51 protein-coding genes and 1 pseudogene (1 of these 52 only partly in view) are annotated in these 57,671 nt (G+C 39.4%); 42 read left to right on the forward strand and 10 right to left on the reverse strand.

Annotation, left to right across the window (positions count from 1 at the left end; all coding sequences use genetic code 11):
- Positions 1-147 precede the first annotated feature (147 nt).
- From LG336_RS09030 to LG336_RS09130, 21 genes are all read left to right on the forward strand, one after another.
- Positions 148-3,933, forward strand: coding sequence for a DEAD/DEAH box helicase (locus LG336_RS09030; RefSeq protein ID WP_404332246.1), 3,786 nt, complete (start codon positions 148-150; stop codon positions 3,931-3,933).
- On the forward strand, positions 3,926-4,669 hold the full coding sequence (locus LG336_RS09035; RefSeq protein WP_404332247.1) for a hypothetical protein: 744 nt from the start codon (positions 3,926-3,928) through the stop codon (positions 4,667-4,669). Before LG336_RS09030 ends, LG336_RS09035 begins: the two co-directional genes overlap by 8 nt.
- Positions 4,670-4,740: 71 nt before the next feature.
- Positions 4,741-4,905, forward strand: coding sequence for a hypothetical protein (locus LG336_RS09040; RefSeq protein ID WP_404332248.1), 165 nt, complete (start codon positions 4,741-4,743; stop codon positions 4,903-4,905).
- A gap of 135 nt (positions 4,906-5,040) precedes the next feature.
- Positions 5,041-6,135 (forward strand): hypothetical protein, encoded by a 1,095-nt coding sequence (locus tag LG336_RS09045; protein WP_404332249.1) that lies wholly within the window; start codon positions 5,041-5,043, stop codon positions 6,133-6,135.
- Positions 6,136-6,977: 842 nt separating this feature from the next.
- Positions 6,978-8,234 (forward strand): group II intron reverse transcriptase/maturase, encoded by a 1,257-nt coding sequence (gene ltrA, locus LG336_RS09050; protein ID WP_404333086.1) that lies wholly within the window; start codon positions 6,978-6,980, stop codon positions 8,232-8,234.
- A 258-nt stretch (positions 8,235-8,492) separates the two neighbouring features.
- Entirely contained in the window at positions 8,493-10,121 is a 1,629-nt protein-coding gene (locus LG336_RS09055) for an ATP-binding protein (RefSeq protein WP_404332250.1), read from the forward strand.
- Positions 10,118-10,843: a response regulator gene (locus LG336_RS09060; protein WP_404332251.1), complete on the forward strand. Its 726-nt coding sequence runs from the start codon at positions 10,118-10,120 to the stop codon at positions 10,841-10,843. The genes LG336_RS09055 and LG336_RS09060 overlap by 4 nt, the downstream gene beginning before the upstream one ends.
- Positions 10,844-11,013: 170 nt before the next feature.
- On the forward strand, positions 11,014-12,354 hold the full coding sequence (locus LG336_RS09065; RefSeq protein ID WP_404332252.1) for a CitMHS family transporter: 1,341 nt from the start codon (positions 11,014-11,016) through the stop codon (positions 12,352-12,354).
- Between the two features lie 175 nt (positions 12,355-12,529).
- The gene (locus LG336_RS09070) at positions 12,530-13,333 is read left to right on the forward strand and encodes a fumarylacetoacetate hydrolase family protein (protein ID WP_404332253.1); all 804 of its coding nucleotides are present in this window, start codon (positions 12,530-12,532) and stop codon (positions 13,331-13,333) included.
- Positions 13,334-13,643: 310 nt separating this feature from the next.
- A complete protein-coding gene (locus LG336_RS09075) occupies positions 13,644-14,570 on the forward strand; it encodes an AEC family transporter (protein ID WP_404332254.1) in 927 nt (308 codons plus the stop codon).
- Between the two features lie 168 nt (positions 14,571-14,738).
- Positions 14,739-14,891, forward strand: coding sequence for a hypothetical protein (locus LG336_RS09080; protein ID WP_404332255.1), 153 nt, complete (start codon positions 14,739-14,741; stop codon positions 14,889-14,891).
- A 314-nt stretch (positions 14,892-15,205) separates the two neighbouring features.
- Positions 15,206-16,558 (forward strand): TRAP transporter large permease subunit, encoded by a 1,353-nt coding sequence (locus LG336_RS09085; protein WP_404332256.1) that lies wholly within the window; start codon positions 15,206-15,208, stop codon positions 16,556-16,558.
- A 13-nt stretch (positions 16,559-16,571) separates the two neighbouring features.
- Positions 16,572-16,835, forward strand: a complete 264-nt coding sequence (locus tag LG336_RS09090) for a hypothetical protein (RefSeq protein WP_404332257.1) — start codon at positions 16,572-16,574, stop codon at positions 16,833-16,835.
- 336 nt (positions 16,836-17,171) lie between these two features.
- Positions 17,172-18,143, forward strand: a complete 972-nt coding sequence (locus tag LG336_RS09095) for a tripartite tricarboxylate transporter substrate binding protein (RefSeq protein ID WP_404332259.1) — start codon at positions 17,172-17,174, stop codon at positions 18,141-18,143.
- 71 nt (positions 18,144-18,214) lie between these two features.
- Positions 18,215-18,685, forward strand: coding sequence for a tripartite tricarboxylate transporter TctB family protein (locus LG336_RS09100; RefSeq protein WP_404332260.1), 471 nt, complete (start codon positions 18,215-18,217; stop codon positions 18,683-18,685).
- Between the two features lie 23 nt (positions 18,686-18,708).
- Positions 18,709-20,208, forward strand: coding sequence for a tripartite tricarboxylate transporter permease (locus tag LG336_RS09105; RefSeq protein WP_404333123.1), 1,500 nt, complete (start codon positions 18,709-18,711; stop codon positions 20,206-20,208).
- Positions 20,209-20,282: 74 nt separating this feature from the next.
- Positions 20,283-20,723, forward strand: a complete 441-nt coding sequence (locus LG336_RS09110) for a hypothetical protein (RefSeq protein WP_404332261.1) — start codon at positions 20,283-20,285, stop codon at positions 20,721-20,723.
- 137 nt (positions 20,724-20,860) lie between these two features.
- Positions 20,861-21,544 (forward strand): RraA family protein, encoded by a 684-nt coding sequence (locus LG336_RS09115; protein ID WP_404332262.1) that lies wholly within the window; start codon positions 20,861-20,863, stop codon positions 21,542-21,544.
- A 17-nt stretch (positions 21,545-21,561) separates the two neighbouring features.
- Positions 21,562-22,458, forward strand: a complete 897-nt coding sequence (locus LG336_RS09120; RefSeq protein ID WP_404332263.1) for a prephenate dehydrogenase/arogenate dehydrogenase family protein — start codon at positions 21,562-21,564, stop codon at positions 22,456-22,458.
- Between the two features lie 91 nt (positions 22,459-22,549).
- Complete coding sequence (locus LG336_RS09125; RefSeq protein ID WP_404332264.1) at positions 22,550-23,713, forward strand: MFS transporter; 1,164 nt, start codon at positions 22,550-22,552, stop codon at positions 23,711-23,713.
- A gap of 74 nt (positions 23,714-23,787) precedes the next feature.
- Entirely contained in the window at positions 23,788-24,639 is an 852-nt protein-coding gene (locus LG336_RS09130; RefSeq protein WP_404332265.1) for a MurR/RpiR family transcriptional regulator, read from the forward strand.
- Between the two features lie 113 nt (positions 24,640-24,752).
- On the opposite strand, the gene LG336_RS09135 is transcribed toward LG336_RS09130, so the two are convergent.
- On the reverse strand, positions 24,753-26,321 hold the full coding sequence (locus LG336_RS09135) for a BCCT family transporter (RefSeq protein ID WP_404332266.1): 1,569 nt from the start codon (positions 26,319-26,321) through the stop codon (positions 24,753-24,755).
- Positions 26,322-27,096: 775 nt separating this feature from the next.
- On the opposite strand from LG336_RS09135, the gene LG336_RS09140 reads away from it, so the two are divergent.
- The 3 genes from LG336_RS09140 (at position 27,097) to LG336_RS09150 (ending at position 29,974) form a co-directional block, all read left to right on the forward strand.
- On the forward strand, positions 27,097-27,531 hold the full coding sequence (locus tag LG336_RS09140) for a MarR family winged helix-turn-helix transcriptional regulator (protein ID WP_404332267.1): 435 nt from the start codon (positions 27,097-27,099) through the stop codon (positions 27,529-27,531).
- A gap of 285 nt (positions 27,532-27,816) precedes the next feature.
- Positions 27,817-28,848: an NADH:flavin oxidoreductase/NADH oxidase gene (locus tag LG336_RS09145; protein ID WP_404332268.1), complete on the forward strand. Its 1,032-nt coding sequence runs from the start codon at positions 27,817-27,819 to the stop codon at positions 28,846-28,848.
- A 301-nt stretch (positions 28,849-29,149) separates the two neighbouring features.
- Positions 29,150-29,974, forward strand: coding sequence for an aldo/keto reductase (locus LG336_RS09150; RefSeq protein WP_404332269.1), 825 nt, complete (start codon positions 29,150-29,152; stop codon positions 29,972-29,974).
- Between the two features lie 225 nt (positions 29,975-30,199).
- Here LG336_RS09150 and LG336_RS09155 read toward each other — a convergent pair whose 3' ends face one another.
- The gene (locus LG336_RS09155) at positions 30,200-31,186 is read right to left on the reverse strand and encodes an alpha/beta fold hydrolase (RefSeq protein ID WP_404332270.1); all 987 of its coding nucleotides are present in this window, start codon (positions 31,184-31,186) and stop codon (positions 30,200-30,202) included.
- 610 nt (positions 31,187-31,796) lie between these two features.
- Between LG336_RS09155 and LG336_RS09160 the strand changes: the two genes are divergently transcribed.
- Positions 31,797-32,282, forward strand: a complete 486-nt coding sequence (locus tag LG336_RS09160) for a GNAT family N-acetyltransferase (protein ID WP_404332271.1) — start codon at positions 31,797-31,799, stop codon at positions 32,280-32,282.
- A 276-nt stretch (positions 32,283-32,558) separates the two neighbouring features.
- Here LG336_RS09160 and LG336_RS09165 read toward each other — a convergent pair whose 3' ends face one another.
- The 5 genes from LG336_RS09165 to LG336_RS09185 form a co-directional block, all read right to left on the reverse strand.
- A complete protein-coding gene (locus LG336_RS09165) occupies positions 32,559-33,185 on the reverse strand; it encodes a histidine phosphatase family protein (RefSeq protein ID WP_404332272.1) in 627 nt (208 codons plus the stop codon).
- Positions 33,186-33,337: 152 nt separating this feature from the next.
- Positions 33,338-34,006: a carbonate dehydratase gene (locus LG336_RS09170; protein WP_404332273.1), complete on the reverse strand. Its 669-nt coding sequence runs from the start codon at positions 34,004-34,006 to the stop codon at positions 33,338-33,340.
- 238 nt (positions 34,007-34,244) lie between these two features.
- Positions 34,245-36,296, reverse strand: a complete 2,052-nt coding sequence (locus tag LG336_RS09175; RefSeq protein WP_404332274.1) for a CocE/NonD family hydrolase — start codon at positions 36,294-36,296, stop codon at positions 34,245-34,247.
- 98 nt (positions 36,297-36,394) lie between these two features.
- Positions 36,395-37,087 carry a TetR/AcrR family transcriptional regulator gene (locus LG336_RS09180; protein ID WP_404332275.1) on the reverse strand — a complete coding sequence of 231 codons (693 nt, stop codon included), beginning with the start codon at positions 37,085-37,087 and terminating at the stop codon, positions 36,395-36,397.
- An 18-nt stretch (positions 37,088-37,105) separates the two neighbouring features.
- Positions 37,106-38,641 carry a BCCT family transporter gene (locus LG336_RS09185; RefSeq protein WP_404332276.1) on the reverse strand — a complete coding sequence of 512 codons (1,536 nt, stop codon included), beginning with the start codon at positions 38,639-38,641 and terminating at the stop codon, positions 37,106-37,108.
- A gap of 358 nt (positions 38,642-38,999) precedes the next feature.
- On the opposite strand from LG336_RS09185, the gene LG336_RS09190 reads away from it, so the two are divergent.
- Positions 39,000-39,449: a GNAT family N-acetyltransferase gene (locus LG336_RS09190; protein ID WP_404332277.1), complete on the forward strand. Its 450-nt coding sequence runs from the start codon at positions 39,000-39,002 to the stop codon at positions 39,447-39,449.
- Positions 39,450-39,736: 287 nt separating this feature from the next.
- Here LG336_RS09190 and LG336_RS09195 read toward each other — a convergent pair whose 3' ends face one another.
- The gene (locus LG336_RS09195) at positions 39,737-40,222 is read right to left on the reverse strand and encodes a hypothetical protein (RefSeq protein ID WP_404332278.1); all 486 of its coding nucleotides are present in this window, start codon (positions 40,220-40,222) and stop codon (positions 39,737-39,739) included.
- Between the two features lie 838 nt (positions 40,223-41,060).
- On the opposite strand from LG336_RS09195, the gene LG336_RS09200 reads away from it, so the two are divergent.
- The 3 genes and pseudogenes from LG336_RS09200 to LG336_RS09210 all read left to right on the forward strand — a co-directional run.
- A complete protein-coding gene (locus LG336_RS09200) occupies positions 41,061-42,068 on the forward strand; it encodes a DUF3231 family protein (RefSeq protein WP_404332279.1) in 1,008 nt (335 codons plus the stop codon).
- A gap of 10 nt (positions 42,069-42,078) precedes the next feature.
- On the forward strand, positions 42,079-42,558 hold the full coding sequence (locus LG336_RS09205) for a hypothetical protein (protein ID WP_404332280.1): 480 nt from the start codon (positions 42,079-42,081) through the stop codon (positions 42,556-42,558).
- 111 nt (positions 42,559-42,669) lie between these two features.
- Positions 42,670-42,921, forward strand: a pseudogene (locus LG336_RS09210) (cupin domain-containing protein); the annotation flags it as partial.
- 151 nt (positions 42,922-43,072) lie between these two features.
- Here LG336_RS09210 and LG336_RS09215 read toward each other — a convergent pair.
- A complete protein-coding gene (locus tag LG336_RS09215) occupies positions 43,073-43,258 on the reverse strand; it encodes a Spo0E family sporulation regulatory protein-aspartic acid phosphatase (RefSeq protein ID WP_404332281.1) in 186 nt (61 codons plus the stop codon).
- 722 nt (positions 43,259-43,980) lie between these two features.
- Between LG336_RS09215 and LG336_RS09220 the strand changes: the two genes are divergently transcribed.
- From LG336_RS09220 to LG336_RS09235, 4 genes are all read left to right on the forward strand, one after another.
- Entirely contained in the window at positions 43,981-44,982 is a 1,002-nt protein-coding gene (locus LG336_RS09220) for a transposase (protein ID WP_404331453.1), read from the forward strand.
- A gap of 154 nt (positions 44,983-45,136) precedes the next feature.
- Positions 45,137-45,562: a hypothetical protein gene (locus tag LG336_RS09225; RefSeq protein ID WP_404331454.1), complete on the forward strand. Its 426-nt coding sequence runs from the start codon at positions 45,137-45,139 to the stop codon at positions 45,560-45,562.
- 396 nt (positions 45,563-45,958) lie between these two features.
- A complete protein-coding gene (locus tag LG336_RS09230; RefSeq protein ID WP_404332282.1) occupies positions 45,959-46,105 on the forward strand; it encodes a hypothetical protein in 147 nt (48 codons plus the stop codon).
- A 411-nt stretch (positions 46,106-46,516) separates the two neighbouring features.
- The gene (locus LG336_RS09235; protein WP_404332283.1) at positions 46,517-46,987 is read left to right on the forward strand and encodes a hypothetical protein; all 471 of its coding nucleotides are present in this window, start codon (positions 46,517-46,519) and stop codon (positions 46,985-46,987) included.
- A 182-nt stretch (positions 46,988-47,169) separates the two neighbouring features.
- Here LG336_RS09235 and LG336_RS09240 read toward each other — a convergent pair whose 3' ends face one another.
- The gene (locus tag LG336_RS09240) at positions 47,170-47,484 is read right to left on the reverse strand and encodes a hypothetical protein (protein WP_404332284.1); all 315 of its coding nucleotides are present in this window, start codon (positions 47,482-47,484) and stop codon (positions 47,170-47,172) included.
- A 194-nt stretch (positions 47,485-47,678) separates the two neighbouring features.
- On the opposite strand from LG336_RS09240, the gene LG336_RS09245 reads away from it, so the two are divergent.
- The 9 genes from LG336_RS09245 to LG336_RS09285 form a co-directional block, all read left to right on the forward strand.
- Positions 47,679-48,650 carry an alpha/beta hydrolase gene (locus LG336_RS09245; protein WP_404332285.1) on the forward strand — a complete coding sequence of 324 codons (972 nt, stop codon included), beginning with the start codon at positions 47,679-47,681 and terminating at the stop codon, positions 48,648-48,650.
- A 467-nt stretch (positions 48,651-49,117) separates the two neighbouring features.
- Positions 49,118-50,326 (forward strand): MFS transporter, encoded by a 1,209-nt coding sequence (locus tag LG336_RS09250; RefSeq protein ID WP_404332286.1) that lies wholly within the window; start codon positions 49,118-49,120, stop codon positions 50,324-50,326.
- A gap of 163 nt (positions 50,327-50,489) precedes the next feature.
- The gene (locus tag LG336_RS09255; protein ID WP_404332287.1) at positions 50,490-50,672 is read left to right on the forward strand and encodes a Fur-regulated basic protein FbpA; all 183 of its coding nucleotides are present in this window, start codon (positions 50,490-50,492) and stop codon (positions 50,670-50,672) included.
- Between the two features lie 286 nt (positions 50,673-50,958).
- Positions 50,959-51,951, forward strand: a complete 993-nt coding sequence (locus tag LG336_RS09260; protein WP_404332288.1) for a LacI family DNA-binding transcriptional regulator — start codon at positions 50,959-50,961, stop codon at positions 51,949-51,951.
- Positions 51,952-52,301: 350 nt separating this feature from the next.
- Entirely contained in the window at positions 52,302-53,990 is a 1,689-nt protein-coding gene (locus tag LG336_RS09265) for an alpha-glucosidase (RefSeq protein WP_404332289.1), read from the forward strand.
- Positions 53,983-55,401: a PTS transporter subunit EIIC gene (locus LG336_RS09270; RefSeq protein WP_404332290.1), complete on the forward strand. Its 1,419-nt coding sequence runs from the start codon at positions 53,983-53,985 to the stop codon at positions 55,399-55,401. The genes LG336_RS09265 and LG336_RS09270 overlap by 8 nt, the downstream gene beginning before the upstream one ends.
- A 457-nt stretch (positions 55,402-55,858) precedes the next feature.
- Positions 55,859-56,248 (forward strand): hypothetical protein, encoded by a 390-nt coding sequence (locus LG336_RS09275; protein WP_404332291.1) that lies wholly within the window; start codon positions 55,859-55,861, stop codon positions 56,246-56,248.
- 124 nt (positions 56,249-56,372) lie between these two features.
- The gene (locus LG336_RS09280) at positions 56,373-57,353 is read left to right on the forward strand and encodes an Rpn family recombination-promoting nuclease/putative transposase (protein ID WP_404332292.1); all 981 of its coding nucleotides are present in this window, start codon (positions 56,373-56,375) and stop codon (positions 57,351-57,353) included.
- Between the two features lie 255 nt (positions 57,354-57,608).
- On the forward strand, positions 57,609-57,671 hold the start of the coding sequence (locus LG336_RS09285; RefSeq protein ID WP_404332293.1) for an AAA domain-containing protein. 3,690 nt of this gene lie beyond the right edge of the window; only the first 63 of its 3,753 coding nucleotides appear in the window; the start codon lies at positions 57,609-57,611; its stop codon lies beyond the right edge, outside the window.

The raw sequence follows: 57,671 nt of genomic DNA on the forward strand, positions 1-57,671 counted from the left end.
ATCCATAGCCTCCACTGAAAATTAGAACAATAACCCTGTCCCTCCATCCCACATCCAATATGTTATAATAACCTAGTTATTAAACTATTTAATATTGGTTAATAAACCATTTAAACCTTTAGTTGTTATTAAAAAGCAGGTGGACACATGATAAAGACACAAAAAACTATATATCGTTGTCCGATAACCTTGACCAATAAGGCAAAGGATAGAATGCGAGAGCTTGGGGTAGATGAGCGATCGTTTTTTTTATTGGAGAAATCCTTCTATGTTTATATAGAAAAGTATCCGCAATCAGCGGATGGCCTTGTTTCGGCTGCCTTGTTTTTTGACATGGAGAGGAACGAAAGGCTGGCAAAGAAGGTAGATCGGTTTGTTGTCGTACTACATTGTTTGGTGAAACCGAATCGATTTGTTGCGACGAATGTGACGACGAGACCGGCTCATATCCCTTTGGCGTCAAATTGGCGCATTCCGGCAGATCTCGCGTTTGACTTGAATGCTCAAAGCAGTGGACCGATTTCACATGGGTTACTGAACTCCATTCACAACATGCCGGTTGCCCAGGAAAGTTCCACGTATGTGAAAAAGCGGATTGCAAGCTGGGAAGGGTACCTGAAAATTCAGGAGCAGTCCGCGGATATCCCAGATATCACATCGCGCTATTCCGCGCTTATATTCAACGATAATTTCAGCCGCGTCAAAATAACGGGCTGCCAGATGAATGAAAAGGAATGGCAGTCGCTCAAGGATATGAGTGTCAAGCTTAAGGGCATCGACCAGGATATCGGCAAAGTCCTGAAAGCGAATCGTTCGGCCTCCACTGTTGAGGTGGAATTACACGGTTATATGGAGGAACAGGCCCGCAGGCAGCGGCTTGATAAGCATCCAAGGGAAGTTACTTTTAGCAACTTTGCAACATTAAGCCAGGTGAAAAGACTGCGGCAAGGGTTTAAGCAATTGGAAAATGGTTTGGCGGCGAATCCTGAGCTAGAACGCCTTTTATTTGAAAACAAGCCGCCGGTTAAAGAGATTAAAAAGCAGGCAAATCTTCAGTTTCATAATCGATTGAACGAGTTCCAGCAGGCAGCGGTCACAGGCGCTATGAGTGCTGAAGACTTATATGTCATTCAGGGACCACCGGGAACAGGGAAGACAACCGTTATTTCTGAAATCTGCCTGCAAAATGCGAAGGCGGGGCTGCGAACTCTCGTTGCTTCCCAGTCAAATTTGGCGGTCGACAATGCCCTTGGCCGGTTGCTGGCCAATAAGGATATCCGGATTCTCCGGGTCGGGCGTACGGAAAGCATTGAAGAAGAAGGCAAAAAGTTCATTGAGGAAAATGTCGGACAATATTGGAAAGACCATACGTTAAAGGAAGTTTCCAGCCAATTCGAAAATCGGAAACAACGTGAAACACAGATAGAAGCGGAATGGGCGGCGAATGAACAGGAACATGAGAGGCTCCAGCAAGAGCTTGCACGTGTGGAAGCGGAACTTGAAACGAAACAGAAAGCGCAGCAGGAGTCTAACGACATTCAGTCTATTATTGATCATCATAAAAAGGATATCCATGCTGCTGAACAGGAGGAGCAGGCAGTTCAGCAGCTTATCCAGAAAATACAACAGTCGCTTCTTTTGTTGAATGACATCTTTGAAAAAGACGAAAGATTCCTCGCTGAAGAGCCTGATGGTGAAAGAATCCTAAAAGAGCTGGAAGCCATCCAGCAAGAGATTGTGAAGCTGCAAGACAGTGTAGACATTCAGGAGCTTGAAGGCGAAGTCAATGAAACAAAGCAAATGAAAGACCAGATTTCTGCTGAATTTGAAAAATGGAAAGAGGTTGCCAACCAGAAAGATGCTCTAACAGAAAGAATACAAGCCGCCAAAAAAATCGACAGCTTGAAGTGGATTATTCTGGAGCAAAACTTCACCCGGTCTTTGAAGGTTGAGTCTGTAATCTCAAGGCTCGATCATCTTCGTGAAAGAATGAAACAGCTCGACAAGCTGAAGGAATATCATGAGAAATTAACCTCCGCGATCTCTTATCTTGAAAAGCTGTTGGGAGAGAAGTTCGGACACCTGCAGCAATTGAAAGACACGGCACCCGTTGCAGCGACGGCTATCGAAATCGACCAGATTTTAGACAAACTGAGAAGTGAATTGAAAGCAAAATCAAGCATTCACCCGCAGAGGATTGGAGCATACCTCAAGGGACTATATGGCCGGAGATATTATATCTGGCAAAAAGCCGATAAGTTAAAGCTGAATGACAGTGATAAAAAAATGGCGCAAGAAGCCATTGAGCAGTTAAAACAGGAGCTAATCAGCCAGCTTAAGCCGATTTTGGGCGAGAACAAGATGATGCTGCAGAAATATCGGAGAGAGAAGGACGAGCAGACTTCCAAGCTGACTTCATTGGAAAACAAGCATAGACAAATGATGGTTTCATCTGAAATTATTCCAAATGCAAGGGAATTGCTGCAGCAACAACAAGCCAAAGTGGTGGAACTCCAGAAAAAGAAAGAGCAGTATGAGGCAGCAAGACTTCGGGTTGGTAGCAATCGCCAAAAACGTGAACAGGAAGCTTGTCAGTTGCAGGAAGCAGAGCTGAAACAAACCCAAATTGAAGCCCGTCTTGCAGAACTCTCCAGGATGCTTAAAGAAAAAGAAAATGAACTGACGCCGCTGAATGAAATCCTATCTTCAAAACCGGAACAGGAGCACGAAGAGGTATTAAAGAAACTGGCGAGCCTTTCTTTTACCCGGGAGTCGCTGAAACAGGAAAAGGAGAAACTGCCGCTGTTCCAGTCCATCCAGGGAATGTGGCGTTCCTTACTGGAAGAGGCAAATGACCATGACCTGGATGAAATCCGAAAGCTTTATGTGAAGCATGCCAATGTAATTGGGACAACATGTGTGGCTTCCGCCCGTAAAGATTTTATTGAAAGCTACCCTGTTTTTGATGTTGTCATCATTGATGAAGTATCAAAAGCAACTCCGCCGGAGCTCCTGTTGCCGATGCTGAAAGGAAAAAAAGTGATTCTGGTCGGCGACCATCACCAGCTGCCGCCTCTTTTGGGGAACGATACCCTGGAGGAAACCTTGCAGGAAATGGCGGAGGAAAGTGAAGATTTTGAAGGAAAGGCCGAATTGAAAAAACTGTTGAATGAGTCGCTGTTTGAGCGGTTGTTTAAGAACCTGCCGCAAAGCAATAAAACAATGCTTGCCATTCAATACCGGATGCATGAAAACATTATGGAAACCATTACGCCATTTTATAAGCAAGAAAATGAACAGCTTCAATGCGGCTTACCCGAATCCGATCGAGATCGCGACCACAAGCTGTCATCGCCGCTCATTCAGCGGAATAACCATCTCCTTTGGATGGATATGCCGAATGAGCCTGTATTTTTTGAAGAAAGAATGAAAGGCGGTAAAAGCCTCTATAATCCGGCTGAATTGGAGCGGATCGGCGACTTGCTGAAGGAATTGGATAAGGCGGCGGCTGAGGCAAAGAAAGCTGGGAGAATGGAAGAGGATGAAAAGAAAAGCGTTGGGGTTATCAGCTTTTATGGGGAACAAGTGAAAAGAATTGACCGCATGCTCCAACAGGAGTTGCGTTTGCCACACTTAACCATCCGTACCGGGACCGTGGACCGATTCCAGGGCATGGAGATGGATGTGATTCTGTTAAGTATGGTGCGTAATCACGATCATAAGCAGGATGACATCGGTTTTGCGAAAGACTACCGCAGGCTGAATGTGGCTTTGTCGAGAGCAAGGGAGCTGCTTGTGATGATTGGCAGCACGAAAATGTTTACAGAGCGAACGAAACATGGGGGCGCAAAGCAAATGTATACTCACGTTCTGGAAACCGCCAAAAAGCAGGATGGGCTGAGGACGATAGAAAGGGTCGGTGTACGTGGATAAATTAGTAAAGCGGCTGCGCTCGAAATTACTTGAAAATCCAGCTGTCACAATCAAGAAGGCGGATATCTGGCATATTCCGGTAATCATTTATTCTGTCGCCTTTCATCGCGTCAAACGATCGAAAATGGACATTCTCATGAAGATGATGCTCCTCACGTTTAAGCAGGCCCAGATTAGGCGCGCCGCCAATTTGTCTGAACTGCTGCTAGTGGAAGAACTGTTCATTGAAGATTTACTGAAAAAAATGCAGAGAATGGGCTTAATTTCCCTGGAAAAAGGGATCTACCAGCTGACCTCGAAAGGGCAGGAGCAGGTGAATACTGGAATCATGGAAGAGGAATTGAAAGAAGAGTCGGCAGAGCTTTCCTACAGCCCGCTCCACGATGAGATTTGGCCAGGGATGACCGAGCTTTTGCCTGAAGGTAATGTAGAGCTGCCCCTTTACCGGTATGCTGATGATGACAATCTTATAGACGAGGACCAAATTTTACAGGTTCTCGCCGAAAGGGATACTGGAGTGGACGAAGACGGATTCCAAACCGTTGTGGGAGCTGTTAATAGCTTTGATCAGCAGGAGGTTGAGCACGTTCCCTGTCTGGAATTCCTTTTATATAATAAGGAACAGGACATCTATTACGCGCGTGTCTGGAATCATTGGCTTGGGCGCTGGGATGAAACGCTGGAAAAGCAGATAGAAGAAAAGGAACGTCTGGAATGGCGGAAGAGCCTCATTTGAATGAATCTCCATCGTACGAATAGGATATTCCTCTTAGAGAAAACTACCCATAAAAACTCTGGAGGTAAGCAATGAGAGATTCTAAAGAAAAAACCGAAAGAAACCAAGAAAAGGCCAAAAATGAACAGTCATATGAGATCAGCGATACAGGCTACGGGCTGGAATCCGTGGCAGAAGGCTGCGATTTCGCGGAGGGCGATCAGAATCATACACCTCCCAACTGTGGCGGACTATAAAATGACGGGACGGATTTGCTGCTTCTCTTGAAGCAGCAAATCCGTCCCCATGCTTTTATGAGTCAGCAGAACCCCCGTGACCCGTACGAATTTTTACTATATACTGAACAAATGGACAACTTGAGGGGGGATTTTATGAAAAGAGTTCTGAAAATTGGGAGTGCTTTTATTGGAGTGATTGTAGGCGCTGGATTTGCTTCGGGGCAGGAGGTTCTCCAATATTTTACTAGTTTTGGTTTTATGGGAATCTTTGGTGCTGTGGTTGCGACCGCTTTATTTGCCTTTGCTGGGATGACGCTTGTATGGCTGGGCAGCAGCATGAACACCTCATCACATAAAGATGTTATCTATAAAATTAGCGGCAGGTATTTAGGGGCCATTATCGATTATATTCTAATCTTTACTTTGTTTGGTGTAGGCGTTGTGATGATAGCGGGTGCTGGGTCAAACTTGAATCAGCAATTTGGTGTTCCTGTCATTGTGGGAACAAGTGTTATGACGCTTCTTATCCTTCTGACCGGAATGTTGAAGGTTGACCGTGTGGTAGGAATCATTGGCGGAATTACCCCATTTTTGATTTTATTTGTCGCTATTATTTCTATCTATAGTTTCATGAATATGGATGGATCATTCGCCGCTTTGGATTCTATCGCCCAGGAGCAGCCGACTACTTTGCCAAATTGGTTTATTTCTGGCATCAATTATGTGTCCTTTAACACGGCGGTAGGGGCATCGATGGCCATCGTGATGGGTGGAGCGGAAAACAACAGAAGAACAGCGGCATTAGGTGGTTTGGTCGGAGGAATCGGGCTTGGCATTCTCATCCTGGTGAGCCATCTGGCTATTTTTTCAAAGATTGAAAGTGTTGCAGGCATGGACATGCCGATGCTAAGGATTGTTAATAATCTTTCACCTGTCCTTGGCACCATTATGTCGATCGTTCTATTTGCGATGATTTTCAGTACAGCGATCAGCATGTTCTACTCCTTTGTGGCTCGTTTCTCCAAGGTGGGAACTCCAAATTTTAAAAAGTTTTTCGTTGGAACCATGATTGTGGCATTTGCCGCTAGTTTCGTCGGGTTCACAGATCTTGTTAGTTACTTCTACCCGCTGATTGGTTATCTAGGATTGGTCCTGATTGCTGTATTAATTTACGCACCAATTCGAATGAAGAGGATTCAAAAAGAAGAATACAACCAAAGCGAAGAAGCTGCACAAAAAATAGTGTAGAGCATGGGGACTTTGTCTTTATCTATGCTTACAGCGAGCAAGAGGCCATCGAATTCTTTACCAACACCTTTCAGCAAACCCCATTGAACTGTCACGAAAATTGGCTAGATTTTGAGCTTAAGAGAGGGCATGGTGTGATTATGTTTCGGGAGATGAAGAAGGAGTTTGGGAGTTTTCCGGTTATTTCGGAGTGAAGACTAAAGTGGGAAGAGCCTTCTACTGTGGCCCTCCTTTTAGATCACTAAATACAAAAATCCCCTGTTGCAATTTGGAACAGGGGATTTTTTAGTGCGCCCAGCATGGGTCCAGTCTATAGGGTGCAAGTCCCGAACTGTGAAGGCAGAAGTAGCAGTAGCTTAACGCAAGGGTGTCCGTGGTGACGCGGAATCTGAAGGAAGCGAGCGGCAAACCTCCGGTCTGAGGAACACGAACTTCATATAAGGCTAGGTATCATTGGATGAGTTTGCTAAACAAAACAAAGTCCTTTCTGCCGAAGGTGATACAGAGTAAATGGAGCAGATAGATGGAGGGAAAGACTGTACTCTTACCTGGGGAGGTCTGGCTGGAAAGCCGAGCACACTCGGTAAACTACTCTGAGAAGAGTAGCTGAGCAGTCAGAAGTCAGCAGAGGTCATAGTACTTGACTAGCTATAGATAGTTAAGGAAGGACTGAACATTTAGGAAGAATATACACTAGGCGTTCACTGGTTATGATGATACAGACAATCCATTAATGGACTTACTTGAAGGAGGACGTGGTGAATTCCACTGGGGACTTTAAGAGGGTGGAATAAGCAGTGGCACAATCAGAACGTATATTCACGAGAAAGGATTGTATCGGAATGATGGAACGACTACTGTCGCGGGAAAATCTACTTTCGGCATTAAAACGAGTCGAAAAGAATAAGGGTAGCCACGGTGTAGATGAAATGCCTGTAAAATCCCTACGAGCGCATCTTCTACAAAACTGGCAAGAAATCCGAAATTCAATAGAGACTGGAACTTATGAGCCTATGCCAGTCAGACGTGTCGAAATCCCGAAACCGAATGGCGGCATACGTTTATTAGGAATTCCTACCGTGACAGATCGTTTGATTCAACAAGCGATAGCCCAAATATTAACCCCAATCTATGACCCATCCTTTTCCGAAAATAGCTACGGGTTCAGACCTAGAAGAAGAGCACATGACGCTGTTAGGAAAGCAAGGACATATATAGAAGAGGGCTATAGATGGGTAATAGATATGGATTTAGAAAAGTTCTTCGACAAAGTAAATCACGATATGCTTATGGGACTCTTGGCGAAAAGAGTTAAAGATAAGACGCTTCTAAAGTTAATTAGAAAATACTTAGAATCGGGAATTATGATAAACGGAGTGGAGATTATCAGTGAAGAAGGAGTTCCTCAAGGTGGACCACTTAGTCCACTATTGTCCAATATTATGCTAGATGAACTCGACAAGGAACTAGAGAGAAGGGGACATAAATTTGTCCGTTACGCAGATGACTGTAATATCTACGTTAAAACCAAGAAAGCAGGTTTACGTGTTAAAAGCTCTATAACTGCCTTCATTGAGAAGAAACTCAAGCTAAAAGTGAATGAGGGGAAAAGTGCAGTAGAACGACCGTGGAAACGAAAGTTTCTTGGATTTAGCTTCACATCACACCGGAATCCTAAAATCCGTATCGCAAAAGAGAGTATAAAGAGAGCTAAAAATAAAATAAAAGAACTGACATCAAGGTCGAAATCCATCTCAATAGAATTACGCATTGAGAAATTAAATGAATACCTTGTAGGTTGGTGCGGATATTTTGCGTTGGCCGATACGCCAACTCCCTTTAAACAACTAGATGAAACAATTCGAAGAAGACTTCGGATGTGCCTGTGGAAACAATGGAAACTACCTAAAACCAAAGTAAAAAGGCTCATTTCTTTAGGAGTTCCAAAAGAAAAAGCCTTTGAATGGGGAAATTCACGTAAGAAATACTGGCGCATTTCTAATAGTCCTATTTTAAACACAACGCTTAATTTAGAATTTTGGCGAAAACATAAGCTGAAAAGTCTAGTAAATAGATACAATTACTTACGTCATACCTAAGTGAACCGCCGTATACCGAACGGTACGTACGGTGGTGTGAGAGGTCGGGGGTTAGTCACCCCCTCCTACTCGATTACGTCATCGAGTCTACTATTCCCTATTACAAAGCTGTAAATGATTTTTATTATGTAGCCAACAATATAGAAGAATACTATAATCAGACAAGGGGAAACTCCCTTTCTAGCTAAAATAACGACTGTGAACCTATCATCAATCCATCACTATTCAATTAACTACCAGGTCAGGTGAGAAAACAGTATGGAAAATACTTTGCGAAATCATAAAAAACGAGGATTGTATCCAAAAGTGAAATTTAATTTAAGGCTAAAAATGATTGCGCTGATGACCTTGTTAATTATTGGGGTTTTCTCCATTTTCGTCATATTCCTCAATCAGTTCATTTCCAATATCATTGAAGACCAGGTAGGGAAACGGGCGTTGAATTTGGCCCATAGTATATCCAATATGCCCGAAATCAAGAAAGCTTTTCAATTGGAAGATCCCTCCTCGGTTATCCAGGGCATTGTGACACCCATTAAAGAAAAAACCGGAGCTGAATTTATTGTTGTTGGGGATCGTCAAGGAATCAGATACTCTCATCCAAATCCCAGCCGGATTGGAGAAAAAATGGTGGGGGGAGATAATGATCGAGCTCTGGTCTTTGGACAATCATATGTTTCAAAAAAGAGCGGTACACTTGGTTTATCCATTCGGGGGAAGGTGCCAATCTACTTAGATGGGGAAATCGTTGGTGTCGTTTCCGTTGGATATTTGAATGATAATGTCCAGAACATTATTACAGATCAAAGCAAATCCATTTGGTATACACTTGGGATTGTGTTACTAATTGGGATGATTGGAGCCGTTGTGATTTCCTCTTATATTAAAAGGGTTTTGTTTCATTTAGAACCAGAAGAAATTTCCTATTTGTATTTACAAAACGAGGCGATTTTACAATCCACACATGAAGGGATTATCGCAATTGATAACAGAGGAATCATCCAAGCCACCAATTCAGCTGCAAAACAAATAATTAGCAATGAAGGACAAAAAGATTATCTTGGTACATCGATACAAGAGGTCATACCGGGTTTTCATTCTTTTGGAGAGAAGTTTAATGACAGGGAAATGGTCCTAGGCGAAAATATTGTCCTTGTTAACCAAACACCATTATATAGTGATGATTCAATCACTGGAGCTGTTTTTACTTTTCGTAAAAAAAGCGAACTACAGATGATGACAGAGGAATTGTCTCGAATCAAGCAATATGCGAACGCCCAACGAGCCCTGACGCATGAACATTCAAATAAGCTCCATATCATCCTCGGATTATTGATTCATAATCGGTTGCCAGAGGCGATTGAGTTTATAAAAAAAGAAAATAACCTTCAAAGTAAGCGGTTAAAATTTTTAACAGAAAAAGTATCCGAACCCTTAATCCAGGCTTTAATACAGGGGAAATTTAATCAAGCACAAGAGTTGGGTATATCCTTATCGATTCACCAGGATAGCCATCTTAATTTTCCGTTAAATGTGAACCAAAAGGACGCGATTTTAACAGCCTTAGGCAATGTTATTGAAAATGCATTGGATGAAGTCAGAGAATATAAAGACAGGAAAAGGGAGGTTTCTATTTTCTTTTCTGATTTGGGTGATGATGTCATCTTTGAGATAGAGGATTCGGGCAATGGAATAAAAGATCAGGACTATCCGCACCTATTCGAACAAGGTTTTTCTACAAAAAAAGGGCAGCACCGCGGTACGGGATTAGCGTTATCAAGGCAAGTGCTGCAAGATATTGGTGGAGAAATTTATTTGGAAGAAGGAGACTTGGGAGGAGCTTGTTTCATCATAAGCATACCAAAAGACATAAGGGGATTAACATGACTGAAAAATTTTCTGTACTGATTATAGAGGATGATTTTAGGGTTGCTGAAGTGAATCGGCAATATGTTGAAAAGGTAGAAGGATTTACTGTCCAACATGTGGTTAACAGTGGGAAAGAGGCACTAACTTTCCTTAAAGGGACCAAATCTATTCCAGATATCATTTTATTGGATGTTTACATACCTGATGTTGAGGGATTGGACCTCCTTTGGCAGATTCGGAATGCCTATCATCAAATCGATATCATTGCCGTAACCGCTGCCAAGGAAGTAGCCATCATCCAAGAAGCGTTACGCGGTGGGGTTTTTGACTATATTGTAAAACCATTTGACCATGTGCGGTTTGAACACACATTAAAGAGATATCAGGAATTCCGACAGCATTTGGATGCCAACAAAGAATTAAGCCAGGAGGAAATTGATTTTATTAAGGGAAATAAGGAGTCCTTACGTTCGATTTCTGATTCTACAACAAACACTCATCATCCAAAAGGGATTGACCCGATTACGTTAAATGAGATTACTCGTTTATTTGAAGAAAAGAAAGTCGAGGAAATTACCGCAGTAGAGCTTAGTATCCAAATTGGTGCAAGCCGATCCACAGCTCGCAGGTATTTGGAATATTTGGTGCTCACCAATAAAATTGAAACAAAATTAATCTATGGAAGTGTCGGAAGGCCGGAACGAAAATATGTCCTTCGTGAAACTTATGAACAAAATTAATAATATGCGAATTATTTTACTTATGTAGTCATTATTTCCCCATCCCTTCCTATGTGTTATTTTTTTATTAATCTAAAAATTAGATATATTTCTCGTACTCTCCTAGTAAGCGCTAGCACCTATCAGACTAGTTAGTAGAGAAAATACATCACGTAGGAAGGGGACACGTTATGAGTTTAAGTTTAATTGGTTTTATGATTATATTGGTTATTGTTGTATTGCTTATTAGCGGAAAAGTGACGCCGATTGTTGCCATGGTTTTACCACCGATTATTGGAGCACTGTTAGCGGGCTTTGCATTTGCGGAAATTGGTGTCTTTTTTGAAGAGGGAATCGCTTCTGTTATTTCCATCGCCATTATGTTTATTTTTGCGATTCTTTTCTTTGGAATCATGCAAGATGTAGGACTTTTTGATCCAATGATCAATAAAATGGTAGCCCTTACAAAAGGGAATGTGATTACGGTTTGTATTGTTACTGTTATTATAGCGGCAGTTGCTCAATTAGATGGATCGGGTGCGTCAACCTTTTTAATTACCATTCCCGCCCTTCTTCCATTATATAATCGTTTGAAAATGAATCCGTATTTACTGCTGCTCCTTATTGCTGGAAGTGCGGGGATGATTAACATGCTTCCATGGGCTGGGCCTTTGGGGCGGACAGCATCTGTTCTTGGAATGGATGTAACCGAATTATGGCAACCCCTGATTCCGATTCAAATTATCGGGATGGTCATCATGTTGCTTCTAGCTGTTTTCCTTGGAGTTCGTGAAAAACGTCGAATTGAAAGAATGTATGGTGGTTCCTTAGAAGTCGCAGCTGCAGTTGAGTTGGCGTACGAAGAAGATGAAGAGAGCGATACAGAACAAGAGGCAAAGAAAAACAGCTTAGCTCGTCCAAAATTGCTATGGATCAATGCGCTTATTGCTTTAGCGGTCATTGGGGTGCTTATGACTGGTATTATTCCTGCAGGCTTAGCGTTTATGATTGGAGTGAGTATTGCACTTCCAATCAACTATCCGAATGTGAAAGAGCAGATGGCGAGAATTCGCGAACATGCACCGAATGCCTTAACAATGGCATCGATTATTCTAGCGGCGGGTCTTTTTTTAGGAATCCTTGATGGGACAGGAATGTTAACAGCAATCGCAAATGATATTGTAGGAGTCCTTCCGGGAACGATTGCCCCGTATTTGCATTTAATTGTTGGTTTCTTAGGGGTTCCATTTGACTTATTATTAAGTACAGATGCTTATTACTTTGCCTTATTGCCTGTCGTCGAACAAATAGCTGCCGGATTTGGGGTGGATTCTACGTCGACAGCTTATGCCATGGTGATTGGGAATATTGTAGGTAAATTTGTTAGTCCATTGGCGCCAGCAGTATGGCTAGCTCTAGGTTTATCTGGTTTGGAAATGGGGCGTCACATCCGCTACTCTCTATTTTGGTTGTGGGGGATAAGTCTTGTTTTAATCGGCATTGCTGTATTAATCGGGATTATAGGTGTGTAACATCCTTGAAGTGGTTGTTTTTTGTATAAGCTTGAAAACGAGGAAGAGTTAGTTGGACTCACCTGATATGGTATGTCCCTAAGTGCTTCACGATTATGGATTGGTTTGGATTGGTGTGGGAACAACTAGAAATATACATGCTGTGAGAAGAGCATGAATACGGAGATGGTAAGGGATGTCAATGAAAATATTGCAAAAAACGAAAACGATTGTTCGTTATCAGAATCAACGTGGCAAAGAGTACTACGGGGTGGTTCAAGATGGTCAAATCTTTCAATTAAACAGCAGCTTCAATGATGTGATCAACCATCAATTAGAATTTGATGGGGTAAGAGTGAACATGGAAGATGTCAAGGTCATGCCCCCTGTAAAGCCTCAAAAGGTGGTTAATTTTGGCTGGACCTATGCCGAACACGCAAAAGAGACGGGCGGGGAAGCCAATTTGAAGGAACCGTTTTTGTTTTTAAAACCGACAACTAGTTTGATTCCAAACGAGGGGGAAATCATCCTGCCCCCGGATCATTTAACGAAGCAGGTTGAATTGGAGGGGGAAGTGGCTCTCATTATTGGGAAACGCGGGAAAAATATAAAAGAAGAAGATGCCTTGGATTATGTGTTTGGCTGTACCATTTTCAATGATGTGACGGCAAGGGATCTAACAAAAACGGATCCCCAATTTACGCGGGGCAAGGGTTTTGACACATTTGGACCGTTGGGGCCTTGGATCGTGACAGGTTTAGATCCAACGAATTTAAGAATCGTGACCACTTTGAACGATAAAGTTGTTCAAGATGGCAATACGAATCAGATGTCCCTTTCGATTCCTTATCTTATCAGTTGGGTGTCACAGATTATGACATTGGAGCCGGGGGATGTCTTGGCTACTGGTTCACCTTCCGGCAGTTGTCCCATGAAATCAGGGGACGTCGTAACGGTGGAGGTCGAGAAGATCGGGAAGCTGTGTAATTATGTAAAATAGGAGACGAAGAAAGTTGTTCCAGTGTATGGGTCGGTGTATTTAACTGTACTTCGACTCCTAGTTTTTTCAAAAAACGAACTTTAGCATTCACTAAAGTTCGTTTTTGCTTTATCTTTTATATCTATTACATCGCAGTCATACCACTATTAATGACTCATTCAGAACCTGTTTCTATCTTGGCTCATCTGAAGCTAAGGTATATTATGATTTTATTATAGTAATATGTTAGTTTATTAAAAACAGCTTTTCCTCTTAATTATGTCTTACTAGTTTCTATTTTAAATGGAAGAAAGAGAAAGGGGGTACAAGTATGCAACTGATTGGGTCCATTATCCTAAATATCATTACGCCAGTCTTTATACTTATTGGTGCAGGAGCTTTCTTACATAGGAAATTCAAGTTTGATTTGAATACACTGTCTAAATTAACCACCTATTTGCTGCTTCCAGTCATTGGTTTTGTCAATATCTATGAAAGTCGGATTAGTGCTGAAATGCTCTTGTCTATCATTTTCTTTTGGGCCTGTCAGAGTATCAGTTTAATTTTTTTGACGGAGGGTCTTGCAAGAATTTTTAAGTTTGATAAAAGACTAGCTTCTACCTTCAAAAACAGTGTGGTACTCAATAATTCCGGAAATTTTGGACTTCCTGTTAGCCAACTTGTATTCGTAGGGAATCCGGTTGGGCAGTCCATTCAGATTCTCATGATGGTATTCCAAAATCTCCTTACCTATACATATGGTTTAATCAATTCTATTTCTGCGAACACCACGGACTTCCGGGGGATTTTGAAAGAATTCCTCAAGATCCCAATCCTTTATGCCTTATTGCTTGGATTGATTTTACACTCCTTGTCAATCCAACTTCCTGACTTTTTGTGGAATCCGATCAACAGTGTGGCGGACGCATTTCTCGCAGTCGCGTTAATTACACTTGGAGCACAGAGCGCCTATTTAAAATTTCATAAATTATCTCTTCCGCTTGTTCTTAGTTTGAGCGGACGGTTAATCCTTTCTCCTGCGTTAGCTTTAGTGATTATTTTTGCTTTAAAATTGGACGGTACACTTGCCCAGGGATTATTGATTGCGAGTTCCTTTCCGTCTTCGCGAAACAGTGCACTGTTTGCATTGGAATATAATAATTACCCTGAATACGCTGCGCAAACCGTCATCGTTTCCACAATAGCCAGCAGTATTACCGTTACCTTTGTTGTTTACTTATCCAAGATCTTATTTTAATGCTGTGTCATTAAATTTGGTGAACATTATAAACAAAATGGAAAATAAACCTTTAATGCTTTAATTTGCCGTTTTATTTAATCGTACTATGCGATGTTTTACAATTGGGATGTACAATGATTTATTAAAAAACAAATTAATTCAAGAAGATGGAGGGTGTGTTTTTTTATGTGGATTTTAACCGCCTATGAGGAAAATGACATTACCATGTTTGAATTCGAAGAAGAAAAAGAAGCAAGGGAATCATTTAAGAATTATAAAGGTACTAAAATTCTTTCACACGTCATCTATTTTAATGATGATATTTTTGTAACATCCTAATGACTTGATATAGTACGCACGGGCGCATTTCTGTAGAAATGCGTCCTTCTTTATTAATTGAGCAATTTATGGAATAAGACGTCCTGTCCACCAGGATAATTAGGTTAGTATTGATATAAGATTATGAAGGAATATACTAAAATATCTATGGAAAATCATTAAAAAATTAAAATATTAATGATTGAAGGTAAAATATAATGCATCTGATACCAGCAAGAATAAATTGCTTCTAGATAATCTATCGAACTCGGTGGTACCATTGAAATGCAGGATACTACGAATATAGATATAGATCATTGAAAAGAGGTGACCATATGGGTGTCGGGATTTGGGCATTGCTTGTTTTTATTGGAATAATCGTTTTTTGGAACCTTGCATTAAAACGAAATATTGCTGAAGCGATGCTGGTTGGATTTATTGCGACGACACTATTCGGAGGGAAAGAGGCACTTGATTTAATGTGGAACGGGCTCGTTTTTGCCGGTACGAATGATGTATTGTATGCTTCAGTCGCTTTTGTGTTTATGGCCTATGTTATCGATCATACAGCAATTATTGCAAGTCTTGTAAAGATTCTAAACTCTATATTTGGAAGACTTCCTGGTGGTGCGGCGTATGTTGAAACATTTGCATCAGCTGTTATGGGAACTCTTGCAGGATCAAATTCTGGGAATACAGCTACAACAGGTTCAATCACAGCTCCATGGATGGTTCAGTCGAATTTTAGTCGAGAATTATCTGCAACGGTTGTTGCTGGTAATGGAGGTCTTGGTGCAGCACTTCCGCCTAGTGCATCCATGTTTATTATGCTTGGATTTGCGCCGGTCGCAGCCGTTGTATCGGATGGTGATTTATACATTGCGTTATTTATTGCCGGCACTTATCAAGTGATTTATCGCATTTTCTTGATTATGTACTTTGTCAAACGAGATAATATTAAAGCGATTTCACCAGAATTTATTCAGCCACTTAAGGAGTCATTATGGACGGGGTGGAAATCCACACTGATCTTCCTCGGGGCACTAATTCCGATTGTTGCAACCATTGGTCCATTGGCAGAAAGTTTTGCGGTGAATCCGAACATCGGAGAAGAAGCACTTGATAGCATTTCGCTTATTACATGGATCCCGATCCTCATTATTTTGATCAGCCTAATGGTAGGATGGGCAAAGCTGCCGAAGTCAACATCTGATTGGTCCAAGTTTTTAAATAATGCGATTCCACGTTTTTCAACAATTGGAGCACTTCTTGTATTTGCTTACGCATCCAGCCAAGTTTTAACAGATCTTGGTCTTCCCGAAGATTTAACGACAATGATGGAATCAATTGCGATTTCTAAATGGTTGATGGTCTTAATTATAGCTTTGCTTGTAGCACTTGTGGCCGGTCCGCTATCATCAACAGCTACACTGACAGCAATCGGCATGGTTGCATTTGCTGCTATGGTGTCCGCGGGGGTTGATCCATTGCTTGCAGTAGTTGCGATTCTCGTGTTTGCTTCGACGGAAGGTGCGTCGCCTCCCGCATCTGGTTCTATCTTTATTGCGGCTTCGTTAGCCGGGGCTCGGGCTGAAAAGACGTTTATACCATTAGTCATTTACTATGTTATTCCAATTCTATTAATCGGTTATTTAATTGCGATGGGCATTCTGCCGGTACCGATGTAAAGGAGAGGTTAAAATGAGAAATATAATAGCATTTCTATTTAAAGCTTGTCTTGTCGTGTTTTTACTTGGTGGAACGTGCCTCGTCTTTGGTCAAATGGCTGGTTTGATTTTTGGGAACGGAGACCTCATTATTTATACGTGGGATATTTTCGCTTACCCAACCTTCATTTTTAGCGCAATAGCCGGCGTACTTGGATTTATCCTTGGATATCTTCCAAAGGATAAATCAACGGAAGTTGACATGTATTCGTTAGAGGAATTCCGTGAAGCTCAATAATAATTGGTAATAAATAGTTAGGCAGACTTATTTTTTTTAGATAAGTCTGCTTTTTTGAGGGGAAAGTAGCATGAGCAGAATCTAATACGGAACCACTGTTGAGGAAGTCTATCGAAATAGGCTTCCTTTTTTAGTTAAATCGTCGGGATAAGTGACTGTCCCAGTCCCATGTTTAAATAATTCGAATGGAAGCTTCCATACACCTTAATAAATGTAAGCGTTTTAAAAAAAGTGTTTACATGGTGAAATGTCCATGTTAATATTTAAAAAAGTAAGAATTTTTACTTTTTCATACAAAGAAGTTATTTTTACTACATTTAAAAAGGTGGGGGAGAAATGAAAAAAATTAAATCCTTAGCAATTGTAACTGCAGCAATGTCACTGTTTTTGGGGGCCTGTGGAGGCGGAGGTTCAAATGGTGCAGCAGGTGAATCTGCTGCAGAAAACTTTCCTGAAGAACCAATAAAGATTATTGTACCTTTCGCAGCGGGTGGTAGTGCTACTACAACGGCTAGACTTCTAGCAGAATATTCAGAGGAACCAATGGGTCAATCAATCGTTATTGAAAACCGTGAGGGTGGCGGAGGCACAATTGGCCAACAGTATGTTTCTACAGCAGACCCAGATGGATATACCTTGCTTTTAGCAACTACATCGGTTGTGACAAGTCCGATTTTCAATGAAACCGCTTTTACTCATGAAGACTTTGACCCGATTTTACAGGTTGTCAGCGATGTTTCCTATTTATATATAAACGCTGATGCACCTTATGATGATTTTGAGTCATTTATTGAATATGCAAAAGAAAATCCTGGAGAAGTAACCATTGCTACATCTGGGGCACAAGCCTCTGATACGATTGCCGCTAAAGATCTTATAGAAGAAGCCGGAATTGATGCAACGGTCATTCCTTATGATGGTGCTGCTCCAGGGATTGCTTCTGTTGCCGGGGGACATGATTCAGCAGCAATGAGCAGCTTTGGAGAATCAGAAGGTCAGGTTCAGGCAGGAAATATTAAGCCAATTCTCGTTTTCAGTGAAAATAAATCTACTAAATACCCTGATATCCCAACTTCTTATGAAAAGGGATATGAAATCTCTGATGAATCATGGCGTGGTATTGTTGCACCAAAAGGTACGGATACTGAAATCATTCAGTATTTACAAGATGCATTTAAGGCAGGGTTTGATAATCCAGAATTCCAAGAAAAGATGGATAACCAGGGCATGGATCCTATATACAAAGATAGTCAAGGATTTAAGGAATCTATCGATAATGTTTACAAACGTTTCAGTGAAAACATGTAAGGGGAAAGGTGATGCTAGCCCTCGCACAGAGGGCTACCACTGATTTTTTTAAGACTTCAAGGAGGTTTGAAATGGCAAAGGTTAATCGTTTATTTTCAGGTGTAATGATCCTGTTGGCTTTAGCTTTATATTTTATGAGCAATTCACTATCTGAAGATGCGGCAAAATGGCCCCAATTTTTCGCTATCCTCTTAATCATTCTTTCCATTGGATTAATTGTTGACACAGTTATAAAACCAAACAGAGAACAAGTTGAAAAAGAAGAAAAAGAAGAAAAAGAAGAAAAAGAAGTGAAGCCGGTTAAAGATCGTAGTGTCCTATATACAATCATAATAACGTTCGCTTATTTATTATTGATGAATTTCATTGGTTTTTTACTATTGACACCGATTTACGTGTTTGTACTGCTTTGGGTGATTAATTATCGTAATACGACACGATTAATCGCTTTGTCCATCTCTACAACAATTGTTATAACGGTTATTTTTCAATTTTTATTAAATGTTCCGATTCCTCAAGGAATTTTGGATAACCTTTTCTAGGAAGGAGAGAAGCAATTTTGGATATGTGGCTTACTGCTGTCGGAACAGTGTTTTCGATGTCAACTTTATTGCTAATATTAGCAGGGACAATTTTTGGAATCATTATGGGATGCTTGCCTGGCATGAGCTCGACAATGGCTGTTTCAATCATCATTCCGTTTACATTTACGATGGATCCGGCTACAGGCATTATCCTGCTTGCAGCTATCTACTGTTCTTCAGTTTATGGTGGTTCAATCTCAGCTATTTTGTTGAACACTCCTGGTACACCAGCAGGTGCTGCGACAGTCTTAGATGGGTATAAGATGACACAAAAAGGAGAGAGTGGGAAAGCACTGGGGATATCTGCTATCGCTTCGGCAATTGGAGGTATTATTAGTGCCATTATTCTTTCCACAACCGCACCATTTTTAGCAGAGCAAGCTTTGCGCTTTGGAGCACCTGAATATTTTGCAGTCGCTATTTTTGGTATTTCGGTCATTTCGAGCCTGAGTGGGGTTAATCCTTTTAAAGGGTTGATTGCCGGGGCATTTGGTATTTTAATCGCTACAATCGGGATGGATCCGGTTAATGGCTATCCAAGATTTACCTTTTCAGATCCACACCTCGCTAGTGGAATCTCTCTCGTCCCTTTATTAATTGGTCTGTTTTCCGTTTCACAGGCGTTTGTGCTAATTAAAGAATCCGTTAATTCAAAAGGGGAAAGCAAGGTTTTGTCCGTTTCAGGAAGAACCCTTCCAACTGGTAAAGAGTTTACAAGATTAATGCCGAATATGTTCCGTTCATCCATTATCGGAACATTTATAGGGATTATTCCTGGAATTGGGGGAGATCCTGCGGCATTTATGGCCTACAACGAAGCGATGCGTTGGTCAAAACATCCTGAAAAATTTGGCACAGGTATTATGGACGGAATCGTAGCACCGGAAGCTTCTAATAATGCGGTTACGGGTGGGGCAATGATTCCACTATTGACACTGGGGATCCCTGGTAACACGGTAACAGCCATCTTAATTGGAGGGTTACTCATTCATGGTCTTAGACCAGGTCCAATGTTGTTCCAAGAAAATGGGGATGTAGTTTATTCTTTATTCCTGAGTTTAATTGTTAGCAACTTGTTATTTTTAATCATTGGGCTTGCTTGTACGAAATATTTCTCAGCGATCTTAAAAGTGCCTGGCATCATTTTAGGCCCAATCATCTTAATTCTGAGCTTTATTGGTTCTTATGCGATTCATAATAGTTACTTTGATATTTGGATTGCGTTAGCATTCGGATTAATTGGCTATGTCTTCCGTCTCATTAAAGTACCTGTTACTCCAATCGTGCTTGCAGTGATTTTAGGTCCACTTGCGGAGCAAAGTTTCAGGCAGGCCATGTTGCAATCAGGAAATGAAGCAAGTGTATTCTTTACACGACCAATTAGTGCGATTTTTCTAATCATTGCAACCATAACGTTCATCACTCCTTTTATAAGAAGCTATATTGGCAAAAAGAAGGAGTCACCTAGCATAAATGGGTAAAATTTTAAAAGGCAAAAACAGTTCCTTCTTAAGAAAAGGACCAAATGTTTTCAGTTTATGAAGGAGGGGTTTCATTGCTAGAGGTAAAGCATAGGAATGTGAATGATTTATCGAGTGCGGAATTTCAAATCCTTTTAAATGATAAAGAGTATCGATCCGTTATTGAGTTTTTATTAATTGAAAATAAGAAGGGTGAAAATGGCTTATTGTTTAAAAACATTCTAAAAAACTGTTCGAAGGCGGAGGAAGAATTCGTTAAAAAAGAAATCGAAAAAATGAACGAGTTAGTAAACGATGTGAATATTTGGAAGAAGCCTGCAAAAGAGAAATACATCGGATTTAAGAAAGAATATCAAAGGTCATTTAAACAACCTGAAGATGAATCAATTGTTATAAAACTATTTATTTTAATGACTTTGAATTATGTATTTGTTTCTTATAAAGAGCCCCATTTTAGAAAGTTTTTAGGAGTAAAAAAAGGTGGTCTTTTCAGTAAACCAAGACCTAGCTTCTAAATTTTTGAGTTTGTGTGTTTAAAGCATTAACAATTAACCTATTTAACTATTTAGTTAATTTCGTAAACTAAGAAACTCATAAGCTTACATGGTTTTAAAAGGCAATCAACTTATTAATGAATAAGGAGTGTATTAAATTGAATTATACAGCACCACTTTTACCTGAAGAAGTGATTGAACGGGCAAAAAAGTTAAATTCAACACTAATCTCAGATGCAATGGGTTGCACTGGTTCAATGGACTATAAAGTGAAACCAGTTGCTGAAGGAATGAAAGTTGTCGGCACGGCGCTAACAGTTGATATGAGAGCAGGCGACAACCTCTTTTTACATCAGGGAATTTATTGTGGTGGACCAGGGTATGTACTTGTAGCTGATGGAAAAGGGCATTTGGAAAATGCGTACCTTGGTGAATTAATGGCAGGAGCAGCAAAAGCAATGGGACTTGAAGGAATTGTTATTGATGGTCTTGTCCGTGATAACGAAATGCTTGGTAAAATTGGACTGCCAATTTTCGCGAAAGGATTCATTCCAAACGGTCCATTCAAAAATGGTCCAGGAGCAATAAATACAGTCATTTCCTGTGCGGGTGTGGCTGTTCACCCGGGTGATTTAGTTGTCGGTGATGAAGATGGTATCGTTGTTGTCCCGAAAGAGAAGATTGAGGATGCTCTTCAAAAAGCAGAAAAGAAACTTGAATATGAAGAAAAACGTTTAGAGACCATTGCGAATTATGAGGAAAAACGAAACCAAGGCAATGTCGATGGAGTCAGCATCGCACCTCCTTGGCTGGAAGATAAAATTAAGGAATTTGGGTTTTAATCGGAGGTGGAGAGAAGATGCATTTAGGATTTATCGGATTTGGAGAAGCAGCATTTGAGTTAGCTTTAGGTTTGAAACAACATGGATTAGAAAAAATTACTGCATATGATCCACTTTGTAATACAGAGCCGTTCAAAGACCTAGTCTTGAGTCGTGCAGAAAAAGCAAGCGTTGACCTCGTTGATTCACCAGAGAAAGTTTTACAGGACGTAAATGCAGTGATCGTTGCTGTACCTGCTGACAAAGCTCTTGATGTGAGCAAGCAGTTAAAGTCGAATTTACAAAATGGCTGCGTGTATATTGATGTATCTGCATCTAGTCCTGATATAAAACAAAAAATAGCTGAAAATGTGAATGAACAGGGTGGAAAATTTGTCGATGCAGCGATGATGGGACCACTTCCTGTTTACAAACATAAGGTACCTATTCTTGCAAGTGGTGACGGAACGGATACTTTTATTGAATTAATGACTCCCTTTGAAATGAATCTTACAAAGGTTAGTGAAGCCCCTGGAGAAGCCACAGCGGTTAAACTAATCCGCAGCATTCACATGAAAGGAATTGCTGCTTTGTACCTTGAGTTGCTAGAAGCCGCTCATGAATTTAATGTTGATACACTTGTTGTCGACTCAATAAGTGAAACGATGAATGCACATACATTTGATGAAACGATGAATCGACTTGTGACTGGTACATCCATTCATGCGTTAAGGCGTTCAATCGAACTTGGAGGGACGATTGAGATGTTACAATCAGCTAACATTGATTCAGTGATGTCCCAGGCTGCGAAAACGAAGCTTGAGAATCTTGCTGAAAAAAATTTAAGGGATACGTTTAAAGGTAAAAAGCCAGAGCACTGGCTCCAAGTCATTGAAGCGTGTAAGGGGCAAATAGTTGCAAATAAAATTTTGTAACCATTTGGGAAGAAAGGCTTCCATTGAATAGAACCATTCGGCGGACTAATCAATATAGGTCTGCCTTTCTTCTTTTTGAGGGGGGCTAAAATTGAGTTTTATAAAAAGGCTTGACCATTATTTAGTATTTATGAGTACCTGTTTATTTACCGTTAGTATTGCTGGGAGTCGACCACTAATCCCCTTATATGCGAAACAATTGGGGGCGGAGGATATCCAAATTGGTGTGATCATAGCCTTGTTCTCCATATTGCCTTTATTTTTATCGATTAAAACAGGGACGGTGATTGATTCCATAGGTGTAAAAAAACCACTCATATTTAGTATTGTCTTAGGAAGCATTTCCATGATAATCTTGTCCGTTTCACGGGATTTTATCGGAATTTACCTATCACAAATTTTGGCAGGATTTGCTCATTTACTATTTGTCCTCTCAATTCAAGCCTATGCAGGGCACTTTTCAAAAAATAAGCTTAGAGAATATTATATTGCCGTTTTTAGTATTGCGGTGGCATCAGGAAGCTTTGCTGGACCAGTCATTAGCGGATTTATAACGGATTCCATTAGTTATTCTTATGCTTTTTTGGTATTGGGAGTTATTATTTTAATTGCCCTGCCAATAACGTTTTTATTTAAAAATATAAAGGGAAAAGTACTAAATTCAATTGAATCTCAAGAGAAAGTAGAAAACGCTTTTCGACTGTTACAAGATCAGGATTTACGAACAGCGATAGTAATTAGCTCGCTTGTATTGTTAGTAAAAGATGCATATATAGCATTCTTTCCATTGCTAGCAGCAGATAAAGGGATTTCCACTTCAGTTATTGGTGTGATTATTTCATTAAATGCAGCTGCAGGTATTTTAATTCGTAGTATATTGCCGTGGATTGTCCAAAGGTATAAGCGAGACATGATTATAATCATTTCAATTGTCATTGCTGGATTGATCTATATTATAAATCCATTCTTTGATGATGTGATATTGCTTTGTGTACTCGGCTATGTGCTTGGCTTTTGTTCGGGGATAGGGCAGCCTTTGTCCATTTTCGTTACCATTTCAGCTCTGCCCAAAGATCGGATAGCAGAAGGTCTTGGTCTAAGGCTCATGTTTAATAAAGTTACGCAAGTTGTAGCACCTTTATCATTAGGTGCAGTATCTGGGATTGTTGGCCTGTCGGGTGTGTTCTATTTATGTGGCGCAGTTATTTTGGTTGGTGGCATTCAGCCATGGAATACACTTTTGTACAAAAAATAAAAAGGGTGATATTATTACCTTAGAAAAAAAGGTGTAAAATTTACAACAAAATCATGCCTATATGAGGAGATAATATGGACAATCCAATAGTGAAATTGCAACAAAACATATCGGAATTGACGGAAACACAACGCAAAGTTGCAGACTACATAATAAAGCATCCGCTAGATGTTGCTTTTTTAACAGTCGATCAACTAGCTGCTATTGTCGGAACAAGTACAACAACCATCATGCGATTGACATTCAGTGTCGGTTATTCAGGGTATACAGAATTTCAAAAAGGTCTTCAAGAAAATTTGCGCCATCAGGCCGCACCGCAAACAAGATTGGAAGCAAACATAAAAGGGATAAGTGGAAATGATTTGTGGAGTCGCTATGCCGAAAACCAAATTAACAGTATACAAGATACAATAAATATGAATTCTCCAGAAACACTTGAAAATGCATTGGATATGATTACTTCTGCGAAACGAATCATTTGCACAAGTGTTCGAAGTGGGTTGCCAGTCGCGCAGTATTTAACGCACGGATTGAACCGTCTATTTGGAAACACTCAGCTCGTTGTCGCAGATGTTAGTGACTGGGTCGATAGCGTTGTAAATATAGATTCAAATGACTTACTAATCCCTATTAGCTTTCCACGTTACGGGAGAAGAGTGATTGACTTTGCTAAAGTAGCGAAAGATAATGGAGTGAATGTTTTATCTATTACCGATAGCTATTCCGCTCCGCTTGTGAAGCATTCTGATTTAATTCTCCTTTGTAACTCTAGCAGTATTGCTTTTCATAATTCTGCAGTATCGGCCATGTTTATCGCCGATTATCTAATTAGCGCACTTGCGATCAATTCCCCAGAAAAAACGAAGGAACGTTTAGATAAGGTAAATTCAATTTTGACAGGAATGAATTATCACTATTTAAATTAAAATTAAGGGTATCAGGCACCTTCCAGATAATTGATGTGACCCCCGAAAGTTAGATTTCACCTCTAACTTTTGGGGTGCAGTACAAATTGGAAGGTGCCTGATACCCTTCTCTTTTATTCTACTACTTTTACCTTCACTTCTTGTGTAGATTCAACAGTAGGCATTATATTTTGTTCTTTAGCCAGCTGCTTTGCAATTTTTGGTGCACTCCATAGTGGTGGAAGGAGCAATATAGATACAGGTACGGCCGTTACAACAATAAAGTTTTGCAATGCCTGTATACTTCCTTCACCAATTGCTAGTAACACTAGGGATAATATACCGAATAAAACAACCCAAAAGACTCTCATCCATTTTTGTGGATGATCTGTACCTTGTAAGGTTACTGCCACCGTATAGGAAATGGAATCAACTGTAGTCGATACAAATACAATACTAACGATTAAGAACCCAACCGCGATCCATAATCCCATTGGTAGTTGGTCCGTAATTGCCATTACGGTCGCTGGCATACCGCCATCACCTAATGGGCTTGAAATGGAACCAGGATTTTTTAGTTCATGAGATAATCCAGTACCACCAACAACTGCAAACCAGAAATTACTAACTAATGGAGCAATAATCGATACGGCTACAATCAGCTCTCTGATCGAGCGACCGCGCGATATTTTACTAATAAAAATAGCCATCATTGGAGCATACCCCAGGAACCAGCCCCAGAAAAATACCGTCCAATACCCAAGCCAAGATTGATTCCCGCGATATAAATTCATTTCGAAAAAATACTGTAATTGAAAAGCTTCAGCACTAATAAAAGAATCTACTAAAAACAGTGTTGGGCCGATAATAAGAAGGATTGCTGTTAATAATACAACAAATAGAACATTTAAACGACTTAAGAATTGAATCCCTTTGTCAACACAACTTGCTACAGATATAGCAGCAATAAGAATTAGTGCTCCAACAACGATACTATTCGTAGCCAAAGTATTTGGAATATCAAATAAAAAATGAAGACCATATCCAATTTGCAGGCCTAAAAATCCGATAGGCCCCATTGTACCGGCAGCAACTGCAATAATTGAAACGATATCTGCATTTGAACCAATGATACTTTTCTTAAAGATCTTTTCTCCGAAAATAGGATATAAAATGGCACGAGGTTTAAGTGGATATCCTTTATGATAATGTACATACATGAGGACAATGGTTGTTAAAGTACCTAAACATGCCCAAGCTAGAAAGCCCCAGTGTACAAAGCTTTGGGATAAAGCCGGTATGATGGCCTCTTGCGGTGTCATCCCATCGTTCGCAAACAACGGTGGAGTGGTAACAAAATGATAGATGGGTTCTGATGCAGCCCAAAATACACCACCACTAGCTAGCAGTGTGCATAAAATCATAGAAATCCAACGGAAATAACCATTCTCAGGTTTCTCGATTTTTCCTAACTTCACATTTCCGTATTTTGAAAAAGCTAATATTATTCCGATCACAAAATTTCCTAGTAATAATAATTGCCAATAAGCACCAAAAAAGGTTACGGACCAATTGAAGGATTTCGTTACCCACCCTTCAACCATATCCATGTCAATGAGTGAAAAAATCACGAAGAGGAATAAAAACCCTCCACTAACAGCAAATGTAGTCCAGTCCGTTTTCAAATTTTTTATTGTTTTCATTCTTTTCCTCCCAGTATAACAAAGCACGACGTTATTTGATCTTCCATTAATGATCCTTGATGTCTTGAGGAAAAGGTTACGGAACTGAAGTACCACTTGCTCTTTTTCTAATCCGTATACACCTATAATAGTCGTCTAAGATAATTTCACCCACCATTCTATTAATCCATTTAATTTTAAATACCCCAACTATCCGAAAAGTAAACAGGTTTAATATTATAGTGATAAAATATTGCTCAGTCAAACCACTTGATCTGTAAAAGGAAGCTTATGATGTGAGATGGCAAGGGAGAGGTTAGGAGTTTTAAGTTTGAATCCTTGTGAATTTATCGAATTTGGAGGGAAAATATGATTTAAGTAATAAAAAGACTCAACTTACCATTTGGGCCATCATCCTTGTGGTAGTAGCCCTGGTTGTTGGATTAGGTTCTTAAAACAAGAGACAATCGCGAGTGTGGGTGGGGAAAAGATTACGAAGGACGAGTTGAGTTATCTGATGTTTTAGTCGAACAGGGTGGTGCAAGTGCTCTTTCGGCTCTAATTGATCATAAAATTATCGAGATGTCCATGCCCCAAAGCACTTCTCAAGGTAGTTGGATTCAACTCACTTAAATGGACAAATGTACAATCATTGCATGATTCATGTTCAATCGTAGGTGAACATGGTCCCGTTTGACTCTTAAAATGTTTCCTTGTTACTATAGATAGGAAACCAATGAATGAGCCGAGCTGAAGCATTAGAAGAGATAACTTGGGCCTAGAATAGGTGGGACGAATGGAATCAAACCAAAATAAACTATTGATAACGAATTGGATATCTTTAACCCATATTCAAATGAAAATTTCGAACGAACTTGAAATCATCCTTCAAGAAAATCATCAATTATCATTAAACGAATTCTACGTGCTTTTATTTTTATCTGAAGCCCCGGAAAAAAAATTAAAGTTACAACAATTACAGAGCATGGTGGGACTAAGTCAAAGTGCTATGTCAAGACTGGTCAGCCGATTTGAAGCAAAAGGCTGTGGAACATTAAAGCGATTTGTTTGCGGAGACGATCGAAGAGCCATCTACACTTCCTTAACCGATGAGGGAGTGGAAAAGTTTAAAAAGGCAGCAGTTACCTTTCATGAAACCCTTGAAAAGGCTTTCTCTCAAGAGATGATTCACAGAGAGCTGCAGCGATTAACTGATCAATTAAGACCATGATGGACTGGCAGGACTTAATAAGCCCCGCATGTTATTCCATCTTTTTTTGCAGAATTCATTTTGGTTGACGGAGTGTTTTGTCATATGTTAATTTGTATGCATGCGCATACATATAAGAGCCCGTACTAGCAAAAATAGGGTCGATTATATTGGACGAAAAAGCAGACGCTAACTCTTGTTATGCAGGAAGGTGTAAACTGGAGATTTACTTTCTGCGCCTATATAGAGAGCTTTTCCACTATGAGTTGGCAACTCGCACAAAAAAATAAGAAGGAGTTCGATCTATTGGATCATTTATTTACTACGTATCAGCTAAAGAGGCTAAAATTAAAAAATCGTGTGGTTATGCCGCCTATGTGTCAATATTCGGTGGAAAATAAGGATGGAGTTGCAACTGATTGGCACTATATGCATTATGTTAGCCGTGCCATTGGCGGTGCAGGCTTAATTATTATTGAAATGACCGATGTCGATCCAGATGGCCGTATCACTGATTATGATTTAGGATTATGGTCAGACGAGCAAATCCCCCAATTGAAACGCATTGTGGATGCTTGTCATCAATATGGAGCGAAAGTGGGTATCCAAATTGCCCATGCAGGGCGTAAAGCAGAAGATGCTGAGGTTCCGGTTGCACCGTCTGCCATTCCTTTTGATGCAAACTCTACAACACCAAGAGCACTCTCTACAGAAGAAGTAAAGGAAATGGTAGAAAAATTCCGCAGGGCTGTAAGACGTGCTGTTCAAGTTGGAGTAGATGTAATCGAGCTTCATGGTGCACATGGTTACTTGATACACCAATTTCATTCCCAGCTTACCAATCAAAGGACTGATGAGTATGGAAGGGAATTAACGAAATTTGGAAAAGAGGTCATACAGGCAGCAAAAAGTGAAATGCCTGAGGATATGCCGTTGATTATGCGAGTATCCGCTAGAGAATACGTAGAGGGCGGATATGGCATCAACCAAGCAATCGAATTCTCGAGGGTATATCAAAAAGCTGGGGTCGATATGTTTCATATAAGTGCGGGGGGAGAAGGGCAAATTGCTGCTGCAGGAAGACCTGGTACACATGTAGCATACCAAGTGCCATTAGCAAGAGCGATCAAGCAAGCTCTTAACATCCCTGTCATTGCGGTTGGAAGATTGGATGAACCTACATTAGCTAACTCCGTTATAGGAAATGAAGATGCGGACCTGGTTGCTATCGGAAGAGGAATGTTACGAAATCCATATTGGACACTAGAGGCAGCAGCGGTTCTCCATAAAGAGATAGAAATACCAAGACAATATACTCCAGGATTTCCGAAAAGCTAATATAAATCAGTTTTTTAACATAATGGAAAATGGTTGTAGATAGAAAGGCGAAAAATAGTTGAATAAATTAGCAGGGAAGAAACGCTTATTAGGGTTATTAACGGCCCCACTCGTAGGGTTAGCCGGAGAATATTCAGCCATTCCAATGGCAGTTATTATTGTATTAGCAGCTTAATGGCTTTCTTTTCTTATTATGGATTAGTAGGAAAATCTTCTTTAAGGGTTCAAGTTTCAAAATAATATAAATTATTTTTAACTCGAGTGTTATGAAAAAAACGAATGATAAAAGGAGACATGTACGATGAATCTTGTTACGCTAAATAATGGTTTACAAATGCCACAGCTTGGATTTGGTGTATGGCAGGTTGCAGATGATCAAGCAGCACAAGCAGTTGCTACTGCCATTGAAGTTGGCTACAGATCTATTGATACGGCGATGATTTATAAAAATGAAAAGGGCGTTGGACAGGCTATTGCTGAATCATCTGTTCCTCGTGATGAGTTATTTATTACAACAAAAGTTTGGAATAGTGATCAAGGGTTTGAAAACACGTTACGTGCATTTGACGAGAGCTTGGAAAGATTAGGTCTTGATTATGTTGATTTATATTTGATTCACTGGCCTACTCCGCAATTTGACCAGTATATCGAAACCTATAAAGCGTTAGAAAAGCTTTATCAGGATGGCCGAGTAAAAGCAATTGGGGTTTGTAACTTTGAAATTGAACACTTAGAGCGACTTATAAAGGAATGTGAAGTTGTACCAGTATTGAATCAGATTGAGTGTCATCCATACCTTGCTCAAAACGAGGTAAAAGAGTTTTGTTCAAAACATAATATCTTTGTAGAAGCTTGGAGTCCGCTTGACCAGGGAGGAGAGGTGTTGCAAGACGAAGTCATTCAAAAGATGGCTACGGTACATAGCAGAACGCCAGCTCAGATTGTGTTGCGCTGGCATTTACAAAATAACACAATCGTCATACCGAAATCTGTAACACCATCAAGAATTGAAGAAAACTATAATGTATTTGATTTCGAGTTAACTTCAAATGAAATGAACGAGATAAATAAACTTAATCGTAATCGACGTAAAGGTGCACATCCAAACGATATGAATGTTCGATAAGAATAACACAAGGAACCACTATTTTTCTTAAACTATTGCTTCTAACCCATTCTAGCTTTCAATTGGAATGGGTTTTTTCAATGATGAAGAAAACATGGGGACGGTTCCGATGTTTCGTTGCTTGATTTTCTCGAGAGAAACACCGGAACCGTCCCGGTGTTTTCCCCAAACCCAGTAAGGAATAATAAAGAGCTAATCTGGGTCAATGAACCTGTCCCCTTGTCTCTAGCGGCCAACTACTTTTCTCATTGCCTTTAAGAATTCTTCTGGTTTTTCTAACATAGGGGAATGCTTTGCTTCTTCGATTAGGATTAATTCTTTAGCAGGCGCATCGATTTTATTGAAATAGTTCACTCCCAAAATGGAAGGCACCTGCCAATCTTCTTTACCTAAAATGTAATAAACGGGAACTTTATAGGTAAGGGGGTAGTCATATAAACTATAAGGAAACATTTCCTCAAAGAGACTAGGAAGTAAGTTCGCACAAACCTTCTTTGTGTTCAAATCCTCGGGTTGAAACAATGGACTTTGTTTGATAAGTTCTAGATTTTTTTCAGGTTTGATGCGAATCATCCCAATCTTCTTTTGCAGTTGACGCACGATTCCCATTTTATTTAAAAACTCTTCCGCTTTTTCTCCTGGGTAGGCACCCATTTTTTCTAAACAGTTGATGCCGTCTTGATTACCGTTTTCTTTCAGTCTGCGAATGGTCTCTTGAAAGGTAACGACCTCATTCTCAATCGGTGCGATTACTTGGCCAACACCAATGTAAAAAGCCAGATGTTCAGGATGTTGATTGGCATAGATTGAACCAATGATGGTTCCCCATGAATGTGCAAAGATCCCAATTTTATCTTTGTTATATTTCTTCTTTAAATAGAGAATTATTTCATCAATATCCTTCAACAGATTTTCAAAGGTCGGAACACTAGTAGGGTTTTTTAAAGCTGTTTTTCCAGCACCGCGCTGATCCCAATAAACCATCGTAAAAGACGAATTCCACTCATTTAGCAAATAGGCTTTAGTCGAAAAAGCATTTCCAGGACCGCCATGTAAATGAAGAATGACCGGATTTTCTGCAAAATCCCCCGTATGGTAGAGAAACTGTTCAATGCCATTTATGTATACAAACTCAGCCAAATCCACAAATTTGCCTTTTGCTGCCGGTGAGTTCGTAGCTAATTTTTCACTTACAGGATTAAGACCCTTCATTATAAATATCCTCATTTTCTTTAAAATCTATTTCATTATTATACCATCTCCGGGACAAGGGGACAGGTTCACTGTCCCAGTTCATTTTTAGGAAAAGTAATAAGTGCCAGATGACATCCAAAATTTGGATGTTCCCTGGTGCCTTCCGTTGGTCCCTCATTTTTTTAAAAAATGAGACGGTTCCTGTGTTTCATTGCTTGATTCACATCGAAAAAACACCGAATCCGTCCAATTGTTTACTATTTTCCTAATTACACTATGTGCTAAATTCAAAAACAAAAACATTTGCCCTCGTCCTATATGCTGCCTGAAAATTTGTATGGAAACTCGTGACATTCCCTAAAAGGATCCCCTGCTGCTACAGAAAGGGGGACGAACTTGAACTGTGCTTTAATGTTTGTTAGACCTAATCTCCCTTTGTCTAATCGTAAGTTCTACATTCATAGAACCTTTTTGATAAATGGAACCATTAGTACCGGATATAAATATTAGTAACACAAATCTAACCCAGTTGTAATTTTGGCAGCCTTATTTTTATGCTAGGGTGAACACAGGTATAATACAAAAGAAATTCTGGTACAATTTTAAAAGGAGATGGGGGGGTGGAACGATGAGTTTTGTCATTCGTAAAATGATAAAAGAAGATATAAAACAAGTTCAGTATGTAGCTAAAAGAAGTTGGAATGATACATATGAAGGAATTATCCCATTTGATATACAAGAAAACTTTTTGGAATATGCCTATAATGATGAAATGTTGAAAAAGCGCTTAGAAGGTTCCTTTCTATTTGTTGCAGTCGTAGAAAATACTATTGTAGGTTTTGCTAATTTCTCTCCAGTTAAAAAGGAAGGGGAAGTAGAGTTAGGGGCAATCTATCTTCATCCAAACCACCAGGGGAAAGGAATCGGATCGGCTTTGTTACAAGAAGGGATAGTAAATGTAGAAGGTGTCAGAAAGGTATACATAAACGTAGAAAAGGAAAACGAGATAGGGAAAACTTTTTATGAAGCAAAAGGTTTTGAAACAGTTGAAGAATTTGATGATGAGTTTGATGGGCATATTCTTAAAACAGTAAGAATGGTTTTAAAAGTTTAATTATAGGCTACCAGTCTCATATTCTACAAATCTTTATAATACTCGAGTGGACATTGTGACGGAATCCAATCCCTATGGTGGTTCATCTTTACAAAATTTTGTTGACTTTAATAAATGGCTTACTAAATTCATAGACTGTGACATCCCGGAATATCTTGTTCCACATGTTGTTCTACAAAAAGTACCAAAAAATTGAAAAAGACGACTGGAGTTTCACATATGTGAAACTCCAGTCGTCTTTTTAAGTTGTGTAATAAGTTTTTTATTGAACTTTTTTTATTGGAATTGGTCCCTAAAGTCTGTACTCGCAATCGTTTCGACTTCAAATTGATTATTTTTATACGTAACGACTGAGACACTGCAGTTATCATGGTGTGGGAAACCAGTCATTTGGGTTAATTGCATTAAATAAAAGCCGATCGTGACTCCGTGTGAGAAAACGAGGATATTTCCGCCTTCGTTTTGATGGTTTTCAATAATTTCCTTAATCATGGAAGTGGTGCGAGTATAAAGCTGGTTGTAGCTTTCTCCATCTGGTGGTGCCATATTCATGTCGTTTAGGGCAAATAACTTTTCGAGGATATCTCCATACTGCTCAGAGATTTCCGATGCTAAAAGAGATTCCAGGACACCAAAATTCATTTCTTTGAGACGTGGATCTGTTTTAGTTGGTAGATTCCTATGACCCACTGCGTAGTTTGCTGTGTCTATGACTCTCTGGCTTTCACTTGTATACACGGCAGTGAATTCAATATCTTCTAACCCCTTTCCTACAGACTTCGCCTGAGAAATGCCACGGTCGGTAAGGGGGGAATCACAAAAGCCCTGCATCCGTTTTTCGATATTATATTGAGTTTCACCATGACGTACAAAATAAATCTTCACTTCTTTTTCGAATGACAAGCTAAAACACCTACTTTTTTTGGTTGCTGTACTGTGAATAGTATATACCTATCCATTATACCTTCACTGGCAAAATTCAAATAGGGGATATGATGGTTTTTTAACAATTTATAGGTGTTAGGCACGAGGGACTGTCCCTGTGTCCCAACGACCTATGTCCCATCTCCATAAGCCACACCACATGAACACTTCTTTTTACCGAGGTATAGTGAATATGCAGGGGGGAATTCCGAATTCACCCTCTGTACTTCTTTCGCAAAGTCAGCCGCATTCTTAGGGACCGGAGATAGTGAATCTGCTTTTTCCTGAGAGTCAATGCTAGCATTTGGCGGAACGAAGCTATTGGCTCTTAATTTTACACCATTGGTAACCGTTGCGCCTGCAGATATATAGACCCCTTTTTCAACCCATGCATTAAAAACAATGGCGTTAAATCCAACAAACACATGATCTTCAATAACGGCAGGTCCATTAATAAGTGATCCATGGGCACAGGTTACTTTATCCCCGATAAAAACAGAATATTTTTTTCCTTTTACTTGATAATGTTCATCTTTTAACCCATGAATAATAACTGCATCTTGTAAGTTACTTTCTTTTCCAATATAGAAGGGGATCCCTTCATCGGCCCTTATGCTTACAAAGGGTCCAATAAATGTTTGCCTGCGAATGGTAACGTTCCCTACAATAAATGTAAAAGGGCTTAAAAAGGCTGTTCGATCAATGGTAGGAAAATAAGAATAAGGATTGAAGGATGTCGGTGGATTTGCCCCAACAAAATAGCTATATGTATTTAATGGGGATGCTGGATATCGAAACATTGTTTACGCTCCCGTCTTTAAACATATTTATATTCCATTATATTTATGCAAACACATAGTATGATGGAAAATGGCTTAATAGGGAGCAGTTCCTGTGATGCCCTAATATCGACTGAATATCCAAAGGGTGAAACTGCAAAACCAGCAGATATTGGATTTGTTAGATAATTCTAACTCTTTACAGCCGAAAGCGTTTTGAATTAAAAGAAGCGTAGGGGACATCCCTACGCTTAAGTCTTTATACGTGATCCCGCTCAATCTCCGCTTTCCACGTCTTATTGAAGACTTTTTCGTCGCCTTCATAAGCAGTCAGTGTGTTAACAAGATAAAACTTCGTTTCGTCGCTCCACATTTCGCTGTTTGTTTCGAGGCGAACGTGCCAATTATCGCGACCGAGTGTCAACTCCCATTCACATTGATTATAGGCAGATAACGGGTCGTTTTCTTTGATGCTCCAGGTGTTTTTATTTTTACTCCCATACTGAATACCATTGGAAGGTAAGCGCCGTTCCCCTTCATCTGAAAAATCGGCCAATGTCCAAATCCCCTCAATTGGATTATGGATGACTTTTCGAGATCGCTCTTCTTTTCGAACGATTTCGCGCTCCATGACTTTCGCTGTTTCAGGTGCGTCAAAATGACCCCAATCCTGATCCTCTTTTTGAGGCGTACGAACAGGAAGTTCCATATAGGTACTTTCACCAAAATAGAGGGTTAAATCAACCGCTTTTGGTGACGGCCAGGCAGCCGGCCAATAGGTTGGCGATACTGCTATTTCTAATCTGTGTCCCGCAGGAATTTCTTGTCCAAGCGAATCCAATTTCACTTCCACTTGATATTTCTGTCCTGGCTTTAACTTTTCCGGGTGTTCATGAGAATTCCGATGGGTAAGATTTAGCATTCCGTAGCTAATCAAAGTTGATTCTCCAGTAGGTGCCTTATCCATCAACCGGACTGCAATCATGGCATCCTCTTGATTTGCCGCTAGTTCAGCATGAAAAATAGGATGGCCAAGCAACTCCAATTTTTCTTTTAATGGGGGAGACGTGAACACAACCGCTTTCCCATTTTCCAAGCGCTGATCAGCAGGCAAATCGCCCGGTTGACCAAAGGGGCAGAAAACGCCAGAGTAAAATCCGTGTTCCTGTACACTTGGAACCAACACGTCATCTGCCGCCGGAACTTCTGTCAGAAGGGAACTTCCTGAAAGATACCAGTTCTGTCCGTTGACATACGGTGAAGGCCAAGAAGGATCGGCGACCCATTTTCCTGGACGCTCATCATATGTCACCTCCGGGCGCTCACTTTCTTGGATATAAGAAATCAACTTTGGCTCATTCATAATACCTGTGTCCAATCCCTTGAGCCATTGATCAAACCATCTCAAAGCCTCTTGTAAAAACCCAATCGCGGGTTCCGGTGTCGCCACTTCTGGGTACTCATGTGCCCACGGACCAACGAGACCTTTGCTTTCTTTGGGCAGATGTTCTAACAGGCGAAAAACAGAATCGGTATAGCCATCTTGCCAGCCGCTAACCGCAAACACAGGAATTTGGATATCACTGTAATCTTCACAAATCGAACCATGCTGCCAATACGCATCACGGCGCTGGTGACGCACCCATTCTTCAACAAACGGTGGGGTATTTTCTAGACGATCAAGCCAATTCTCTCTCCAGCTTTCACCGACAACTGCCGGGTCCTGCGGACGAGCATTATAGGCAAACATTGTCGAAGCCCACCAAAGCATATCGGATGCAAGCAGATTGCCACCGCGGTAATGGACATCATCCGCATAACGATCATCTGTTGAACAAAGCGTAATGATGGTTTTTAAAGCAGGATGGTTCCTTGCTGCAACTTGCAAGCCATTAAAGCCGCCCCAAGACTTGCCAATCATCCCAGCAGCACCGGTGCTCCAGTGCTGCTCAGCGATCCAGCTTAACACATCAAGCGCATCGTCCTGCTCTTGTTTTAAATACTCATCTAATAAAATTCCATCTGATTCACCGGCACCGCGAATATCAACGCGAATGCTGGCATAGCCGTGACCAGCAAAGTAGGGGTGGCGGACTGAATCGCGGATCGCTGTAAAATCATTTTTACGATAAGGCAAATACTCCAAAATTGCTGGTACAGGATTTTCCTCCGCATCGACCGGAAGCCAGATGTGGGCAGACAGTTTAGCTCCGTCTGACATTGGGATCCAAATGTTTTCAAGTTTTTTCACTTCTCGTGGAAAATCTGTTTTGATTCGACGTTTCCCTGAATCTTTTATATTAAAAACCAATCTTTTCATCCTTTCGTTCTGTCGAAAGCCCCACTAATGGGAGTTTCGTTTTATTGCTTGAATTAAATGTTCAAAGCCTCGGTTTGAGGAGGTCTATTTTATCGCTTAAACGTAATATCCTTGCGGCGTTCTGGTTCCACAACATTCAAGACGCATTCGGTGACCAATTGAAGGGTGCGACTGATTGCTTCGTCCTTCGAATAGCCACGTCGGTTATTCATATACGTATTCATCATGCCTTTCCAAACCATCAGCGTGATGTCCGCAATCAATGGGACATTTTCTTCTTTTATAAAGCCTTCTGTAACCGCATCCTGGATGTAAAGCGCACTTCGTTTGGAAAAATCATATTCCATCAGGATGGAGTGGAGTTCTTCTGGTACACCCGTTAAATCTTGGGTATGAAGCGCATAATAGTCATCAAATAACTTTTGCGGGGAAGAACCCAAGTTGTCCATAAAAATCACGGAATAAATCTCTGGCTGCTCAAAGGAATGCTTGCAAAAACATTCCCAAGAGTACAGCCATTTTTCTACGATGTTATTTCCTAACTCCATATAGGATGGTAGTTCTTTTAAATAGGCTGATGTAAACCGCATGGCCGTAAAAAATTTCAAGTGAGAAAGATCCTTAAAATAATTGTACGCCGTCGATGCAGTGAACCCAGCGCGGTCTGCAATTTTCCGAATCGTCATGTGTTCAATGCCGTCCTCTTCAATCACTTCCGCAGCTGCATCAAGAAAATACCGAAACATACGCGCACGTTGAAGCTCTTTTCTCTCTTTACTCATTTAAATTACGTCCTCCAATTACTTTTCGTTTTGTTTGTTCACATACACATGAATATCTTCGTTTTTCTTTAGCCATTTTACTAATGAAATGGCCATTAAAATATACATCCCTAAAACAGGAACGCTGACAAGTACGGACGACGTTTGAACGACACTAAGTCCGCCTGTCATCGTTAAGCTAATGGCAAGCGCAGATAAAAGAATTCCCCATAACAAACGGTGCCAACGAGCAGGCTGCGCTTCGCCCTCAAGCTCTTTTGTTGCCACACTCGCAATCACTAAACTTGCAGAGTCAAGGGAGGTAGCCAAAAAGATAAATCCTAAAATAACAAAGAAAATCGAAACAATGACTGGCATTGGCAAGGAATTCAGAACGGCAACAATCACAGATGGATCGCCGGTTGTTGCTTGGATTTCCGTTAAGGCCAATTTACCTGTTAATTCAAGGTCCATCGCATATCCACCAAATACACCAAAATATAGCCAGCTTCCTACCGAGCCCCAGAGAAGGACATGGAATATTAATTCGCGAATACTGCGGCCTTTAGAAATGCGGGCAATGAAAATCCCGGCAAACGGTGCCGTAGCAGCAAACCATGCCCAGTAAAAGACCGTCCAAGCCTGCGGGAATCCGCTTTGACTGATTGGATCCGTGTACAGACTCATTTTAAAGAATTCATCTAACATTAACCCAAAGCTATTCGTAAAATAAGAAAGAATAAACAACGTCGGCCCTACGATAATCACAAACAGAGCAAGCGCAAACGCCATATATACGTTAAAGTCACTTAGTCTGCGGATTCCTTTATATAGTCCGAAATACGCACTTGAACTGAAGATAATCGTCCAGATGACAATAATCACGATATTTAATCCTAATGATGGCTCAAGCCCGAGCAAATCACCAAGTACAGCAGAGATCATTGGAACTCCGAGTCCTAATGAAGTTCCAAGTCCTCCGATCATACTCCAAATCACCAGAATATCAATGGCTTTGCCAATGAAGCCATCTGCGTGTTTTCCAAGCACACCTCGACAGGCAGAACTGATTTTCAATGAAGGATTTTTTAACACGTAAAAGCTGTAGGCCATTACCACCGCTGGCAACGCGTAAAGCGCCCATGCTGAAATCCCCCAATGAAATAATCCGTACGTTACCGCATACTCTGCTGCTTCAGCACTCTTTCCTTCGATGCCGAATGCTGGCCCAGTATAGTAATAAAGCGGTTCAACAATGGACCAGAACATGATACTGGTTCCCATACTTGTTGTGAACAACATGCCTCCCCAACTGAGCTTGGAAAATTCGGGTTTATCGTCGATTCCCCCAAGTTTGACCTGACTATAGCGGCCAAACATCAACCATAATAATAAAATAAACAACCCGATCGTTAAAAATTCAAACGCCCAATCTAATTGGAACGTAATCGATGTCAGCATCCCTGAAAGCACAGGACCTGCTGATTCCTGGAAAATGACAAGCAAGACGGTAACCGCGAGAATTAAAATCAGCGACGGCCAAAAAATGGATTTTTCTAATTTAGAATGATTCATGAAACTTCACATTCCTCCCCAAAATATTTTAATTTTCTATAAGGTGAATGCATTCATTTTATGAACACGTTCACCGTATGAACATGTTCATACTAACATATTAAAATATAACCCACAAGGGAGAAGTTAGGGACTTATCCTTTGCTTCTTTTAATCTGTTTAGTTCAACGGAAAATCTTCTAGTTCATTTCGAAAACGAAGCACGAGATACGTCACCATGCCCCTTTCATGTGATGACTAATAAATTGCCAGTGAGAATACGGCTAGCTAACCTGGCACGTTCACATAGAAGGAAAATGGCCATTAAGTATCGAAAAAAGAGTAAGATTTTTTTGAGAAAATAATAAAGTGTAAGAGGATGACCATGAAACTAGTAAGACCAACCCAACAGCACAGTGAACAAATAATGGCTTATCGAACAGCATTTTTAAGAGTGGGAGAACATCCCTATGGTGGTTCTTCTATACAAAATTTTGATGATTTTAGGAATTGGCTTACTAAAGTTATAGAGCAAGAAAAAGGTGATCATTTACCACAAAACCGAGTTCCTGCTACTCAATTTTTAAGTATTGAAAATGGAAGGGTAATCGGTTTACTTACTATTCGCCATAGATTAACACCAGAATTAATGATGGAGAGCGGGCATATCGGATATAGCATCCATCCTGATGAACGTCGGAAGGGATATGCGACTGAGCAGCTTCGACTATCCTTAGTTGAAGCAAAAAAACTAGGTTTAGAAAAAGTATTGGACACTTGTGATAAGATTTACACTTTTTTGATGTTCAAAAAATTCCTCCAAATATAAATCCTCCCGACCTAATCGTGATTAGGGAATTTATTCATAGTTTCTTGTTGAAATAACGGGTTTTAAATTTAGTTATTTTAGAGGTTTCCACACTAATAAAAACTAGTATATAAAGATAGGGGACTTATATGGAACGAGGGAAGGTTGCTGCGGCAACCTTATTTTATTGTGGTAACGGGTAAGTTTTGTTTATCGATATTTTTTCAATAAATTAGAACAACGTAGTGGTAAGAAATAGGGATTATGCCTGTAAGTAGGGACGCTCCATTATCTTTAAAAAATACATTTTAACACAAAACGATGATTCTATAGGGTGTTGTTTGGGCGGGGATACTTTTAGTGGATGGACCATAGATCACGATTAAATCTCGGTTAGCGGGATTTCTTGAGAACGGCTGCCCATTGGTTAATAATATTTGCGTGTATGAAGATAGATTTAATTGTAACCGTCCATCTTTACTCACTAACTGACGATTAAAAAAATCAACTTTTACATTTTGGCTAGGATGATCTTTTACGATAATGAGCGCTCGATATTGTGTGGGATAAATAAGAGGAGCAGGTGCATCCCCATCATAATATCCAGTTATTCGGTCTCCGACTGCCACGATTGCATGATCTACAAAGTAAGTGTTGGGTGTAACGACGAAATTTACTACTGTCCCCATTCCGTTTTCTACAGTTATTAATTTATAACAACCATCTCCATTTTGCCCGATGTTAAAATCATTTATAATTGTGACGGTCCCTTGAAAAGAATAAAAATTGGTCATTTTCCATCCTCCATTATGACAAGCTGTATAGCATGAATGTTGAAAATCAGAGTGATATCTTATGTACACCATATGTAGGTGAAAACCTATATGCCTATGTGAATGCCCAGAAAGGGATAAAGATGTATTATTAAGGGATTAGGATCTTTACGAACAAATGACATAATTTCTCCTATTTTGTAAGATTTGCTAGTTTTTACAAAGAACCTACTAATTTAGGCAAAGACACATTTCCGAAAGAATAAGTTGCTAGGTCAATGCATAAAGAACAGGATGATGTGAACTTACTAAAGTTAGGAGTGCATCTAAGGAGCAAAGGGACATACCCTTTGCTCCTTTTTTCATAAATTTATCAAGCAGTTCAAACACTTGGTAACAAACATCTCAAATTTCACTATGTGCTAAATTCAAATAATAGAAAAACATTAGCGCCCGTCCCATATATTTTCCTGAAAATTTGTTTAGAAACTCGAACCGGTTCGTTAAGGATATCCCATTTTCTTCAGAAAGAGGGGAAAGAGTTGGATATGAACGGTGAATGATGCCTGACTAAAAAATGACAGACTGTTTACCACTGCAATCCTTCTGGTGAATGTATTGGGAATCAATTAGTTTATAAAAATGTGATTCATTTTTAAGAAGATCAGTCTTTCTACAAACGGGTCAGACTAAATAATGTATTGCGTAGTAGACTCATACTGTGCAACTATAAGGCTTCTCGCTTAATTAGTGAAAAAGTGTACTTAAGCTAGGCAGTAATCTTCAGTAAGAGTAATAATAGTATGAATATGCCATGAATTACACAACCTAAAATTAACTATTTTAGGGAGGATTGTTTATGCAAGTAAAACCATCAATTACATCATCAGAATTAGGAACGTTATGGCTTACATATCAAGAAAAAACAATGATTCTTCGATTATTAGAGTATTTTATAGCAAAAGCAGATGACGAAAAAGCCAAGGGTATTATGACTAATTTGCATGAGGAGCTTGAAATATATGTTGGCAAAATAGTTCAGATCTATGAAGAGGAAGGTGCTGTAATACCTGTCGGATATACAGCACAAGATGTAAATAAGGATGTCCCAAAGCTATATGATAATGGTTTTGACATTATGTTTGTTCGTCTTTTAAAAGAAATCAGTATGGGTTTACATTCATTAAATTTAACAATGACGTTTCGAGAAGATATAAATATTCTTTTTGAAGACCTTACTGCTCTTACTCAAAAGTATTTCAGGATTTGCTCTCAATATTTGCTGGAAAAAGGATTACTTGTTAGAACACCTTACGTATCGATGCCAAAATCAGTTGAGTTTGTGAAAGATAATAGTTATTTAAGTGGAGTAGCTCTCAATCCATTTAGCCAAAAAAGAGCATTGAGTACTGTAGAGATTTCTCATCTTCATAAAGCGATTGAATCAAATCTTACAGGTTTACAAATGATTTCAGGTTTTGCCCAATGTGCAGATGATGGAGAGGTTAAGAAATTTTTAAATGAGGGAGCAGAACTTGCTAAAGGCATTATAAAAGAGTTGAGTGAAGTCATGATTCAAACAAACCTCCCAATTCCTCAAAGTCCAGGCGGGAATGCTACCCGTTCAACTGTAGCTCCATTTTCTGATAAGTTAATGATGTATTGTACTAGTCTTTTTTGTAGTTTTTCTATGGGAAGTAGTTCACTCGGAACTGCTTTTAGTTTACGAAATGACTTGCCAGCAAAAATGTTTATCTTCATGAAAGATATTTTTGAATATGCTCATAAGGGTGCAAAAATCATGATTAAAAATGGGTGGATGGAAGAGCCACCTCAAATGGAGGATCGTAAACAAAAGATGAATTGAGTGATAATGGGTGAGCTATTATAAGAAACCTAAAAACCATGAAGCTTTATTATGGAGCATAGCATTACCAGGGTTTGGTCAGTTCTTAAATGGAAGATTATTTAAAGGGAGTATTTTTATTCTTTTAGAATTTCTTATAAATGTATTAAGTAATTTCAATTTAGCGATTATATATTCATTTACAGGAGAAATACAAAAAGCCATTAATGTTATAAATTATCAATGGCTTATGTTTTATCCTTGTTTGTATATGTTTGCAATGTGGGATGCATATAGGGATGCAGAAGGAGAAATAAATCCATATTCGTATATCCCCTTTGTATTCGGTGCTTTTTTTCTAACAATTGGTTTGATCTATTCAACAAAACTAAAAGTAGTGGGGGTCCTATTTGGTCCAGTGTTTCTACCGATGCTCGCTTTAGTCCCTGGTCTGACGGTAGGGCTTATCATTTATTATATTGTTCTAACACCTAACTATAGAAGACAATAAATTACTATCAGTGTTACTTCTGTTCTTCAACTAAGGGAACTTTAGTTGAGGAACAGATGATATTAAAAGGCTTCCTTTGTTGCGCAGTCCAACGATAATTTAGCTATACTTACTGGAATTCTGGCAACTGCAATCATGAATGTCCCTCCCAATACATCCTCATCTGAAAAACTTTTGGAACATAAAGGGGAAGAAGTTGCTTATGTATTAGAGGGAAAAATTAAAGTGTTTTTAAATGATGAAGAATATATATTAGAAGCTGGTGATAGTGTCAAAATACCAGCTTATATGAAGCATAAATGGGAGAATAACTTCAATAAAAATGCCGCTATCCTGTTTTCGGTAACTCCACCAGCATTTTAAGTCTTTATTGGACAAATGTTGATGAAGATCGAAGAAAAAACAACAGATTTATTTGCTGCGTAGTCCAACAATACTGGTAATAGATTATACATTTAAAGACGATTACTTTTAAAGTGGTCGTCTTTCTTATTTGACCAAATTCCGAAATAGATTAGTGGGAATACGAAGTTATTCTTTGGAACTCAAATATAAAATAATCTAGTTCCTGACTAGCCTGTATTGTTCGTTCGTCATTAAATCCGAAATTTAAACCTTTGTTAATAAGGTCTTTTCTCAAAAATTCAATATAACTAAGGAGTTCATTTGGATTTAAAACAGATGGTAGTGTTGTTTCCATAATTACTCTTCTCCTTGCATTAAAATACAAACGCAAAGTCAATTTTACCAACTTAATGGTAATAGATGAAGGATTAATTGTGAACAATTTGTGACACTCACTTGATTACTGAAAAAAAAATAAAGTCTGATGCAAAGGTCGAATTATATGTGCAACAAATGAGAAGTGCTTCTTACACTATAGAGTGCTTATGCTAAAGGAAGTAAGATGATAAAACAGTTTCATTTGCTGTGCAGTACTACGATACTGTTCTAGAAATAGGAAATTAAATAATCGGGTGCAATTGCGGAATATTAAAGATAATCTATTGATAAACGCGTTGACAGCAAGTGGTAAATTCCGTGGCAGCTGCTGGTAAAAAAGATGGCAGAGATTGTACATTCTTGTGGCTGTAATCTATTACGATGACTTTGTGCAATAAAGCGTCACAACTATAAAATTGCTGTTAATTTGCCTTAGAATCTTATCAAGCCCCTACATAAATTGACCGAGAAAAACTCGGTCTTTTTTTGTTTTTACCCCTTTAAATAGAAGATTCTTTCAATTTGCAAAACCTGAGTAAATAGAACAAAATAGCACCGATGGAGTATGACAATTTTACGGGGGATCATAACGATGAATGTATATAGTTAAAGCGTTTTTTTTCTTACACGGAATAAACAACACCAACAGTGATAATGAGTTATAATAGATTTATAAATTATATAGGTTGGTGTTTATTTATGCGTACTAAAAACCGGTTAAATCCAATCGAGTCTATCTATTATAGTCCTGAAATTATAAATTGCCCTAACTGCGGCACGAAATTAACTTATTGTCATCCTGTTTGGCGAAAAACCATCTCTACTCTAAAAGGGGAATTTAAAGTTATCAATCTGGGTTATCGCTGTGAAAATAACGCTTGTGAAAACAATACTGTTTACCGTTCTGCAGAAGCAGAACGGCTTAGTATGAAACACATCACCTATGGCATGGATGTCATTGCACACATTGGACACTTGCGCTTCAAAGAACATAAAACCCGTTCGGAAATCGCCACTATCCTGTCTGAGAAGCAGGTGAAAATATCTGAAAGGCAAGTTCAAAAACTGTACGAACGATACGCCTTACTTCTTAGATCAGCAATTCAGGATAATATGAAAGATACTCTGAACGAAGTGGTTGAACAAAACGGTGGTCTTATCTTATCCATTGATGGTGTTCAACCTGAAAAAGGAAATGAAACATTGTATGTCATACGAGAGGTCTTAAGTGGCACCATTTTGGCAGCACACAATTTAAAGAGCAGCGCCTCTCAAGAATTGATTGGAATCATTCAACCAATCCTTGATTGGGGATACCCTATCATAGGTTTTATCAGTGATGGCCAACAGTCGATCCGTTTAGCAATTGAGAAAATAGCACCTGACATTCCTTATCAATATTGTCAGTTCCATTACTTCAAAGATATCGCGAAACCATTGGTAGAAAAGGACCGAAAGTTAAAGACAAACATCAAAAAGAAGTTAAGGGGAATCCGAGAAATCGAAAGAAAAATAGAAGAATCACCTTCAGGATTGGAAGAAGAAATCGCGAGTGATTATGTCGCAGCGATTCGATCCGTCCTTTTGGAAGATGGAAAGCCACCGTTTGAATTGCCAGGTACCCGAGTTTTTGAGCGAACAAAATCAATCAAGGACTCGATTGAAAAATGCCTGGATAAAAAAGGGGACTCCTCTACTTAAAAAGTTGTTCAGAATAGTCAGTAATGTTGATAACTATAAAACGGATTATCAGCTCATAAAACGATGGGACCGACGTTTTAAACGGATTGCCACAATCATGGAACCTTCTGAAAATAAATCAAGTTCTTGGGTTGAATCTAGGTTGAGAAGATATTTGATCCAAATAGAAAAAGAACTAAACCGTGAAGATGATTTAGCCTTTGTGGACAATCTGATGAGATATAGTAAAGGATTTTGGAAAGGTCTCTTTACATTTTATGATTTCCCACTCTTGCCAAGGACAAATAATGATCTTGAACTTTTCTTTAGAAGAACAAAGGTAAGGCATCGTAGGATTACAGGTAGCCGAACTTGGAATCGTTACATTGTTCGTCATGGCGAAAATATCGTATTCGTTGAAAATGTTAAAAATGAGCAGGATGGACTGCAAAAGATTAAGAGTGCCACCTATTCTGCTTATAAAAAGGAATCCAAAAAATGGGATAGTAGAATATATGAGCACACAAAACAGAGACGGTTTAAACAGGACCCAGATGCATATTTAAACATTATTGAAAGCAAATGGAAACGGCACAACTAACCAATTGTGTTAGTTATGCCGCGTAAGTTTTTTTTGTCTAAGGGCACCTTGAGCTTGAGACTTTTTTCATTATTCGCTTTACTACGTTGATGATAGAAAGATAATTGAGATTGACAAGGTACAAGCGGGCATTTCCCACTTACGGGAGTGCCCGTATTAGTTTTGAAGGGATTGAATCACATAGTGGTTACAGGAATTTCTTTTAAAAATAAGTTATGAAGTCGCCCTCTCGTTCTTTAAGCCAACAACATAAATTGGTAGTAGCCTGTCTTAGAAGAAGGGAGGATGAGGGGGAGTTGGATAGACGCAGAAGAAAAACCATGGGCCTTTGTTTACCTGGTTATCGATATTGAGGGCCAGGTTGTAGTGGGCCGGGGGCTCCAACAAATGAGGTAGATGCATGTTGTATGCTGCATGATCGATGTTATCGAAGATATGGTCCATGTAGAAGATGTGATGAATTATTTCTTAACTGTCTTCACTCAAAGATCAATCAATACAGTAGAACCGGTAGACATGCCAGGTTGTTTTACAACTTCATGAAACTCCGCAATCGTTTTCGTCTTGATTGAAGTTGCTTAATTATTTAAACCTGGTACTTAGCTATATCCATGACGTTTTCGCCGCACAGTGACTTCACTCGTGCGGTTTTTGTCCTATATGACCATGTGAATGCCCAGAAAGGGATAAAGATGTTTTATTAAGGGATTAGGATCTTTATCGTATTTCCGACAGAAGACTCCTTCCTCGAGGGAATGTGAAGGCCGTAGCCCAACTCAGTGAGGGGCGTTGACGAACAAATGTACATGATTACTCCTATTTTGGAAGGTTTGCAAGTTTTTACTATGATCCTACTAATTTTTAGGCAAAGACACATTTCCGAAAGAACAAGTTGCTAGGTCAATGCCTAAAGAATAGGATGATGTGAACTTACTAAAGTTAGGAGTGCTTCTTATGTATCCAAGTCATGTACATCGCTATAATCAAAATCCATATCATTGGGAAACTTATTCATCCTCAAGCCCATTCCAAGAGGATATCCATTACAGTACAGACGTTGATGAAAGACAATTTGGCCAATTGTTTCCTCAAACCGGGTTGCCGCCAGGAATGCCCGGACTGCCAGGATTTCAACCTCCGTTTGGGCAGCCTGGTCAAGGCCAAGCTGGTGGACCACCAACATCACCACCGCCATCATTTGTTCCAGCACAAACACAACAAATCGGAACTTTTGCGGTGGATCCTGGCAGCATCAGAGGATGTTTATTCAGGTTTACGTACCTATGGCTAAGAGGCTTTGAACAATTTTGGTTTTTCCCGATCTTTGTTGGTCGAACCTCTGTCGCTGGGTGGCGTTGGACTGGGTATAGATGGGTTTATTCCGGTATAAGCTTACGGCAAATTCAATCGTTTTCTTGTTTTTAAACAATAGAAAATATAAGGCATTTATATTGGGTGGCATGAATGAACAAGTAATTTGGAAGTAAATAAGCAAAGAAAAATGCTTGGAGCATAATGACTCCAAGCAATTTTTTTATGAGAATCTTAATTGAAGATAAGCTAGAGATAATTTAATAAGTTGTTACTGGTGCCAGAATAAGAGCTTATTAAAAATATAGGATTATCATGGCAATTAAACTAATAATCGTAAAAAGCACTGAACCATAAAAAACAGCTCCTACATTTGCTGTCAACGCGTTATCTTTTTGTATTTTCCAAACGGATTCGCTTGCTTGGTGAGTTGTAACTTTTGATAACGCTCCTCCACTACTATTAAAAAAGTAAATGGCAACGGATAACCCCAAGCCTATGAAAAAACTCCACTCACTGTATGAGAAAGAGAGGATGTAGCTGCTAACCCATACAAGTATACCGATTATGATTGCTGATAACATTGTTCTAACAACAATAACCTTTTTCATTTATGTCCCTCCCTAATCTTTTTTACGTTTAATAACTCGTGAAGTTTCACTTTTCTGAATTTTATACTAACTCCTTTTAAAATTCCTTAGTATAACAGGTGGTACATCTCAGTGGCCGTAAACGTAACACCAAGGTGCTTATTTTAGATATAATTTTCTTACACAGGCATTTAAATTGGAAGGACGATGGATCCGTGAAGGTCACTTATAAAATGATTGATAAGCAATTAAGACTAAGAGGAAGGCTGTATAATCTTTTAATCACTAAATCAAGTGAAGCGAAGTATATAGAATTCATGCACACGGTAAAAAAACAAACGGAGAATCGTAAAGGAAAAACCATTAAAGGATTGCAATTGAGGGAAGAGTGGATTACCCGGAAAGATGGTTCAAAATTGCGGATCTGCATTTATACCGCTCATAATCCAAAGAAAGAGATCCCTGGGGTCCTTTGGTTACACGGTGGCGGATATGCGCAAGGGATTCCGCAGTTGTTTGCGAATACTTACAAAAGATTAATCGATGCCAAAGACTGTGTGATTATCGCTCCTGATTATCGTCTTTCGATAGAAGCTCCCTATCCAGCGGCATTAGAGGATTCTTACGCTGCTCTTTTATGGATGAAAAATCATGCAAAGGAACTTGGCATTAGGGAAGATCAACACATCGTAGGCGGAGAGAGTGCCGGCGGAGGTTTAGCTGCAGCACTATCTCTTTATGCTAGGGATACCAAGGAAGTCAATATTGCTTTTCAGATACCTTTATATCCGATGATGGACGACCGCATGACCTCGGAATCAGCAAGAGAAAACAATGCACCGATTTGGAATTCAACCACCAATCGATGGGCTTGGAAATTATATCTTGGGGAATTATTTGAGAAAGATGTACTGGTCTATGCGGCAGCTGCCAGAGCAACCGATTATCGTAATCTTCCACCCACCATCACCTTTGTTGGGGACATCGAACCGTTCCGCGATGAGACGATTCAGTATGTTTCTAATTTAAAAGAAGCTGGTGTCCCGGTTGAATTTGAATTGTATAAAGGCTGTTATCATGGTTTTGATATCATTAGCCCACATGCAGAGATTAGTAAAAAAGCAACTTCGTTTTTTATCGAATCTTTTAAATATGCAGTCGATCATTATTTTGTAGAACAGAATTAGTATATGATGAGCAAAGGGACGTGCTCTTTGCTTCTTTTTCATAAGTTTATCAAGTCGGATCAAACACTTGGTAACGAACCTCTCTAATTTCACTATGTGCTAAATTCAAATGAAAAAACATCGGTGCTCGTTCCATATATTTTCTCAACAATTTGTTTGGAAACTCGTACCAATCCTTAAGGAAGATCCCATTCTCTTCAGAAGGAGGGGAGAAGGTAGATTAGGGGAACAGGACCTGGGACAACACGAATTTTCTAAATTAACAGGAATGTATCCCGGCTCTCGATTTGGAGAGGCTTGTATCTTGTATGATTGGGAAATAAGATTATTGGTTGTGTAACCAGGCACCCAAGTATTAAAGCCTTTTTGTTAATACTTCAGACTATTACAAACATTCAAAAGGCTCTCGTGATATACTTTATGTAGTTTTGCTATATACATATTGTAAATATGAAGGGGATATTAAATTGGGTGATTCGGGAGAAAGACTGTGGACAAAGGACTTTATCCTTTTGTTTTCTATCAATTTTTTCTTAACATTTATTTTTTACCTATTGATGGTGACAATGGCTGTTTATGCATTACAAGAGTTTGATGCTTCCACCAGCGAGGCTGGGTTGGTCGCAGGAATCTTTATCATTGGAGAAATTATTGCAAGGTTCTTTATTGGGCGAAAGATTGATAGAATCGGTCGAAAAAAGGTATTAATGATTGGGTTAGTTTTACTCTGCCTAACTACGCCGCTTTATTTTATCAATCTAGGGATTTTTGTTTTGCTCATCACACGATTTATCCATGGTATCGCAATTGGAATCGCAGGTACAGCTGCAGGCACGATTGTGGCCCAAATCATTCCTAGAACCCGTAAAGGAGAAGGAATTGGTTACTTTAGCATGAGTATTGCATTGGCTGCCGCGTTCGGACCATTTATTGGGCTTTATTTAAGCCAGTACGTATCCTACGAAGTAATTTTTACTTTTTGCCTGATTTTAGGACTTATCAGTCTATTGACTGCTGTTTTTCTAGTTATCCCAGATTTAGAAAAACAGCCAGAAACCAGTGAAATAAGAGGTTTCCAGCTTGCGAACTTTGTAGAACCAAGAGCCTTGCCCATTGCCCTCATTACCTTAATGGTTGCCTTTTGTTATTCAAGTGTGCTCTCGTATATAAATTTTTACGCTCTTGAACGAGATCTTGTTGAGGCAGCAAGTCTTTACTTTATCGTCTATTCCATCGTCATTTTGCTGTCTCGTCCCTTTACTGGACGTTTGATGGATGCAAAAGGCGCAAACTATGTGATGTATCCGGCTTTCTTTCTTTTTGCTGCTGGGATGGTTGTCTTGAGCACCGCCACCACTAGCCTCAGCTTTTTATTTGCCGCGATGCTTATTGGTTTGGGGTTTGGCAATATCCAATCCTGCGCACAGGCGATTGCTGTAAAACTGACGGCCCCTCATCGAATGGGTTTCGCCACTTCGACTTACTTCAACGCACTCGATGGAGGTCTCGGGGTTGGTCCCTTTTTATTAGGCTTTATCATTCCGTTGATCGGGTACAGCACACTTTACTCTCTGCTCGGGTTTTTCATCCTTTTCACTGCTATTCCTTACTACTTCCTTCACGGGAAGAAGGATCATTTTCTACAGGAGAAACCCCAGGCCTCAGCATCCGTTTAAAATCATTATTAGTACTGTCATCATGATAGTACTATTTTTTTATTTTCAATTCATACTTTACAGGTAGGAATTGTAGGGTTATAATGTAATTAATATAATAAAACAACCATAAACGTGTTCACTATAACATGAGTGCTTTGAAGAAACTGAGGGAGTGGTCCTGATGAGAAATAATAAAGAAAAAAGACGGCAAAAACTAATTAATTTACTAATTTTATTTAACGTATATAAAAAAGACGATCAACAGCTTTATGAAATGACACTTGCAAAGTTAGAATTTGAATATAACAGATACAAACTGCTAAACCATCCCCATGGGGAGTTTGGTTCCATCCAATGGGTGTAAAATAAAATTAGATTGCATCCCAATTCAATGCTTAGACCGCACGGTGTTCTTACACCTGCGGTCTTTTTCAGTGGGACAAGGGGACAGGTTTACTGTCCCATTTGTTTTTTAGCGGTGGGACGATGTACCTGTCCCCGTGTCCCTACCTGACATCCCCGTTATTGTAAATGTTTATTGTTGCGTGGAACAGAGGAACATGGGATCGGTTGCATCAAGAGTTCCTACTCATGTAAACTTATTGAAGAAATCATTAGAATGTTTGTTGTTAGGGTGGATTGATAAATAAATGGCTACAATATACGATGTTGCAAAATTATCGGGACAATCGAAAACGACGGTTTCCCGGGTGATTAATAATCATCCATATGTTTCAGATTTAAAGAGAGAATTGGTTTTAAAAGCAATGAAAGAACTAGGTTATACACCAAATCCTTCAGCAAGAAGACTAAGAGGTCAGCTAACCACAAACATAGGCGTCATTGTGCCAAGAATAGTGAACCCATTCTTTTCTTACCTAGTAAATTCAATCGAGGAGGCAGCCTATAAAAAAGGATATCAAGTATTGATAGCCCAAAGCAATGAAGATAAAGAAAAGGAACTGGCATTTTTAAACTTGTTAAAAACGAAGCAGGTAGACGGAATTATTATGACATCTATTGAAAATGATTGGAACGTCATAGAACCATATAAAAAGTACGGATCTATCGTGTTATGTAATGATTATGTGGATCAAGGAGCTGCCCCGATGATTCGCTTAGACCAAACAAAAGGCGCTTATTTAGGGATTAAACATTTGCTTGAAAAAGGTCACCAAAAGATTGCTTATTGTACTGGCGGGTTATTTGATGAGCAAGGGAGAGGAAAAGACCGCAACCAAGGTTTCCAAAAGGCAATAAAAGAAGCTGATTGCAAGATTAATCCCAAATGGATTTTTGTGGACCAGCATACCATTGAAGATGGCAAACAAGTATTAAAGCAAATTCTTGAGCTGAAAGATCGGCCAACCGCTATCTTTACAGGTAGTGATGAAGTCGCTGCTGGAATCATTATAGAAGCTAAAGAGCAAGGGTTTTCTATACCGAAAGACCTTGCCGTGGTTGGGTTTGATGATCAGCCAATTGCAGAACTGCTGGATCCAAAATTAACAACCATTCGGCAACCTGTCGATCAGATGGGAGAAAAATCGGTTGAAGTAATGATAGAGATGCTTGAAAATCCTGAAAAGAAGATAGAAAGTTATGAGCTGCCAATCGAATTGATTGTCCGTCAATCTACATAGTTGGTTCATCTGCAATAGAAAGTGGAACGTGGTATCGGTTTCACTTTTTTTCTCATTTTCATAGTATATGAGTAACCTTTTTGGAAAAATCAAATCATGAAAACGATTTAAAAAGGTGTTGACAGGATCAAAATAGGAAAATATAATGGATTCAGAACCGGTTCCAAACAGAGCGGTTATTATTTAAATCCACTATGAAACCGATACCATTTAGGTTTTGAATACTGTTTAGTCTTTTTTATTAATTTGTTAGGTTTACTTCAACAAAAATAACCGATTTTTTTTATTCATTAATGGAACCGATACCATATCTAATAACAGCTTAACTCACCTAACTGAGGAGGAACAACATGAAGAAAAAGTGGTGGCAAAAAGAAATTATTTATCAAATTTATCCTAAAAGCTTTTTTGACTCAAATCAGGATGGCGTAGGCGATATCAAAGGAATTACGCAGAAATTGGGTTATCTAAAGTCCTTAGGGATTACGATGATATGGATTTGTCCAATTTATAAATCTCCAATGGCCGATAACGGGTACGATATATCTGATTATTATCAACTAAATCCAGAATTCGGAAAAATGAAGGACCTTGAAGAGTTAATAGGGCAGGCTAAAGAACAGGGAATTAAAATTGTTCTTGATTTAGTCATTAACCATACATCGGACGAACACCCATGGTTTAAGGATGTATTGGCAAACCCCAAGACTAGTAAATATAGAGACTATTATGTTCTAAAGCCTGGGAAGAATGGACAGCCCCCTACTAATTGGCGCTCTGTTTTCGGTGGAAGTGTATGGGAACCGTTAAAAGGAACGGACGAGTATTATTTTCATTCATTCCATGTAAAGCAGCCAGACTTAAATTGGGAAAACCCTCAGGTTCGAAAAGAGTTATATGAAATGGTCAATTACTGGCTGGAAAAAGGAATTGCTGGCTTTAGGGTGGATGCCATTACGTTTATAAAGAAAGACCAAAACTATGAAAACATCCCTGCGGATGGAGTAGACGGTCTGGGCAAATGTACAAAGAAAACACGGAATCAACCTGGAATAGAAGATTTCTTGCATGAATTAAATAGAGAAACTTTCTCTAAATATGACTGCGTGACAATCGGGGAAGCACCGGGAGTTCCTTATGATCAATACAGTGATTATATTGGGGAAAATGGCTACTTTTCGATGATTTTTGATTTTAAATATGCCGATCTTGATGTTGCTTCAGGCAGTGAGTGGTTTAGAAGAGTCGATTGGAGTGTGCAAGATCTGAAAAAGATGATCTTCACAAGCCAAGAGGAAATACAAAAAGTAGGCTGGGGAGCAAACTTTTTAGAAAACCATGATCAGAACCGATCGATAAGCAAATATATAAAAGAAGAAGAAAATCGGAACTTTTATTCTGCGACGATGCTTGGAGCGATGTTTATCAATCTTCGAGGGACACCGTTCATCTACCAAGGACAAGAACTCGGCATGACGAATTTTGAACGTGATAGCATTGAGGAGTTTGATGACATTTCTAGTATTGACCAATATTATCGTGCCATAGACGAGGGCTTTAGTGCAGAAGAGGCCTTACATTTTATGAACCTGCGAAGCCGTGATAACTCTAGAACACCATTCCATTGGAGTGCGGAGGAAAATGGTGGTTTCTCAAAAGCAGAGCCTTGGTTAGGAATGAATAATAATTTCAAAACAATTAATGCCGAACAGCAAGAACAGGATCCTAATTCTATCCTTCATTTTTATAAAAAAATCATTGAAGTTCGAAAATCAAATGAAAGCTTAATATATGGAGAGTTTGAACCAATTTTAGAAGAACATCCAACCATCATAGCCTATAAACGTAAGCTCAATGGAGAAGAAGTGGTTTGCTATTTCAATTTTTCAGCTGAGGAACAAAAGGTTAAAGTAGAATCAAGCGCCTATGATGTTTTATTAAATAACTACAAAGAAGTAGGAAGAACAGAACAAGAACTTACCTTACAACCTTATCAAGCACTATTACTTTCAAAGAAAGAAGCGATCCATCATGAGTGAAAATAAATTCGAACGTATTGGAAAAGAAATTATAAATGTTATTGGGGAAGAAAACATTGAATCATATGTTCATTGTGCAACACGACTTCGTTTTTCTGTTAAAGACCGTTCAAAAATTGATGATGAGGCAATTGAAAAAATTGATGAAGTAAAAGGGGTATTTTATAATGCTGGGCAGTACCAAGTAATCCTGGGTACTGGAACGGTAAATAAAGTATACTCGGCGTTAAAAGGGAACCAGCCTGAACAGGAAGAGGTACAGCCGAACAAAGGAACATCCTCCGCCAATAAGGAAAAAGGAATACGAAGGGCTGTACGTACGCTGGCCGATATCTTTATTCCAATCATTCCAATCATCGCCGCAACTGGGTTATTCCTAGGTTTAAAAGGAGTGGTGTTCAGTGATGCATTCTTAGGGTTAATCGGCATGAGTATGGATGATATTCCTAGCTACCTGCCGGCGCTTATCTCTGTCTTAACAGACACTGCCTTTGCCTTTTTGCCGGCTTTCATTTGCTGGTCTGCTTTCAGAAACTTTGGAGGCATGCCTGTTCTTGGTTTCGTTGTCGGTCTGATGCTCGTTTCACCAGCTCTTCCGAATGCATATGCAGTGGCCGATGCTACTAGCGGGGTAGATCCAATTATGGCTTTCGGCTTTATTCCTGTTGTCGGATACCAGGGCAGTGTCTTGACTGCGCTTGTTGTTGGAATTCTTGGTGCCAAACTTGAGAAAAAGCTGCGCGCTGTAATGCCAAATGCCCTTGATTTAATTTTTACTCCTTTCATCGTTTTATTAACAATGATGATTACAGGGCTGTTGGTATTAGGACCGCTCTTGCACTTTGTCGAAGCTGGGTTGATTCAAGTTGTTACGCTACTCATTGATATCCCGCTAGGAATTGGTGGACTTTTGATCGGCTTTCTTTATCCATTAGCGGTTATGACCGGAATGCACCACTTATTTATTGCAATTGAAACGACCTTGCTTTCAAATACTGGATTTAATCCTCTCATTACACTTTGTGCGATGTATGGGTTTGCCAATGCTGGCGTATGTTTTGGCATTACCCTGAAAGCAAAGAAAAAGACCGTAAAGGTAACTGGCATGAGTGCGGCTCTTACACAGTTATTGGGTGTTAGTGAACCAGCATTGTTCGGTGTCGTGATGAGGTATAGCATGAAACCTTTGTATGTAATGATTGCGTGTTCCGCAGTTGGGGGAGCTGCACTATCCTTATTAAGTGTGAAAGCAAATTCCTACGGCCTTGCAGTCGTACTTTCCCCCTTAATGTATATTTATGAATGGAATCAGTTATTGGCTTATCTAATCGTTTCTGTCCTTACTTTAATTGCTGCGTTTATGATCACGTATCTCTTTGCAGTACCAAAAGCGGTCATGGCGGAGGAGTAGGAGCAAGAGTTAATACAGGTCGATTAGTCTAACGGATTCTGTTTGGGAGAGAGTTATGTTAAGAATAACTTATTAAAAATAGGGACCTAACAAAAACGCTCAGATAAATTGCTCTGAGCGTTTTTTATGGGACAAGGGGACAGGTTCACTGTCCCAATCTGTATTAAGCGGTGGGACGATGTACCTGTCCCCGTGTCCCTACCCGTACACAAAATTGTAAAAATGTTTTTGAGATACAAAATTATTCAATTATTTTTTGTGATATAATTTTTCCGGAAAGGAGGTACAAAACGATAGAGAACAAATCTTGTAATTTTCCCCTCAATTCTCACCATTTTACCCACTAACTTACTTTTCATCATCTTCCTGATAAAATGCTGAAACCATAATTTCACTGATAACTTAATAAATGGGAATGTTACCGGTTCAAACCAAGTCATTATAGAGGAGCGGTATTATGCATGCTGTGCTGAGTAAGATTGCTAAGGGCATAACTGTTTGTTATGCAGAAGTTTTTCCAAACCAGGACAATGAATATTTTCACTTAGCTTATATGGGGAAGTTGTTTCTTATTGCGGACTCATATTGTTTGAATCCAGATTGTAAATGCCAGGAGGCTGTTCTAAACTTTGTGCAAGTTTATCCCCGGGTAGGCAAGAACGCTGACAGTTTTATGGTTATGTTTAAACTCAACGGCAGAGGTTTTAAAATTCGTGAACAAGGCAAATTCCATCGGAGTAAGATTAAGGCCATCATGATGCATTTTAATGCCGAAAACAATATCCAAAACCTTTTATATGAACGCTTTAAGGAAATGAGAGAAAAAGCAAATGAAATATTAAGTTAACTAGGAACTGTGTCTGACCCCCAGGAGAAAAAACATGAACGCTTTAGTCAAGCGGGGGACCGACAAGTCCGAGGCTGATCGTAAATTCAAACCTGTCGAATAGTAAGAAAGGTGCTGATTATTATTGGAAGTTACACACCCAGTATACGATCATTTATGGAAAGAAGTTATTACGGAACTATTTGAAGAGTTTCTTCTGTTTTTTTCTCCTGAGCTTTACGAAGAGATTGATTTTACAAGCCAACCTGAATTCTTGGAACAAGAACTTCATACCATTATTCCGGATTCCAAAAGCAATCATCGTTATGCGGATAAGCTAGTAAAGCTCAAATTAAAAAATGGCCAGGAACAATGGGTATTCATTCACATTGAAGTGCAAGGAGGATATAAGAAAGATTTTAGTAAGCGGATGTTTCAGTACTTTTATCGCGTGATGGATTTGTATGATCAACAAATTTTTGCCCTTGCTATCTTTACTTCAAACGTTTCTACAAACAAAATGACCTCCTTTCATTATGATTTCTTTGGTACCCATTTGAATTACCACTACAATACCTATAGGATCGCCTCACAATCTGAAATAGAACTTCTCCAATCAAATAATCCCTTTGCTTTAGCCGTTTTGGCAGGACTTTATCTGATTAATAGCAATAAAGATATCGATTTAAAATATAAATATAAACAAAAATTGATGAGACTGATTTTACAGGATAAAATGAATGTAAGAGAATTAAATCGGAAGACGGTTCAACAGCTATTTATCTTCATTGATCACATCCTACGGTTGCCAGACAACGCAGAAGGCAAAATATATAAAGAATTAAAACCATTAATTGAAAAGGAGGATACACATATGGGTCTTTCATTAGAAGATACAGCCTTTGCTAAATTCGCTCGTAAAGAGGCACGTGAAGAAGGACTGAAAGAAGGACTGAGAGAAGGGCATAAAGAGGGGCGTAAAGAGGGAATAGAACAAGGAGAAAAACAAAAAGCAATCGAAATCGCTACAAGGATTCTAAAAAAAGGGGGATCCGAGGAGGAAGTAGCGGACATTACGGGTTTACCGTTGGTTGAGGTTATAAGGCTGAAGGGCAGCTTGGATTAGGATCGTCCTACGACCAAGTCGAAAAGGGCGTTGGCAGAATAAAAAGCCAACGTCTTTTTGGTATTTAAGCAAAATGAGGGACAAGAGGTTTGACTGTATTAAGCGGTGGGACGATGTACCTGTCCCTGTGTCCCTAGACCAATAAGACAATTTGGCAAAAGGACATTTCAATTTGCAGTTTAGCATATATCCGATGCTTCGCTACGTATAATAAAACGGACAACAACGGAATTGTGAAAAGAAAGAGGTCTTGCTATGAAAGATACATTGATTCACATGAGGGATAAGCTGAATGATATTAGCCGGCGGAATCGTTCG

This window comes from Mesobacillus maritimus (assembly GCF_044803185.1).
GTDB classification, from domain to species: domain Bacteria; phylum Bacillota; class Bacilli; order Bacillales; family Cytobacillaceae; genus Mesobacillus_B; species Mesobacillus_B maritimus_B.

Bases quoted from the DNA above. Each gene is read 5' to 3' on its own strand.
- LG336_RS09030 (WP_404332246.1), top strand. From the start codon at position 148: ATGATAAAGACACAAAAAACTATATATCGTTGTCCGATAACCTTGACC.
- LG336_RS09040 (WP_404332248.1), top strand. From the start codon at position 4,741: ATGAGAGATTCTAAAGAAAAAACCGAAAGAAACCAAGAAAAGGCCAAA.
- LG336_RS09045 (WP_404332249.1), top strand. From the start codon at position 5,041: ATGAAAAGAGTTCTGAAAATTGGGAGTGCTTTTATTGGAGTGATTGTA.
- ltrA (WP_404333086.1), top strand. From the start codon at position 6,978: ATGATGGAACGACTACTGTCGCGGGAAAATCTACTTTCGGCATTAAAA.
- LG336_RS09055 (WP_404332250.1), top strand. From the start codon at position 8,493: ATGGAAAATACTTTGCGAAATCATAAAAAACGAGGATTGTATCCAAAA.
- LG336_RS09060 (WP_404332251.1), top strand. From the start codon at position 10,118: ATGACTGAAAAATTTTCTGTACTGATTATAGAGGATGATTTTAGGGTT.
- LG336_RS09065 (WP_404332252.1), top strand. From the start codon at position 11,014: ATGAGTTTAAGTTTAATTGGTTTTATGATTATATTGGTTATTGTTGTA.
- LG336_RS09070 (WP_404332253.1), top strand. From the start codon at position 12,530: ATGTCAATGAAAATATTGCAAAAAACGAAAACGATTGTTCGTTATCAG.
- LG336_RS09075 (WP_404332254.1), top strand. From the start codon at position 13,644: ATGCAACTGATTGGGTCCATTATCCTAAATATCATTACGCCAGTCTTT.
- LG336_RS09080 (WP_404332255.1), top strand. From the start codon at position 14,739: ATGTGGATTTTAACCGCCTATGAGGAAAATGACATTACCATGTTTGAA.
- LG336_RS09085 (WP_404332256.1), top strand. From the start codon at position 15,206: ATGGGTGTCGGGATTTGGGCATTGCTTGTTTTTATTGGAATAATCGTT.
- LG336_RS09090 (WP_404332257.1), top strand. From the start codon at position 16,572: ATGAGAAATATAATAGCATTTCTATTTAAAGCTTGTCTTGTCGTGTTT.
- LG336_RS09095 (WP_404332259.1), top strand. From the start codon at position 17,172: ATGAAAAAAATTAAATCCTTAGCAATTGTAACTGCAGCAATGTCACTG.
- LG336_RS09100 (WP_404332260.1), top strand. From the start codon at position 18,215: ATGGCAAAGGTTAATCGTTTATTTTCAGGTGTAATGATCCTGTTGGCT.
- LG336_RS09105 (WP_404333123.1), top strand. From the start codon at position 18,709: ATGTGGCTTACTGCTGTCGGAACAGTGTTTTCGATGTCAACTTTATTG.
- LG336_RS09120 (WP_404332263.1), top strand. From the start codon at position 21,562: ATGCATTTAGGATTTATCGGATTTGGAGAAGCAGCATTTGAGTTAGCT.
- LG336_RS09130 (WP_404332265.1), top strand. From the start codon at position 23,788: ATGGACAATCCAATAGTGAAATTGCAACAAAACATATCGGAATTGACG.
- LG336_RS09135 (WP_404332266.1), bottom strand. From the start codon at position 26,321: ATGAAAACAATAAAAAATTTGAAAACGGACTGGACTACATTTGCTGTT.
- LG336_RS09140 (WP_404332267.1), top strand. From the start codon at position 27,097: ATGGAATCAAACCAAAATAAACTATTGATAACGAATTGGATATCTTTA.
- LG336_RS09150 (WP_404332269.1), top strand. From the start codon at position 29,150: ATGAATCTTGTTACGCTAAATAATGGTTTACAAATGCCACAGCTTGGA.
- LG336_RS09155 (WP_404332270.1), bottom strand. From the start codon at position 31,186: ATGAAGGGTCTTAATCCTGTAAGTGAAAAATTAGCTACGAACTCACCG.
- LG336_RS09160 (WP_404332271.1), top strand. From the start codon at position 31,797: ATGAGTTTTGTCATTCGTAAAATGATAAAAGAAGATATAAAACAAGTT.
- LG336_RS09170 (WP_404332273.1), bottom strand. From the start codon at position 34,006: ATGTTTCGATATCCAGCATCCCCATTAAATACATATAGCTATTTTGTT.
- LG336_RS09180 (WP_404332275.1), bottom strand. From the start codon at position 37,087: ATGAGTAAAGAGAGAAAAGAGCTTCAACGTGCGCGTATGTTTCGGTAT.
- LG336_RS09185 (WP_404332276.1), bottom strand. From the start codon at position 38,641: ATGAATCATTCTAAATTAGAAAAATCCATTTTTTGGCCGTCGCTGATT.
- LG336_RS09190 (WP_404332277.1), top strand. From the start codon at position 39,000: ATGACCATGAAACTAGTAAGACCAACCCAACAGCACAGTGAACAAATA.
- LG336_RS09195 (WP_404332278.1), bottom strand. From the start codon at position 40,222: ATGACCAATTTTTATTCTTTTCAAGGGACCGTCACAATTATAAATGAT.
- LG336_RS09200 (WP_404332279.1), top strand. From the start codon at position 41,061: ATGCAAGTAAAACCATCAATTACATCATCAGAATTAGGAACGTTATGG.
- LG336_RS09215 (WP_404332281.1), bottom strand. From the start codon at position 43,258: ATGGAAACAACACTACCATCTGTTTTAAATCCAAATGAACTCCTTAGT.
- LG336_RS09220 (WP_404331453.1), top strand. From the start codon at position 43,981: ATGCGTACTAAAAACCGGTTAAATCCAATCGAGTCTATCTATTATAGT.
- LG336_RS09230 (WP_404332282.1), top strand. From the start codon at position 45,959: ATGCATGTTGTATGCTGCATGATCGATGTTATCGAAGATATGGTCCAT.
- LG336_RS09235 (WP_404332283.1), top strand. From the start codon at position 46,517: ATGTATCCAAGTCATGTACATCGCTATAATCAAAATCCATATCATTGG.
- LG336_RS09240 (WP_404332284.1), bottom strand. From the start codon at position 47,484: ATGAAAAAGGTTATTGTTGTTAGAACAATGTTATCAGCAATCATAATC.
- LG336_RS09255 (WP_404332287.1), top strand. From the start codon at position 50,490: ATGAGAAATAATAAAGAAAAAAGACGGCAAAAACTAATTAATTTACTA.
- LG336_RS09260 (WP_404332288.1), top strand. From the start codon at position 50,959: ATGGCTACAATATACGATGTTGCAAAATTATCGGGACAATCGAAAACG.
- LG336_RS09265 (WP_404332289.1), top strand. From the start codon at position 52,302: ATGAAGAAAAAGTGGTGGCAAAAAGAAATTATTTATCAAATTTATCCT.
- LG336_RS09270 (WP_404332290.1), top strand. From the start codon at position 53,983: ATGAGTGAAAATAAATTCGAACGTATTGGAAAAGAAATTATAAATGTT.
- LG336_RS09275 (WP_404332291.1), top strand. From the start codon at position 55,859: ATGCATGCTGTGCTGAGTAAGATTGCTAAGGGCATAACTGTTTGTTAT.